Source organism: Rhodococcus sp. SJ-3, from assembly GCF_051918125.1.
In the GTDB taxonomy this organism is placed as follows: Bacteria; Actinomycetota; Actinomycetes; order Mycobacteriales; family Mycobacteriaceae; genus Rhodococcus.
The window spans coordinates 5,556,310-5,613,980 of the sequence record NZ_CM123306.1 but is presented as its reverse complement, the minus strand read 5'-3'; the positions used below and the strand labels follow the sequence as shown (position 1 = coordinate 5,613,980).

Annotated in this window: 47 protein-coding genes and 1 pseudogene (2 of these 48 only partly in view); 36 read left to right on the top strand and 12 right to left on the bottom strand. The window is 65.7% G+C overall.

Features of this window, described 5'->3' with window-relative positions; all coding sequences use genetic code 11:
• The 18 genes from ACTDXD_RS26075 to ACTDXD_RS25990 all read left to right on the top strand — a co-directional run.
• A protein-coding gene (locus ACTDXD_RS26075) for a peptidoglycan D,D-transpeptidase FtsI family protein (RefSeq protein ID WP_440125037.1) crosses the window boundary here: on the top strand, positions 1-654 show its final stretch. The gene continues 1,257 nt to the left of window position 1, outside the view; the window shows 654 of its 1,911 coding nt (coding positions 1,258-1,911); its start codon lies beyond the left edge, outside the window; the stop codon is at positions 652-654.
• Between the two features lie 214 nt (positions 655-868).
• Positions 869-2,452, top strand: coding sequence for a UDP-N-acetylmuramoyl-L-alanyl-D-glutamate--2,6-diaminopimelate ligase (locus ACTDXD_RS26070; protein ID WP_440125036.1), 1,584 nt, complete (start codon positions 869-871; stop codon positions 2,450-2,452).
• A complete protein-coding gene (locus ACTDXD_RS26065) occupies positions 2,449-3,975 on the top strand; it encodes a UDP-N-acetylmuramoyl-tripeptide--D-alanyl-D-alanine ligase (protein WP_440125035.1) in 1,527 nt (508 codons plus the stop codon). Before ACTDXD_RS26070 ends, ACTDXD_RS26065 begins: the two co-directional genes overlap by 4 nt.
• On the top strand, positions 3,972-5,051 hold the full coding sequence (gene mraY / locus ACTDXD_RS26060) for a phospho-N-acetylmuramoyl-pentapeptide-transferase (RefSeq protein WP_169686417.1): 1,080 nt from the start codon (positions 3,972-3,974) through the stop codon (positions 5,049-5,051). The genes ACTDXD_RS26065 and mraY overlap by 4 nt, the downstream gene beginning before the upstream one ends.
• A gap of 4 nt (positions 5,052-5,055) precedes the next feature.
• A complete protein-coding gene (murD, locus tag ACTDXD_RS26055; protein ID WP_440125034.1) occupies positions 5,056-6,594 on the top strand; it encodes a UDP-N-acetylmuramoyl-L-alanine--D-glutamate ligase in 1,539 nt (512 codons plus the stop codon).
• A gap of 56 nt (positions 6,595-6,650) precedes the next feature.
• Entirely contained in the window at positions 6,651-8,135 is a 1,485-nt protein-coding gene (gene ftsW, locus ACTDXD_RS26050; protein WP_440127806.1) for a putative lipid II flippase FtsW, read from the top strand.
• Positions 8,132-9,286, top strand: coding sequence for an undecaprenyldiphospho-muramoylpentapeptide beta-N-acetylglucosaminyltransferase (gene murG, locus ACTDXD_RS26045; protein ID WP_440125033.1), 1,155 nt, complete (start codon positions 8,132-8,134; stop codon positions 9,284-9,286). The genes ftsW and murG overlap by 4 nt, the downstream gene beginning before the upstream one ends.
• Complete coding sequence (gene murC, locus ACTDXD_RS26040) at positions 9,283-10,812, top strand: UDP-N-acetylmuramate--L-alanine ligase (RefSeq protein WP_440125032.1); 1,530 nt, start codon at positions 9,283-9,285, stop codon at positions 10,810-10,812. The genes murG and murC overlap by 4 nt, the downstream gene beginning before the upstream one ends.
• Positions 10,813-10,943: 131 nt before the next feature.
• Positions 10,944-11,606 (top strand): cell division protein FtsQ/DivIB, encoded by a 663-nt coding sequence (locus ACTDXD_RS26035; RefSeq protein ID WP_440127805.1) that lies wholly within the window; start codon positions 10,944-10,946, stop codon positions 11,604-11,606.
• A gap of 186 nt (positions 11,607-11,792) precedes the next feature.
• Positions 11,793-13,016, top strand: coding sequence for a cell division protein FtsZ (ftsZ, locus tag ACTDXD_RS26030; RefSeq protein ID WP_440125031.1), 1,224 nt, complete (start codon positions 11,793-11,795; stop codon positions 13,014-13,016).
• A complete protein-coding gene (gene pgeF / locus ACTDXD_RS26025; RefSeq protein WP_440125030.1) occupies positions 13,013-13,747 on the top strand; it encodes a peptidoglycan editing factor PgeF in 735 nt (244 codons plus the stop codon). The genes ftsZ and pgeF overlap by 4 nt, the downstream gene beginning before the upstream one ends.
• Positions 13,744-14,481, top strand: a complete 738-nt coding sequence (locus tag ACTDXD_RS26020) for a YggS family pyridoxal phosphate-dependent enzyme (RefSeq protein ID WP_440125029.1) — start codon at positions 13,744-13,746, stop codon at positions 14,479-14,481. Before pgeF ends, ACTDXD_RS26020 begins: the two co-directional genes overlap by 4 nt.
• A gap of 32 nt (positions 14,482-14,513) precedes the next feature.
• Entirely contained in the window at positions 14,514-15,170 is a 657-nt protein-coding gene (locus tag ACTDXD_RS26015) for a cell division protein SepF (protein WP_440125028.1), read from the top strand.
• Positions 15,171-15,305: 135 nt separating this feature from the next.
• On the top strand, positions 15,306-15,596 hold the full coding sequence (locus tag ACTDXD_RS26010; RefSeq protein WP_169686435.1) for a YggT family protein: 291 nt from the start codon (positions 15,306-15,308) through the stop codon (positions 15,594-15,596).
• A 153-nt stretch (positions 15,597-15,749) separates the two neighbouring features.
• Positions 15,750-16,604, top strand: a complete 855-nt coding sequence (gene wag31 / locus ACTDXD_RS26005) for a DivIVA-like cell division protein Wag31 (protein WP_440125027.1) — start codon at positions 15,750-15,752, stop codon at positions 16,602-16,604.
• A 43-nt stretch (positions 16,605-16,647) separates the two neighbouring features.
• Positions 16,648-16,890 (top strand): hypothetical protein, encoded by a 243-nt coding sequence (locus ACTDXD_RS26000; RefSeq protein ID WP_440125026.1) that lies wholly within the window; start codon positions 16,648-16,650, stop codon positions 16,888-16,890.
• 313 nt (positions 16,891-17,203) lie between these two features.
• Positions 17,204-20,350 (top strand): isoleucine--tRNA ligase, encoded by a 3,147-nt coding sequence (gene ileS, locus ACTDXD_RS25995; RefSeq protein WP_440125025.1) that lies wholly within the window; start codon positions 17,204-17,206, stop codon positions 20,348-20,350.
• 85 nt (positions 20,351-20,435) lie between these two features.
• Entirely contained in the window at positions 20,436-23,747 is a 3,312-nt protein-coding gene (locus tag ACTDXD_RS25990) for an AfsR/SARP family transcriptional regulator (RefSeq protein WP_440125024.1), read from the top strand.
• A gap of 47 nt (positions 23,748-23,794) precedes the next feature.
• Here the strand turns inward: ACTDXD_RS25990 and ACTDXD_RS25985 are convergent, their stop codons facing one another.
• Together ACTDXD_RS25985 and ACTDXD_RS25980 are read right to left on the bottom strand one after the other, a co-directional pair.
• Positions 23,795-24,625: an ABC transporter permease gene (locus ACTDXD_RS25985; RefSeq protein WP_440125023.1), complete on the bottom strand. Its 831-nt coding sequence runs from the start codon at positions 24,623-24,625 to the stop codon at positions 23,795-23,797.
• Entirely contained in the window at positions 24,622-25,608 is a 987-nt protein-coding gene (locus tag ACTDXD_RS25980; protein ID WP_440125022.1) for an ATP-binding cassette domain-containing protein, read from the bottom strand. The genes ACTDXD_RS25985 and ACTDXD_RS25980 overlap by 4 nt, the downstream gene beginning before the upstream one ends.
• Positions 25,609-25,749: 141 nt before the next feature.
• Here ACTDXD_RS25980 and ACTDXD_RS25975 point away from each other — a divergent pair, with 141 nt between their 5' ends.
• On the top strand, positions 25,750-27,087 hold the full coding sequence (locus tag ACTDXD_RS25975) for a DNA polymerase IV (protein ID WP_440125021.1): 1,338 nt from the start codon (positions 25,750-25,752) through the stop codon (positions 27,085-27,087).
• 142 nt (positions 27,088-27,229) lie between these two features.
• On the top strand, positions 27,230-27,730 hold the full coding sequence (locus tag ACTDXD_RS25970; RefSeq protein WP_440125020.1) for a hypothetical protein: 501 nt from the start codon (positions 27,230-27,232) through the stop codon (positions 27,728-27,730).
• 99 nt (positions 27,731-27,829) lie between these two features.
• Here ACTDXD_RS25970 and ACTDXD_RS25965 read toward each other — a convergent pair whose 3' ends face one another.
• Entirely contained in the window at positions 27,830-28,786 is a 957-nt protein-coding gene (locus ACTDXD_RS25965) for a hypothetical protein (protein ID WP_440125019.1), read from the bottom strand.
• 65 nt (positions 28,787-28,851) lie between these two features.
• Here ACTDXD_RS25965 and lspA point away from each other — a divergent pair, with 65 nt between their 5' ends.
• The 5 genes from lspA to dnaE all read left to right on the top strand — a co-directional run bounded on the left by lspA (position 28,852) and on the right by dnaE (position 35,647).
• Positions 28,852-29,508, top strand: a complete 657-nt coding sequence (gene lspA / locus ACTDXD_RS25960; protein ID WP_440125018.1) for a signal peptidase II — start codon at positions 28,852-28,854, stop codon at positions 29,506-29,508.
• A gap of 14 nt (positions 29,509-29,522) precedes the next feature.
• Positions 29,523-30,431, top strand: a complete 909-nt coding sequence (locus tag ACTDXD_RS25955; RefSeq protein ID WP_440125017.1) for an RluA family pseudouridine synthase — start codon at positions 29,523-29,525, stop codon at positions 30,429-30,431.
• 3 nt (positions 30,432-30,434) lie between these two features.
• Positions 30,435-31,073 (top strand): hypothetical protein, encoded by a 639-nt coding sequence (locus ACTDXD_RS25950; protein ID WP_440125016.1) that lies wholly within the window; start codon positions 30,435-30,437, stop codon positions 31,071-31,073.
• A gap of 10 nt (positions 31,074-31,083) precedes the next feature.
• Positions 31,084-32,004 carry an EamA family transporter RarD gene (gene rarD / locus ACTDXD_RS25945; RefSeq protein ID WP_440125015.1) on the top strand — a complete coding sequence of 307 codons (921 nt, stop codon included), beginning with the start codon at positions 31,084-31,086 and terminating at the stop codon, positions 32,002-32,004.
• 103 nt (positions 32,005-32,107) lie between these two features.
• The gene (dnaE, locus tag ACTDXD_RS25940) at positions 32,108-35,647 is read left to right on the top strand and encodes a DNA polymerase III subunit alpha (protein ID WP_440125014.1); all 3,540 of its coding nucleotides are present in this window, start codon (positions 32,108-32,110) and stop codon (positions 35,645-35,647) included.
• An 18-nt stretch (positions 35,648-35,665) separates the two neighbouring features.
• On the opposite strand, the gene ACTDXD_RS25935 is transcribed toward dnaE, so the two are convergent.
• Positions 35,666-35,896: a hypothetical protein gene (locus ACTDXD_RS25935; protein ID WP_440125013.1), complete on the bottom strand. Its 231-nt coding sequence runs from the start codon at positions 35,894-35,896 to the stop codon at positions 35,666-35,668.
• Positions 35,897-36,014: 118 nt separating this feature from the next.
• On the opposite strand from ACTDXD_RS25935, the gene ACTDXD_RS25930 reads away from it, so the two are divergent.
• The 3 genes from ACTDXD_RS25930 to ilvA all read left to right on the top strand — a co-directional run bounded on the left by ACTDXD_RS25930 (position 36,015) and on the right by ilvA (position 39,635).
• Positions 36,015-36,449: a nitroreductase family deazaflavin-dependent oxidoreductase gene (locus ACTDXD_RS25930; protein WP_440125012.1), complete on the top strand. Its 435-nt coding sequence runs from the start codon at positions 36,015-36,017 to the stop codon at positions 36,447-36,449.
• 7 nt (positions 36,450-36,456) lie between these two features.
• Positions 36,457-38,223: a pyruvate dehydrogenase gene (locus tag ACTDXD_RS25925; RefSeq protein ID WP_440125011.1), complete on the top strand. Its 1,767-nt coding sequence runs from the start codon at positions 36,457-36,459 to the stop codon at positions 38,221-38,223.
• A 92-nt stretch (positions 38,224-38,315) separates the two neighbouring features.
• Positions 38,316-39,635, top strand: a complete 1,320-nt coding sequence (gene ilvA / locus ACTDXD_RS25920; protein ID WP_169686468.1) for a threonine ammonia-lyase IlvA — start codon at positions 38,316-38,318, stop codon at positions 39,633-39,635.
• A 16-nt stretch (positions 39,636-39,651) separates the two neighbouring features.
• Here ilvA and ACTDXD_RS25915 read toward each other — a convergent pair whose 3' ends face one another.
• Both ACTDXD_RS25915 and treZ read right to left on the bottom strand, forming a co-directional pair.
• Positions 39,652-39,942, bottom strand: a complete 291-nt coding sequence (locus tag ACTDXD_RS25915; protein ID WP_440125010.1) for a hypothetical protein — start codon at positions 39,940-39,942, stop codon at positions 39,652-39,654.
• A 120-nt stretch (positions 39,943-40,062) separates the two neighbouring features.
• Positions 40,063-41,790 (bottom strand): malto-oligosyltrehalose trehalohydrolase, encoded by a 1,728-nt coding sequence (treZ, locus tag ACTDXD_RS25910; RefSeq protein ID WP_440125009.1) that lies wholly within the window; start codon positions 41,788-41,790, stop codon positions 40,063-40,065.
• Between the two features lie 86 nt (positions 41,791-41,876).
• Here treZ and ACTDXD_RS25905 point away from each other — a divergent pair, with 86 nt between their 5' ends.
• Positions 41,877-42,524, top strand: coding sequence for a TetR/AcrR family transcriptional regulator (locus tag ACTDXD_RS25905; protein ID WP_440125008.1), 648 nt, complete (start codon positions 41,877-41,879; stop codon positions 42,522-42,524).
• A gap of 27 nt (positions 42,525-42,551) precedes the next feature.
• Here the strand turns inward: ACTDXD_RS25905 and ACTDXD_RS25900 are convergent, their stop codons facing one another.
• A complete protein-coding gene (locus tag ACTDXD_RS25900; RefSeq protein ID WP_440125007.1) occupies positions 42,552-42,962 on the bottom strand; it encodes a YchJ family protein in 411 nt (136 codons plus the stop codon).
• Positions 42,963-43,058: 96 nt separating this feature from the next.
• Between ACTDXD_RS25900 and ACTDXD_RS25895 the strand changes: the two genes are divergently transcribed.
• Positions 43,059-43,679: an FHA domain-containing protein gene (locus ACTDXD_RS25895; protein WP_440125006.1), complete on the top strand. Its 621-nt coding sequence runs from the start codon at positions 43,059-43,061 to the stop codon at positions 43,677-43,679.
• Here ACTDXD_RS25895 and ACTDXD_RS25890 read toward each other — a convergent pair.
• Positions 43,660-44,619, bottom strand: coding sequence for an alpha/beta fold hydrolase (locus ACTDXD_RS25890; RefSeq protein ID WP_440125005.1), 960 nt, complete (start codon positions 44,617-44,619; stop codon positions 43,660-43,662). The genes ACTDXD_RS25895 and ACTDXD_RS25890 overlap by 20 nt on opposite strands.
• A gap of 81 nt (positions 44,620-44,700) precedes the next feature.
• On the opposite strand from ACTDXD_RS25890, the pseudogene ACTDXD_RS25885 reads away from it, so the two are divergent.
• A pseudogene (locus ACTDXD_RS25885) lies at positions 44,701-45,201 on the top strand (TIGR00725 family protein); the annotation flags it as partial.
• A gap of 104 nt (positions 45,202-45,305) precedes the next feature.
• On the opposite strand, the gene ACTDXD_RS25880 reads toward ACTDXD_RS25885, so the two are convergent.
• Positions 45,306-46,589, bottom strand: a complete 1,284-nt coding sequence (locus tag ACTDXD_RS25880) for an amidohydrolase family protein (RefSeq protein WP_440125004.1) — start codon at positions 46,587-46,589, stop codon at positions 45,306-45,308.
• Between the two features lie 377 nt (positions 46,590-46,966).
• On the opposite strand from ACTDXD_RS25880, the gene ACTDXD_RS25875 reads away from it, so the two are divergent.
• The 4 genes from ACTDXD_RS25875 to ACTDXD_RS25860 all read left to right on the top strand — a co-directional run bounded on the left by ACTDXD_RS25875 (position 46,967) and on the right by ACTDXD_RS25860 (position 50,163).
• On the top strand, positions 46,967-48,559 hold the full coding sequence (locus tag ACTDXD_RS25875; RefSeq protein ID WP_440125003.1) for an ABC transporter substrate-binding protein: 1,593 nt from the start codon (positions 46,967-46,969) through the stop codon (positions 48,557-48,559).
• A gap of 2 nt (positions 48,560-48,561) precedes the next feature.
• Positions 48,562-49,377, top strand: a complete 816-nt coding sequence (locus ACTDXD_RS25870; RefSeq protein ID WP_440125002.1) for an SDR family oxidoreductase — start codon at positions 48,562-48,564, stop codon at positions 49,375-49,377.
• Between the two features lie 64 nt (positions 49,378-49,441).
• Entirely contained in the window at positions 49,442-49,660 is a 219-nt protein-coding gene (locus ACTDXD_RS25865) for a helix-turn-helix transcriptional regulator (RefSeq protein ID WP_440125001.1), read from the top strand.
• Entirely contained in the window at positions 49,660-50,163 is a 504-nt protein-coding gene (locus ACTDXD_RS25860) for a DUF2029 domain-containing protein (protein ID WP_440125000.1), read from the top strand. The genes ACTDXD_RS25865 and ACTDXD_RS25860 overlap by 1 nt, the downstream gene beginning before the upstream one ends.
• 8 nt (positions 50,164-50,171) lie before the next feature.
• On the opposite strand, the gene treY is transcribed toward ACTDXD_RS25860, so the two are convergent.
• The 3 genes from treY to ACTDXD_RS25845 are packed head-to-tail and all read right to left on the bottom strand — an operon-like array spanning position 50,172 to position 56,991.
• Positions 50,172-52,571, bottom strand: coding sequence for a malto-oligosyltrehalose synthase (gene treY / locus ACTDXD_RS25855; protein WP_440124999.1), 2,400 nt, complete (start codon positions 52,569-52,571; stop codon positions 50,172-50,174).
• Positions 52,568-54,862 (bottom strand): glycogen debranching protein GlgX, encoded by a 2,295-nt coding sequence (glgX, locus tag ACTDXD_RS25850; protein ID WP_440124998.1) that lies wholly within the window; start codon positions 54,860-54,862, stop codon positions 52,568-52,570. The genes treY and glgX overlap by 4 nt, the downstream gene beginning before the upstream one ends.
• Before the next feature lie 53 nt (positions 54,863-54,915).
• Entirely contained in the window at positions 54,916-56,991 is a 2,076-nt protein-coding gene (locus ACTDXD_RS25845) for an acyltransferase family protein (protein ID WP_440124997.1), read from the bottom strand.
• A 139-nt stretch (positions 56,992-57,130) separates the two neighbouring features.
• On the opposite strand from ACTDXD_RS25845, the gene ACTDXD_RS25840 reads away from it, so the two are divergent.
• Positions 57,131-57,671, top strand: partial view of an adenosylmethionine--8-amino-7-oxononanoate transaminase gene (locus tag ACTDXD_RS25840; RefSeq protein ID WP_440124996.1) — the 5' end (the start) only. The gene runs 740 nt beyond the window's last position; only the first 541 of its 1,281 coding nucleotides appear in the window; it begins with the start codon at positions 57,131-57,133; its stop codon lies beyond the right edge, outside the window.

Sequence of the window (57,671 nt, the reverse complement as noted above, 5' to 3'; positions counted from 1 at the left end):
CTCGACCTGTTCGGCCTCGGTCAGCGCACCGAGGTGGGCCTTCCCGGTGAGTCCGCCGGATTGGTGCCCAGCCGAGAGCAGTGGTCGGGTGGTACGTTCGCGAACCTTCCGATCGGGCAGGGACTGTCGATGACACTGCTGCAGATGACCGGGATCTATCAGGCGATCGCCAACGACGGTGAGCGCATTCCGCCCCGCATCGTCGACGCGACGATCGGTCCCGATGGCACCCGCACCGAAACGGAATCGCCCGATCCGGTCCGGGTGGTGAGTCCGCAGACAGCAGCTACGGTGCGCGATATGTTCCGGTCGGTCGTCCAATCCGATACGGGAAATCAGCAGGGGACGGGGGCGCAGGCAGCGATCGAGGGGTACCAGATCGCAGGTAAGACCGGTACCGCCCAGCAGATCGACCCCAACTGTGGGTGCTACTCGAACTCGGACTACTGGATCACCTTCGCGGGCATCGCTCCGTCGGACGATCCGAAGTACGTGATCGGGATCATGCTCGATGCGCCCACGCGCAGCTCGGACGGTACCGGCGGCCAGTCCGCGGCTCCACTGTTCCGAGATATCGCCTCGTGGCTCCTGCAGCGTGCCGCAGTGCCGTTGTCGCCGGAACCGGGTGGCAAGCTGATTCTCCAGGCCGATTGAATCCTGATGTTCATATCGTCGCCGGGAGCTCGGACGGGTGTCGGTGCAGCCTTGCGGTCTGGGTAACCTGACACGTCGGTAACGTGACACTGCGGTGTAGTCAGGCACCGATCGAGAGCAGCAGCGGGATGCCGCAAGAGAGGAACTTGTACCTGTGCCATCGAGTCCGGATCCGTCTCCCCTCGCGGAGGGACGCCGACCCGAGAATCCGCCGATGACGTCCCTTCGGGATCTGGCCGACACCATCGGCGCCGACCTCCTCGCGGTTGGATCCGATGCCGCCTCCGACGGTGCCGCGGAGGCAGGCGCGGTCGTGACCGGGATCGATCTGAATGCCCAACGGATCCGACCGGGCGACCTCTTCGCCGCTTTGCCGGGTGCTCGCGCGCACGGGGCCGCCTTCGTCGGCGCCGCACTCGATCGCGGTGCCGTAGCCGTCCTCACCGACGCGGCAGGGGCCGAGGCGATCGCTACCACAGCTCGAGGGGCCGGCCCGGTACAGGTGCTCGTGCATCCCGAGCCCCGCGCCGTACTCGGCCTCGCATCGGCCACGGTCTACGGACACCCGTCCGAACGGATGCAGGTCATCGGAATCACCGGAACGTCGGGCAAGACCACGACGGCGTATCTCGTCGAAGCGGGCCTCGGTGCCGCGGGGCGGGTCACCGGTCTCGTCGGCACAGTCGAGACGCGAATCGCAGGCCAGCGAGTACCCAGCGCACTGACCACCCCCGAAGCCCCGCAACTCCACGCGTTGTTCGCAACCATGCTCGAACACGGCGTCGACACGGTAGTGATGGAAGTATCGAGTCACGCCCTTGCTCTCGGTCGCGTTGCCGCCACCGATTTCGCGGTCGGTGGGTTCACGAACCTGTCACAGGATCACCTCGACTTCCACAAGGATCTCGACGATTACTTTGCCGCAAAGGCACGCCTGTTCGCGCCGGACTCGCCTGTTCGAGCACACCGCGCCGTCGTATGCGTCGATGACGACTGGGGCATACGCATGGCCGAGATCGCGCGCTCTGCGAACGACGGCGATCCCGCCGGCGTACGGACGGTGTCGACCAGTGAGACCCGGGGCGCGGGTGCGGACTGGTCGGTGACCGACGCCGAATCAGATCCCGCAGGCACCCAGGAATTCGGTTTGACCGACCCCGAAGGACGGACCCATCGAGTGAGCGTGCGGTTGCCCGGGCGGTACAACGTCGCCAACGCGGCGCTCGCAGTTGCCCTCTGCTCTGCGGTCGGAGTCGACCCCGACGTGGCTGCTCGTGGAGTCGCGAGCGTCGACGTCCCGGGCCGCGTCGAGCGAGTGGACTGCGGACAGGGTTTTCTTGCGGTCGTCGATTACGCGCACAAACCGGCGGCGCTCGAAGCTGTCATCTCCACACTGCGGCGCAGCACGACGGGACGTATTGCCGTCGTTGTCGGCGCTGGTGGTGATCGTGATCGCGGAAAACGTCCGCTCATGGGTGCGGTTGCGGCCTCGGCCGAGCTGCTCGTCGTCACCGACGACAACCCTCGCACCGAGGATCCTGCAGCGATTCGGGCCGCGGTCCTCGAGGGAGCCCGAGCACTCGAGCACGGCTCTCAGGGTGAGATCCGGGAGATCGGCGACCGGGCCGCTGCGATCGAAGCAGCGGTCGCGTGGGCGCGTCCCGGCGACGTTGTGCTCGTCGCGGGCAAGGGCCACGAGCGGGGCCAGGAAATCGACGGAGTCAAGCATCCGTTCGACGATCGCGAGGTACTCGCGGCAGCGATCGAACGGCATCAGCGCAGCGGAGGCACGGAATGATCCCGATGACACTGGCTCGGATCGCGGAGGCAGTCGGGGGCACCCTGCACGATGTCGACGACCCGGCTGTCGAAGTCACCGGCACAGTCGAGTTCGATTCCCGACGGATTGCCGAGGGCAGCCTGTTCCTCGCGCTGCCCGGTGCGAAGACCGACGGCCATGATCATGCAGCGGCCGCGGTCGACGCGGGCGCGGTCGCCGTCCTCGCGGCGCGACCGGTGGGTGTGCCCGCCATCGTCGTCCCATCCATTCCCGCAGCCGAGACCAACGCCCTGGCCCTCGAGCACGATCCGGACGGATCCGGTGCGGCTGTCCTCAGCGGCCTTGCGAAACTCGCCAGGACAGTCGTCGACGAGCTCGTCGACGACGGACTGACCGTGATCGGAGTGACCGGGTCGTCCGGGAAGACTTCCACGAAAGACCTCATCGCAGCGGTCCTCGCACCTCTCGGGCCCGTCGTTGCACCACCGGGTTCCTTCAACAACGAACTCGGACACCCCTGGACTGCGCTGCGCGCCACCCGAGACACCCGCTTTCTCGTACTCGAGATGTCGGCGCGTGGACCGGGACACATCGCAGCCCTCGCGCAGATCGCCCCACCGAGGATCGGTGCAGTCCTCAACGTGGGCACAGCCCACCTCGGTGAGTTCGGTTCGCGGGAGGTGATCGCGCAGACCAAGGGGGAACTCGTCGAAGCGCTCCCGGACGAAGCCGACGGTGGCATCGCCATCCTCAACGCTGACGACACACTGGTAGCACGCATGGCAGCGCGGACCCGCGCGCGGGTGGTCACCGTCGGAAGCTCCGGTAGCGCCCAGGTCGCGGCCACCGACATCACCCTCGACGGGGACGCCCGACCCACCTTCACCCTCGCGATCACCGACCGCGCGACCGGAACCGAGCAGCGCCTGCCCGTCACACTTGCGGTCCACGGGGAGCACCAGGTCGGAAACGCGCTCACCGCGATCGCGATCGCGCTCGAATGTGGTGCCACACCGGAACAGGCCGGCGCCGCCCTTGCCGGAGCGGCCCCGGTCTCTGCCCATCGGATGGCCGTCACCACCCGAGCCGACGGAGTCACCGTCATCGACGACGCATACAACGCGAACCCGGACTCGATGCGAGCCGCACTGAAGGCACTCGCAACAGTGGCCCGCAGCGGGCCGGCCAGACGACGGACCTTCGCCGTCCTCGGCGAAATGGGAGAACTGGGCGACGAATCCGTCGTCGAACACGACGCAATCGGCCGGTTCGCTGTGCGCCTCGACATCTCGCGCATCATCGCGGTCGGTGCGACAAGACCGGTCCGGGGTCTGTTCCAGGGTGCGGTGATGGAAGGATCCTGGGGCGAGGAAGCAAGCCACGTGCTCGATGCCGACGCAGCAATCGAGCTGCTACGCGACGAAATCGGCCCAGGCGACATCGTGTTGGTGAAAGCGTCGCAGTCGGTCGGCCTGTGGTCGATAGCTGAGGCCCTGCTCGGAGATGACAACGCTGTTCTGGAGACGGAGGCTGCACGGTGAGACAGATCCTATTCGCCGCGGGTATCGCACTCGCGGTGTCGATTCTGCTCACGCCGGTGTTGATCAAGGCGTTCTCCCGGCAAGGCTTCGGTCAGGAGATCCGGGTCGAGGGGCCACAGAGTCATCAGGCGAAGCGCGGCACTCCCACCATGGGTGGTGTGGCAATCCTCGCGGGTCTGTGGGCGGGGTATTGGGGCTCGCACCTGATCGGCCTGGCATACGACGCAGAAGGACCGTCGGCCTCGGGACTACTGGTACTCGGACTGACCACCGCACTGGGCGGCGTCGGGTTCCTCGACGACTTCATCAAGATCCGCAAACAGCGCAATCTGGGCCTGAACAAGACCGCGAAACTGGTCGGGCAGCTCATCGTCGCGGTGGCGTTCGGCATCCTGGCACTTCAGTTCCGCAATTCCGATGGTCTGTCCCCGGCGAGCACCGATCTGTCGTACGTGCGTGACATCGCGACGGTGTCGATGGGATCGATCGTCTTCATCTTGTTCGTCTACCTACTTGTGAGCGCCTGGTCGAACGCGGTGAACCTCACGGACGGCCTCGACGGCCTCGCCGCAGGGTCGATGGCACTCGTACTCGGTTCCTACGTGATCATCACCTTCTGGCAGTACCGGAACGCATGTGCGGTCGAGCCCACAGCCGGCTGCTACGACGTGCGCGACCCGCTCGACCTGGCACTGCTGTGCGCAGCAGGTGGCGCGGCCTGCCTGGGGTTCCTGTGGTGGAACGCAGCTCCCGCGAAGATCTTCATGGGCGACACCGGTTCGCTCGCTCTCGGCGGCATGCTCGCGGGTCTGTCTGTGACCACCCGCACCGAACTTCTCATGGTCGTCATCGGCGCACTGTTCGTCGCCGAGGCCGCCTCGGTGGTCATCCAGGTGGCGGTCTTCAGATCCAGCAGACGCCGCGTGTTCCGGATGGCACCGTTCCATCACCATTTCGAACTCGGCGGATGGGCCGAAACCACGGTGATCATCAGATTCTGGTTGCTTGCCGGAATCGCCTCGGCCATGGGCCTCGCCCTGTTCTACAGCGAGTACCTCGCGGCGATCGGAGACTGACATCGTGACGGATGAACTGCAGCGACTGCGGGGTGCGCGCGTTCTCGTCGCAGGCGCCGGAATCTCGGGCCGCGCCACCATCAGGCCACTGCTCGACCTCGGGGCCCGCGTCACCGTCACCGACCGCAATCCCGAGGCACTGGCACGCTCGGCCGAGCTCGGTGCAGAGACCGTCGAACTCGACACCCTGCTCGACACCGCGGCGCTCGACGACGCTGCGTCCATGCGCGACTACGCCCTCGTCGTCACCAGTCCCGGATTCCCGCCCGACGCGCCACTGCTTTCGCGTGCGGCGGGCGCCGCTGTTCCGATCTGGGGCGACATCGAACTCTCGTGGCGGATCGACCAGGCCGAGCTCTACGGCCCCGCCCGACGATGGCTCGTCGTAACCGGGACGAACGGCAAGACCACCACGACGATGATGCTGCACGCGATCCTCGAATCGGCAGGCATCTCCTCCGTGGCATGCGGCAACATCGGCCTGCCCGTACTGGATGCGTTGCGCCGTGACGACCGGAGGGCCGACGTCCTTGCTGTCGAACTGTCGTCGTTCCAACTCCACTGGGCCCCATCCGTGCGACCAGCGGCCGGAGTCATCCTCAACATCGCCGAAGACCACCTCGACTGGCACGGCGGCATCGAGAACTACATCGACGCCAAGCTCGGCGCACTCACCGGCGCGGTTGGGATCCTCGGACTCGACGACCCGATCGCCGGTGGACTCCGCGAGCGGTCCCGGTCCGTCCTCACTGTCGGGTTCACCCTCGGATACCCGGACGCAGGTCAACTCGGCATCAGCGGAGACGTGCTCGTCGACCGAGCCTTCGCCGACTCCGCCGTCCTCGCGTCGGTGACCGACGTGACCCCGGCAGGACCGGCCGGTCTGTCCGACGCGCTGGCGGCTGCAGCATTGGCCCGCGCGATCGACGTACCGGAAGCGGCGGTACACGACGGGCTGCGTAGGCACCAGGTCGGGCCGCACCGTGCCGCACCGGTGGGCACCGTCGACGGCGTCGACTACATCGACGACTCGAAGGCCACCAATCCACACGCGGCCCGAAGCTCCCTTCTCGCGCGCGATGCGGTTGTGTGGATAGCAGGCGGACTCCTCAAGGGCGCGCGCGTCGACGACCTGGTCGTCGACGTTGCCTCGCGACTGACCGGGGCCGTTCTGCTCGGGCGCGACGCGGGCTCGATTGCAGACGCGCTGGCACGACACGCCCCCGGCATCCCCGTGGTCCTGGTCGACACGCGCGACGATGGGGAAATGAGCAGTCAGGACAGCGGGCTCGAGCCCGGCAGCGAACTCGGACAGGATGGTGGAGCCACACCGGAACTCCGTCGGGTGAGCGCACGCGGCGCCGGCGGACCCGAGGCGATGCGCATCGCGGTTCGTGAGGCTGCCGCCCTCGCAGCACCGGGGGACGCCGTCCTGCTGGCGCCCGCGGCCGCGTCGCTCGACATGTTCGTCGACTATGCCCAGCGTGGCCGCAGTTTCGCGGCAGCGGTCGACGAACTGCGCGGGGGCGGGACAACCCGGTGACCTCGCCGCAGGGCAGCGCACCGTCACCGTCCGCGCGCGGCCGGATCGGGCAGTGGATGGCGCGACCCCTCGCGTCGTTCCACCTCGTCGTCACCATCGCCGTCCTGCTCACGGTGCTGGGGCTTGTGATGGTGCTGTCGTCGTCGAGTGTGGAAGCGGTTGCAGCCGAGGACTCGCCGTACCGAATGTTCACGTCGCAGATCGTCTTCGCCCTTCTCGGCTTCGTCGCCTTCTACGTCGCTCTACAGATCCCTGTGCGCATGATGCGCCGGTTCGCCTTCCCCGCCTTCGCGGTCTCGGTGGTGCTGCTCGTACTCGTACTGATACCCGGTATCGGAACCGAATCGCAGGGCACCCGGGGATGGTTCGTCGTCGGAGGCATATCCCTGCAACCCTCGGAGATCGCGAAGATCACGATCGCGTTGTGGGGCGCCCACCTGCTGGCCTCGAGGCGCGGGGAGAACTCCACCCTCAAAGAGATGATCGTGCCGCTCGTTCCCGCGGCGCTATTGGTGACCATCCTCATCGTCCTGCAGCCCGACCTCGGGACGACCGTCTCCCTCGTCATCGTCGTACTCGCCCTGCTGTGGTTCGCGGGGCTGCCCTTGAAGATCTTCGTCGGAATCGTCGGCACCGCCATCGCCAGTGCCGCCGTCCTTGCATTGACGGCCGGATACCGCTCGGCGCGCGTCCGAGCGTTCTTCAACCCCGGCGACGACCCCCAAGGCGCCGGGTACCAAGCGCGGCAGGCGCGCTTTTCGCTCGCCGACGGCGGAATCTGGGGCCGAGGTCTCGGTCAGAGCCGCGCCAAATGGAGCTACCTACCGAACGCCCACAACGACTTCATCTTCGCGATCATCGGCGAAGAACTGGGCTTCATCGGCGGCCTCGCGGTCATCGGCCTGTTCGCGCTCTTCGCCTACGTGGGATTACGAATCGCCATGCGCTCGGTCGATCCCTTCCTCCGCCTGTTCACCGCCACCGCCACCGTGTGGATCATCGGCCAGGCCTTCATCAACATCGGCTACGTCGTCGGATTGCTGCCCGTGACCGGTCTGCAGCTTCCGCTGGTCTCGGCAGGCGGCACCTCCACCGCCACCACCCTGCTCATGTTCGGCCTGATCGCCAACGCCGCCAGACACGAACCGGAAGCGATCGCAGCCCTACACGCAGGCCAGGACGGACGACTGGCCCGAATCATGAAGATCCGCAAACCCGAGGCCTACCGACCCGGACGCGGTGATGCACATGGCGGATCGCTCCGCGGAGCGAAGCCACCGCGCGGACGCGGCAACCCTCGCCCCGGCGGAACCGCGGTTGCGACGCGGACGCGGCGTGCACCCGCCGCAGCCACGACCGGGCGACGCTCGCCCGACAGCGCTCGCGGCCGTGACACCGGGGGCGCTCGCGGCCGTGACACCGGGGGCGCTCGCGCGCGTGGCACCAAACAAGAACGCACGAAGAACAGCCGCGCGACTTCGCAGCAACCACGAAGACGTAACGGCAACGGCAGGACCGGAGAGCGAGGAAATCGTCGGTGAGTGGGGACAAGCCAGGACTGTCCGTCGTGGTGGCAGGAGGCGGTACGGCAGGACATATCGAACCGGCGCTCGCGGTAGCGGACGCGATACGTGACCTGATGCCGGATGCCGTGGTGACCGCGCTCGGAACTTCACGTGGCCTGGAGACGACGCTGGTGCCGCGCCGCGGATATCCGCTCGAATTGATCCCGCCGGTGCCGCTGCCGCGCAAGCCGACCCGCGACCTCCTCGCGCTCCCCGCGCGGGTGGTGGCATCCGTTCGCCGCACCCGCGACATACTCGACCGTGTCGAAGCGGACGTCGTCGTCGGATTCGGTGGCTACGTCGCACTGCCCGCATACCTCGCGGCAGGCGGGGGAGTACTGCGCCGCCGACGACGTATTCCCGTTGTCGTGCACGAAGCGAACGCCAGCGCCGGAATCGCCAACAAAATCGGTGCCCTGCGCGCCTCCCGGGTACTCGCCGCAGTTCCCGGATCAGGCATCAAGAGGAAGGGCGAGGCCGACATCGTGGGGATCCCAGTGCGATCCTCGATCACCGAACTCGACCGCGCGTCGCTGCGCGCCGAGGCACGTCGCCACTTCGGTCTCCCTGACGACGTGCCGGTCTTGCTGGTGTTCGGCGGATCGCAGGGGGCTCGGTCCCTCAACGAGGCGGTGGTCGGTGCCGCGGCAAGCCTCGCCGAGGCCGGAGTCGCTGTTCTGCACGCGCACGGTCCGAAGAACACCGTCGACGTTCCGGCCCATCCGGGTCATGCAAAGGCACCGTATGTGGCTGTCCCGTATCTGGAACGAATGGACCTCGCCTACTCGGCGGCGGACGCGGTGGTCTGCCGCTCCGGAGCAATGACCGTGGCGGAGGTCTCCGCGGTCGGACTACCGGCCGTGTACGTTCCCTTACCGCACGGCAACGGCGAGCAAGAACTCAACGCCCGGCCGATCGTGGCAGCAGGTGGTGGAATGATCGTGGCAGACGTCGAGCTCACGTCGGCGTTCATGGCCGATACGGTCACGCCGTTGCTGGGTGACCCCGACCGGCTCGCCGAGATGGGACGAAACGCGGCGGCCGCGGGACATCGCAGTGCCGCAGCCGAAGTGGCCCGTATCGTGCTCGAGGTCGCCGACGTGGAACCGAACAGGAGTCGAGAATGAGCGCGCAGCTGCCCGCGGAGCTTCAGCGGGTGCACATGGTGGGGATCGGCGGTGCGGGAATGTCGGGCATTGCCCGAATCCTGCTCGCTCGCGGTGGGGAGGTGTCAGGATCGGATGCCAAGGAGAGCCGAGGAGTCCTCGCGCTGCGCGCGCGAGGAGCGCAGGTACGGATCGGTCATCATGCCGACGCACTCGACCTGATCGACGGCGGGCCGACCGCGGTCGTCACGACGCACGCCGCGATTCCGAAGAACAATCCCGAACTCGTGGCCGCCCGCGAGCGGGGCATCCCCGTTCTGCTTCGGCCAGCGGTGCTCGCGGCCCTGATGCACGAGTACCGCACATACTTGGTCTCCGGCACGCACGGGAAGACGTCCACCACCTCGATGCTGGTCGTGACTCTCCAGCATTGCGGGTTCGACCCGTCCTTCGCAGTCGGCGGTGAACTCAACGAATCCGGGACCAATGCGCACCATGGCAGCGGGGACGTCTTCGTCGCAGAAGCCGACGAGAGTGACGGCTCACTGCTCCGATACGATCCGAACGTCGTGATCGTGACGAACGTCGAACCGGATCACCTCGATTTCTTCGGCACCCCCGAGGCGTACACCGAGGTGTTCGACGATTTCGTTGCCAAGATTGCCCCGGGCGGCCTGCTCATCGTCTGTCTCGACGATGCAGGGTCCGCGGCACTCGCCGAGCGCGTGGTCGCACTCGGTCGTACCGATCTCCGGATCTCCGGATACGGCACGGCCCAGGTCATCGGGACTTCCACGGCCGTCCGAGGTGTCCCGGTCGGGGTGCGTCTGCTCGCGTGGGAGCCGAAGGACATCGGCGGTGTCGCCGAGTTCCATCTCGCAGGTGAAGACACCCCGCGCACGGTCCGTCTGTCGGTACCGGGCAGGCACATGGCCCTCAACGCGCTTGCTGCCCTTCTGGCAGCACTCGAGGCAGGCGCGTCCGTGGACGAGGCGATCGAAGGACTCGCAGGCTTCGGCGGTGTCCACCGGAGGTTCCAGTTCAGCGGGCGCGAACAAGGTGTGCGGGTCTTCGACGACTACGCGCACCATCCGACAGAGGTGCGCGCCGTCCTCGCCGCAGCCGCGGAACTCGTGGCGGGCGAGCCGTTGCGCTACACGGAGTCGGGAACCGAACGTCCCCGAGTGATAGTCGTGTTCCAGCCGCACCTGTATTCACGCACCGAAACCTTCGCGACGGAGTTCGGCGCCGCCCTCGACCTGGCCGACGAAGTGGTGGTTCTCGACGTCTACGGGGCGCGCGAGGAACCGATTCCCGGGGTGAGCGGGGCACTGGTCGCCCAAGCGGTATCGAAACCGGTGCACTACCAACCGGACCTGTCGCTCGTACCGCGCCAGGTGGCTCGGTTGAGCCGCCCAGGCGACATCGTCATCACCATGGGTGCGGGAGACGTCACAATGCTCGGACGCCAGATCCTCGACGCCCTGCACAGCAAGCCGGGACGTTTCCGGTCGGCGGGCGTCGGAACGGAGTCGAGCGGTTCGTGACACCCGATTCCACGAAGACCACCGAACGTAGAGCGCCGCGGAGCAAGCGCGCCGGTCGCCGTGTCAGGATGTCCGCGCGGGACGAGGCTCTCGGAGCGAACAACTCAGCACGGCGTCCCTCGGGCCGTTCCGTGCGTCTGCGCACGGTGCTCATCGGCGGAGTCGTGGTGGTCGCCCTGCTCGCAGCGATTGTGGTGGCGTGGACCTCGCCGTTGCTGTCGGTGCGCTCGGTGGAAGTGACCGGCAACGACGTCATCACCCGCGAAGAAGTGCTTGCGAGCCTCGATATCGCCGACGGCACGCCGCTGCTGCAGGTCGATACTGCCGAAGCCGCGCAACGTGTCGCCTCGGCGCTTCCCCGCGCCGCGTCGGTCCGGGTGCAGCGGTCGTACCCGTCGACAGTGCGGGTGACCATCGTCGAGCGTGTCGCCGTGGTCTATTTCGACGGACCGGACGGCACGCACTCCGTCGATGCGGAAGGCGTGGACTTTGCGGTCGAGCCGCCTCCGCTGATGACCCCCCGGCTCGTCACGGCGTCACCGGGTACCGGTGACCCCGCGACGGCAGCGGCGGTGGAGATCATCGGACTGCTGCCGCCGGAACTCGCCGTGCAGGTACAGGAGGTCGCGGCAGGTTCGGACTCGGATATCTCGCTCATCCTGGCGGACGGTCGAGTGGTCGTGTGGGGCGCGGTGGAGCGTTCGGATCGCAAGGCTGCAGTGATCCTGCCCCTGTTGGCCCAGCCCGGGCAGCAGTTCGATGTTGCCAGTCCGGACCTTCCGACGGTTCGGTGAGGAGGTCGCTGTGAAATTGGTGGCGTGTCGTCGGCGAGTCTGCTGGCGGATTCGGGCTGCTGTGCCATAGCGTTTCGCAGCAGTCGGGTACTTGACATAACCTTCAAGCTATGGTTGAGGGTTTGGCGGGTGCCTCGGAAAGATCGATCGAAGTGTGAACCCGAAATCCCAGGAAGGCGAGAGCCCATGACGCCCCCGCACAACTACCTCGCCGTAATAAAGGTCGTCGGTATCGGCGGTGGCGGCGTGAACGCGGTCAACCGCATGATCGAGCAGGGACTCAAGGGAGTCGAGTTCATCGCGGTCAACACCGATGCACAAGCACTCCTGATGTCCGACGCCGACGTCAAGCTCGACGTCGGACGCGAGTTGACTCGTGGCCTGGGCGCAGGAGCAGACCCCGAAGTGGGTCGTAAGGCTGCCGAAGACCACAAGGACGAGATCGAAGAGGTGCTCAAGGGCGCCGATATGGTCTTCGTCACCGCCGGCGAGGGCGGTGGTACCGGTACCGGCGGCGCGCCCGTCGTGGCGAGCATCGCGCGTAAGCTCGGCGCACTGACGGTCGGTGTCGTCACCCGCCCCTTCTCCTTCGAAGGCAAGCGGCGTGGCGGTCAGGCAGACACAGGCATTCAGACGCTGCGCGAATCGTGCGACACCCTCATCGTGATCCCCAACGACCGGTTGCTCCAGCTCGGCGACGCTGCGGTCAGCCTCATGGATGCTTTCCGGTCCGCCGACGAGGTCCTCCTCAACGGTGTTCAGGGGATCACCGACCTCATCACCACCCCGGGCCTGATCAACGTCGACTTCGCCGACGTCAAGGGCGTGATGTCCGGAGCGGGCAGTGCGCTCATGGGCATCGGTTCGTCGCGGGGGGAAGGGCGTGCGATCAAGGCCGCGGAAGCTGCGATCAACTCACCGCTCCTCGAAGCCTCGATGGAGGGTGCGCGAGGCGTGCTGCTGTCGATCGCAGGCGGCTCCGACCTCGGATTGTTCGAGATCAACGAGGCAGCCTCGCTGGTGCAGGAAGCTGCACACATCGACGCGAACATCATCTTCGGCACCGTCATCGACGACTCGCTCGGAGACGAGGTGCGTGTCACGGTGATTGCGGCGGGCTTCGACGGCGGCACTCCGACTCGACGTCCCGTCGAGGCAGGACCCGGACAGCAGCAGGGACAGCAGTCACAGCAGAACCCGCAGCCGAATGCCCGACCGGGTGCCATCGGTGCCGGTCGAGCAGGCGAGCTGGGCCGTCCCGATCGCGACGGTACCGACGAAGCGCCGGTCCGTGAGCCTGTGCCGGCGTCGAGCGGGCTTCCCCCGGCCGGTGGCAGCGCTGCGCGGTCGGTCGAAGTCGACGACGACGGCGATGACGACGTGGACGTGCCTATTTTCATGCGGCGTTGACAGCGCCTCACCCGGGAGTGCGTGCCCGCCGGGTCGTGACCACACGGACCGGCGGGGCCTCGGCTCCCCCCTATGACTCCTTCAACCTCGGTGACCACGTGGGGGACGATCCCGCAGCTGTCGCAGCCAACCGGCAGCGCCTGGCCAAGGTCATCGGATTGCCAACCGAACGATTCGTGTGGATGGAGCAGATCCACAGCCGCAACGTCACCGTGGTGGACGGCCCTGTCACCGAGCCCGTAGCCGCGACCGACGCTCTCGTCACCACCGCGACCGGGCTCGCGCTTGTCGCCCTCAGTGCCGATTGTGTATCTGTGTTGCTGTCCGATGAAGAAGCCGGTGTCGTGGCCGCGGCACACGCGGGGCGTATCGGCGCACGTATCGGCATCATCCCGAGGGTCCTCGATGCGATGATCGCACTCGGTGCACGCGCGGACCGGATCGGGGCATTTCTCGGTCCGGCCGCGAGTGGACGCCGGTACGAAGTACCTGCTGCGATGCGCGATGACGTGGAGACGCATCTTCCCGGCAGTGCAACACGCACAGTCGAAGGCACGGCCGGGCTGGATCTCCGCGCGGGCCTGCGCAGGCAATTGATCGAACACGGCGTTGCGGCCGTGGCCGAAGATCCGCGGTGCACCATCGAGGACCCGACCCTGTTCAGCCACCGCCGAGGTGCGCCGACCGGTAGGTTGGCCTCCGTCATCTGGCTCGAGGAAGTTTCGCAGTGAGTGATACAGCGCGGCAGGGCCGGCGTGACGAACTCGCTCGCGGGCTCGACTCGGTTCGGCGTCGGTTGGACGACGCGGCACGTGCCAGCGGGCGCGACCCCTCGGAGGTCGGCTTGTTGACCGTCACGAAGTACTTTCCGGCGTCGGACGTGGTTCTGTTGCACGAGTTGGGATGCCGCACCTTCGGAGAGTCCCGTGAGCAGGAGGCGCACGCCAAGATCCAGCAGTTCCGGGCAGAGGTACCCGACCCGGCAGTGCAATGGCACATGATCGGTCGGCTGCAGCGGAACAAGGCCCGGGCTGTTGCGCGCTGGGCGCACACGGTGCATTCGGTCGACAGCATTCGACTGGCAGGCGCTCTCGAGGCGGGGGTCGCGGCAGCCCTGGACGCCGGTGAACGATCCGCGCCGTTGCGCGTGCTGCTGCAGGTGAGTCTGGACAGTGACCCGCAACGCGGTGGTGTCCCTACCGACGGCCTCGATGCTCTCGCCGATACGGTGGTTGCTGCCGACGGCCTCGAGCTGGCGGGGCTGATGGGCGTACCTCCGCTCGGCGCGGATGCCGACGCTTCGTTCGAGGCGCTCGCGCAGCTGGGGGAGAGGTTGCGGCAGCGGTACCCCGAAGCGCATGAACTGTCTGCGGGGATGTCGGGTGATCTCGAACATGCCGTACGCCACGGTTCGACATGCGTGCGTGTCGGAACGGGAGTGTTGGGTGCGAGACCGTTAGCCTGAATCTCAACCGCCGCGCGAGGGAAAGGCGATCGATGAGCACGCTCCACAAGTTCAAGGCCTACTTCGGAATGGTCCCGCTCGAGGATTACGAGGACGACTACCTCGACGACCCAGCGAGCCCACGTCGTGAGCGTGACTACGGTGAACAGCCGTACGGCGCGTACGCGGTGCCGCGCCGAGACGAATACCCCGCTCCGCGTCGCGACGAGGCCGAGCGTGATTTCCCCGAAGACGACTTCGATCGATACGACCCCCCGCCGCGCAGCGCCCGCGTCGAGCCGATCACTGCCCGCGCCCCGCGTCCGACGGCGGCTCCGGTGCGCTCTCCTGCACGGTCTACGATGGCCGCGGAGTCGCGACTGGAGCGGACCGAGGCACGGCGCGGCGCGCTGTTCGATGAAGGAGGTCCGTTGTCGAAGATCACGACGCTGCGTCCACGCGATTACGGTGAGGCGCGCACGATCGGTGAGCGGTTCCGTGATGGAACCCCGGTGATCATGGATCTCGTCGAAATGAGCAACGCCGACGCGAAACGGTTGGTCGACTTCGCGGCCGGGCTGGCATTTGCGCTGCGCGGGTCTTTCGACAAGGTTGCGACGAAGGTCTTTCTTCTCTCGCCCGCCGATATCGACGTGTCGGCGGAAGAGCGCCGCCGAATCGCCGAGACCGGCTTCTACAGTCAGCAGTAGCCCACGCGGTGCCAGACCTCGGCACCGTGCTCGTCTCCCTCGAACGCATACCGAAAACGCCCGGCGTGATGCAGATAACTGCAGGCCGGGCGTTTCGGTTTGGAAGGGTTCGGGTTCGTCGGGCAGAGTGGGCGGGTGGCCGTATTCGATGTGCTGTACTTCCTGCTGTTCATCTTCTGGCTTCTGCTGATCGGACGAATCATTGTCGAGTTCATCAGAACCTTCGCGCGGGATTGGAAGCCGGCGGGATTCGTCGTGGTGATCCTGGAAGCGATATTCACGGTCACCGACCCGCCGGTGAAGCTGCTCAGGCGCCTTATCCCCCCGCTCAATCTGGGCGGGATCCGGCTCGATCTATCCATCATGGTCTTGCTGTTCATCGTGTACTTCCTGATGGCATTCATCCCTCGGAGCGGGGGAATCTGAGATGCGCCGTCGTGGTGCCGTCGCAGGGCGTTCGCGCGCTCCGATGTGCCAGAATGGAAGGCAATATACAGTGGGTTCTGATACGCGTGACGCACTGTCTGAACTACGGAACGCCTGCTTGACCGCTTATTTGACGCGTGAAGGGATCCTTCCATGCCGCTGACACCAGCTGATGTGCACAATGTCGCGTTCAGCAAGCCTCCGATCGGGAAGCGCGGATACAACGAGGACGAGGTCGATGCTTTTCTCGATCTCGTCGAGCAGGAGTTGACGTCCCTGATCGAGGAGAACGCAGACCTGCGCCAGCGCGTCGCGGAGCTCGACCAGGAGCTTGCCGAAGCGAAGAAGGCCCCGCGCTCTGCTGCACCGGCAGTGTCGCAGGCAAAGGCGGAACCGGCGCGGGTGGTCGAGGCCCCCAAGCCGGATCCCACCCCGCCACCTGCACCGGCGCCCACGCCCGCTCCGGTCGCAGCAGCTGCGCCGGCCAGTGGCGATGCGAGCATGCAGGCCGCGAAGGTGCTCGGTCTCGCGCAAGAGATGGCAGATCGTCTCACCGGCGACGCCAAGTCGGAGGCCGAGGAGCTGGTGCGCAACGCTCGCACGAACTCCGAGCAGCTCGTCTCGGATGCGCGTACGCGCAGCGAGGCGATGATTGCCGATGCTCGCCAGAAGTCCGACGCGATGCTCTCCGACGCACGCACGCGATCCGAGACGCAGCTCCGTCAGGCAAAGGAGAAGGCCGATGGTCTTCAGGCGGATGCAGAGAAGAAGCACACCGAGATCATGGCGACGATCAACCAGCAGCGTTCCGTTCTCGAAGACCGGATCGAACGTCTCAAGACGTTCGAGCGTGAGTACCGCGTGCGCCTGAAGTCGTACCTCGAATCGCAGCTCGAAGAGCTCGAGCAGCGCGGTTCCGCGGTGCCGGTAGACAGCGGTGCAGATGCGTTCAACCAGGGCAACTCGTCGTCGTTCGGTTCGTCGTCCTTCGCCAAGGGCAACAGCTGAGCGAGGCCCCGGGCCTGTTCCCCACCTCGGTTGAGGAGGTGTCGTGCTCGTCGTGACGTTGGTTCTCGCGGCGATCGGATTCGGTCTTCTCGTCATTGCCTTGATGACCGGATCCATCGCGTGGGCCTGGGGCTGCATCGCGGTGTGTGTCGTCGGCGGGGTGCTCTTGCTCGGGAGTTCACTCACTTCGCGGGAAGCCCCCACTCGGGGGGAGACCGCCAGTCGGCGTGCCACGCCGAGTGTGCGCCGCACGCGAGGCGATGACCAGCAGGATTCACGAGAATGACAGGCACTGCCTACAATGACTTCACGGGTACTGTGCGGTAGAGGTCAGTACACGTTGTTGCTGGTTCCCGCGGGTGCGGGATGGTGTCGATCCGGCTATCACCGGGGAGCCTTCGGAAGAACGGCACCGCGCGAATGCAGATGCATTCGCGGGGCGCTCAGTAGAACCGAACGGGTAGGGCCCGTGACAGCCCAATGAAGAGGCACATCGCGGATATTTCCGCGAGTGCAAGCGGGGTGGTACCGCGGTGACCGCGCAGAATGCGCCGTGATCGTCCCCGTGCCGAGAATGTGAGGCACGGAGGAGTCACGCGGTGACCGAGAACGTCAATTCCACTGCACCGACCGGCGGGTACCCGAAGGTCGACTACGGTGTCGCCAAGGACATCGGCGTCGACTTCCCCGACCTCGAGGAACGGGTCCTCGCGCGCTGGGCCGAGGACGAGACCTTCAAGGCATCCATCGCCAATCGCGAGGGCGCCGAGGAATTCGTCTTCTACGACGGCCCACCTTTCGCGAACGGGCTTCCGCACTACGGGCATCTGCTCACGGGTTACGTCAAGGACGTCGTTCCGCGTTTCCAGACGATGCTCGGCAAGAAGGTCGACCGCCGATTCGGATGGGACACCCACGGGTTGCCGGCCGAGCTGGAGGCCGAGAAGCAACTCGGCATCAAGGACAAGTCCGAGATCGACACGATGGGCCTGGCCGAGTTCAACGCGTACTGCAAGCAGTCGGTGCTGCGTTACACGGGTGAGTGGCGCGACTATGTCACCAGGCAGGCCCGCTGGGTGGACTTCGACAACGACTACAAGACGCTCGACCTGGACTTCATGGAGTCGGTCATGTGGGCGTTCAAATCGCTGTACGACAAGGGGCTGATCTACCAGGGTTTCCGTGTGCTGCCGTACAGCTGGTACGAGCAGACACCGCTGTCGAACCAAGAGACCCGGCTCGACGATGCGTACAAGATGAGGCAGGACCCGGCGGTCACCGTCGACATGGTCCTGCGCGCACCGGGCACCGAGCTGGACGGTGCCAATGCCCTGATCTGGACCACGACGCCGTGGACGTTGCCGTCGAACCTGGCGGTCGCGGTTCACCCTGAGATCACCTACGTCTCGGTTCGCGCGGGCGAGGGCGCCGATGCGAAGACGTACCTGCTGGCGAAGGATCGACTGGGCCACTATGCACGCGAGCTGGGCGACGAACCCGAGGTGCTGGCCGAATACGCCGGAAGTGACCTCGTGGGCCTCGCGTACGAGCCCCCGTTCGATTTCTTCGTCGGCCGGGAGAACGCCCACCAGGTGATCGCCGCGGATTATGTGACCACCGAGTCCGGCACCGGAATCGTCCACCTCGCACCGGCGTTCGGTGAAGAGGACATGGAGTACTGCCAGCGCAACGGTATCGAACTGGTACAGCCGCTCGACCCGGGCGGCAGGTTCACCTCGATGGTGCCGCCCTACGAGGGCCTGCAGGTCTTCGATGCGAACCCGGTCATCATCAAGGATCTCAAGGCCGCCGGAAAACTGTTGCGGCACGAGACGATCGAGCACTCCTATCCACACTCGTGGCGTTCGGGTCAACCGCTGATCTATATGGCTGTGCCGTCGTGGTTCGTGGCCGTCACCCGCTTCCGCGACCGTATGGTCGAGCTGAATCAGGAGATCACGTGGGTCCCCGAACACATCCGCGACGGTCAGTTCGGTAAATGGCTCGAAGGTGCCCGCGACTGGAACATCAGCCGCAACCGCTACTGGGGCAGCCCTATACCCGCGTGGGTCTCCGACGATCCCGAGTATCCCCGGATCGACGTCTACGGTTCGCTCGACGAACTCGAGCGCGACTTCGGTGTGCGTCCGGATGATCTGCACCGCCCGATGATCGACCAGCTGACGCGGCCCAACCCGGACGATCCGAGCGGGAAGTCGACGATGCGTCGCGTGCCGGAAGTTCTCGACTGCTGGTTCGAGTCGGGTTCGATGCCGTTCGCGCAGGTGCACTACCCGTTCGAGAACCAGGACTGGTTCGACTCGCATTACCCCGGCGATTTCATCGTCGAATACAACGGGCAGACCCGCGGCTGGTTCTACACGCTGCATGTCCTCGCGACCGCGCTGTTCGATCGTCCGGCATTCAAATGCGTTGCTGCGCACGGCATCGTCCTCGGAGAGGACGGCCTCAAGATGAGCAAGTCGAAGGGCAACTATCCGGACGTCAACGAGGTGTTCGCGCGCGACGGCTCGGACGCCATGCGCTGGTTCCTCATGTCGTCGCCGATCCTGCGCGGCGGCAACCTCGTCGTTACCGAACAGGGGATCCGTGAAGGGGTGCGGCAGGCCCTGCTGCCGCTGTGGAACGCGTGGAGCTTCCTGCAGCTGTACGCGCCGAAGTCCGGCACGTGGCGCACCGACTCGACCCATGTGCTCGATCGGTACATCCTGGCGAAACTCGCCGAGACCCGCGAGTCCGTGACCGAGGCACTCGAGGTGATCGACATCGCGGGCGCATGCGACGAGGTGCGCACCTTCTGCGACGCGCTGACCAACTGGTACGTGCGTCGGTCGCGATCACGGTTCTGGGACGAGGACGCCGATGCGATCGACACATTGCACACGGTGCTCGAGGTGGTCACCAGGCTTGCGGCCCCGCTGCTGCCACTGGCGACCGAGGTGATCTGGCGTGGCCTGACTGGTGGACGCTCCGTGCATCTGGCCGACTGGCCTGCCGCAGACGAGCTCCCCGCCGATCCCGACCTCGTAGCGGCCATGGACGACGTGCGATCGGTGTGCTCGACGGTGTTGTCGCTGCGCAAGGCCCAGCAGCTTCGGGTACGGCTGCCGCTGCCGCAGGTCACCGTCGCCAGTGCCGCTGCGGCAGCATTGGAGCCGTTCGTCGATCTGATCAAGGACGAGGTCAACGTCAAGGACGTCGTCCTCACCGACGACGTCGAATCGCATGGCAGGTTCGAGGTCGTCGTCAATGCTCGCGCGGCAGGTCCGAGGCTCGGCAAGGACGTCCAGCAAGTGATCAAGGCCGTCAAGTCCGGAGACTGGAGCGAGAACGCCGACGGAACTGTCACTGCAGCGGGCATCACATTGCTGCCGGAGGAGTTCACCACACGGCTCGTGGCCGCCGAACCGGAGTCGACCGCGGCACTGCCCGGCGGGGCCGGACTTGTGGTGCTCGACGCCGCGGTCACCGAGGAACTCGAGGCCGAGGGTTGGGCGAAGGACCGCATTCGCGAACTGCAGGATGCGCGACGCAACCTCGGACTGGACATCTCGGATCGCATCTCCGTGCAGTTCGAAGTCCCTGCGGCCCGCGCCGAGTGGGCGGCCCGCCACCGTGATCTGATCGCCGGTGAGATCCTCGCAACGACGTTCGAGCTCGTCGCAGCAGAGACCGATCCGATCGAACTCGGAGAAGGTGTGCGCGTGTCCATCGTCAAGGCGTAGCAGCGCGCGCTTTCGCTCACCGGGGCCCCCGGGAGGTCCAGAGTCTCTCGGGGATCCCGATGTCGGGGTACTAGGATCGGCGGAGGTGCACCACGATTCGAACGACCTCATTGCGGCAGCCGCGGCCGGCGTGGAAGTTGCCCTGTTGGGTGAGGTGGCGACGCGCCGTGGCGACGAGCTGATCCCACTGCCGGGCCTGCGTGCCCGCAGTCTCCTTGCAGCCCTGGCACGCAGGCCGGGCCGCGCGCGCAGCTCCTGGTCGCTGATCGAGGACGTGTGGGGTGACGAGCCGCCGCGCTCGCCGACGAACGCGTTGCACACCCAGATCTCCCGGCTCCGCGCTGTGCTACCCGACGGTGTGCTCGAGAAGGGTCCCGCCGGCTATCGCCTCCTCCTCGACCGGACGCAAGTCGATCTGACCTTGGCGCGAGTGTGCGAGCAACGCGCGCAGCAACAGCGTGCGGACGGAGACCTCTCCGGCGCCGTGGCAACCGTCCGGAATGCACGAACTCTGTGGCGCGGCGAGCCGGGCGCGGATCTGGTGACAGGTGACCTCGCCCGTGAGATCGCCGACGAGGCCGCTGCTCGTGCCGCCGGGCTCGACGCCGTGGAACTGGCCGCGACGGTCGTGATGGGGGAGCTGGAGCAGGCGTTGCCACTGGCACGCGCAGCCGCTGCGAAGGCTCCCGTCGACGAACAGGTACACGGCCAGTTGATGCTGGTGCTCTCGAGCCTCGGACTCGACAGCGAAGCCCTCGAGGTGTTCGCCGGACTCCGCACCAGGCTCGCCGACCGGCTCGGTGCCGATCCGTCACCTCGGTTGGTCGACCTCAATACGGCTATCTTGAAGGGGGAGTCGCCGAGGTTCGCCTCGACACCGGCAGTCGAGGCGGAAGCGCATGCACGGCCACACCGTGCTCCCGAACCGGAACATGGCGCAGCACCGACGATTCCGCGTTCCGTTGGGCTGCGAGCAGCGCCCAATGCCCTGCTCGGGCGCGAGGCAGATCTGGCCGAAGTCGAGCGCCTGATGGCAGATGCGCGCGTGGTCACCGTGCTCGGTCCGGGTGGCACAGGAAAGACCCGTCTCGCGCACGAGATCGGCCTTCGGGCAGCACGAGATATCCCGGTAGCGCTGGTCGAGCTTGCCCCGTTGCGCAACGGGGCCGACGTGGTCGCCGCGATCAGCTCCGTCCTCGGTATCGGTGAGGTCGAGCTGACTCCCGGGACGGTGTTGACCAGAGCGCGGATACACGACGCGCGTGACAGGTTGCGAGAGGCACTCTCGTCGCGTCCGTCGCTGCTGATCGTCGACAACTGCGAACACCTGATCGACGACGTTGCCGAGGTCGTCGCGGACCTGGTCGCGGCGAGCGGACAACTGACAGTGCTCGCCACGAGTCGCGCTCCGATGGCGATCACCGCTGAGGTCGTGTATCCGCTGTCCCCGCTGGACATCGCGGAGGGTGGATCACCAGCAACGGATCTGTTCAGCATCCGCGCGAGGGCCGTGCGTCCGTCGGTGCGGTTGGATCCCGCGGAAGTAGCACGGCTCTGCCGCACTCTGGATGGTCTTCCGCTCGCGATCGAACTGGCCGCCGCGAGGGTGCGCACCATGATGGTCGAGGACATCAATGCCCGGCTCACCGACAGATTCACGCTGCTGCGTTCAAGGGACCGCACTTCCCCCCACCGACATCGCACCCTCTATGCGGTCATCGAGTGGAGCTGGAATCTCCTCGAACCCGATCAACGGGCGGCGCTGCGCCGGTTGTGCAGGTTCCCGGCAGGCTTCACACTCGATGCCGCAGTCGCCGTCGCGCAGTGGGGTCAGGTTGCCGATGCGGCATTCGCGATTGAGGGACTGGTGGCCCAGTCGATGCTCACCGTCGTCGAAGAACGTGCAGGTCTGCGGTACCTCATGCTCGAAACCGTCCGCGAGTTCGGAGAGGAACAGCTGGCCCGCGGCGACGAAGAGGCCGCGGTCCTCGACCGGACGTTCGACTGGGCAGAAGTGTTCTGCCGCGGCGCCGTACGGAGGTTCCTCGACGGCGACCAGACCGCCGTCTCACGCGCGGTCGATATCGAACACGACAACCTGCTCGCCGTGTTGAGACAGGCGCTCAGCGGCGGACAGGACCGGGTGGCGCTGACGGTGTTCCCGGTCCTCGGCATGCTCTGGACGTTGCGCGGCACACACTCCGAGGTGCTCGCCTGGTCTCCCCGGATTCTCGACCTCGATCCCCGGGGCGCGGAAGCCCGTGCAGTGCCGGGAAACCTCCTCGCCTCGAGTTACCTGCTCGTCGCCACTGTGCTGTCGTTCAGCGGTGTCAGCCGCGAGCTTGCCTTCACCCGAATTCGGCTCCGCGACATCGTCCGGACCCGAGACGATCTCGATCCCGTGATCGCCACGGCCACCGCGCTGCTGGTGCTACCGGTATCCGGCCGGGGTGTCGCGCGTGCGCTGGCCGTTGCGGTGCGACACCCCGATCGGGCGTCACGTTGTGCTGCGCTGATAGTGCGGGCCAACCTGCGGGAGAACAGCGGCGACATGTACGGTTCCTGGTCCGATGGCCGGGCGGCGCTCGAGCTCGCCCTGGCGGCGGGGGAGGAGTGGACGGTGTCGATGGTCAACCAACACCTCGGCAGTATCGCCGCGCAGTCGGGCCGTTACGAGGAAGCGGTCGCCTACTACCGTGACAGTGCCGAGCAGTTGCGGGAATTGCACGCATACGACGAGTCCGCGGCTCTGCACAGCTATATTGCTGCTGCGCTGGTAGGTCTGGGTCGCGTCGGCGACGCGCGCCGCGAGCTGGATCAGGTCGGTGACCCCGACGACACGACCGTGCATGACCGGAATCAGGGGATCGCCGCACTCTCCGCGAGTCGCGCCGAAGTGAACTTGGCATCCGGTGAAATCGACGCCGGACTGCGAGGTTACCGGACTGCGCTCGCGCTGAGGGGCTGGCCGGACACAGGCATCGACGACATTCCCGATCCGTTCGGGACGCTGGTCGTGGCGGCGACCATCGGCGCTCATGTCCTCGCCGGTCGTGCAGCCGAAGCAGGGGACGTCGTCGACTGGCTCGGAACAAGGATGAGGGAAGACCTCGGCCCGGAGGGGTACCGCGATCTGCCCCAGATCGGGGCAGTGGCGTGCGCGCTCGGTAGTTTCGATGTCGCGACCGGATCCGAGGGTGGATTGCGATTGCTGGCACTGTCCACGAGAGCAATTCCTCGGCAGGACTTTCCGTCGATGAAGGTGTCGCGGCATCTGGACCTGGCTCGGGTGACCTCAGGCGCCGAGCGCGTCGAAGAGGCACTCGCCGCGGTCGCGGGACTTCGTCGTCACCATGCCCGATCCTCGATCCTCGAAGCGCTCGGCAGCCGCAAGTAGTGCAGGTCCGCATGGGTCCTGCACTACTTGCGGGCGGTGGGTCGGCATCACGCCTTGCGCATGTACGCGCGTACTGCCAGTGGCGCGAACACCACCACGATGACCGCGGCGCCGACCAGCGACCACACCAGCGGCATCCCGACCTGGCCGTTGTTCACCAGGTCGCGCACGGCCGTCACGAGATGCGAGACCGGATTGATGCTCACGAACGTCTGCATCCAGCCCGGCATCGTATCGGCGGGTACGAACGCGTTGGACATGAAGGTCAGAGGGAACAACACGAGCATCGAGATACCCTGCACAGCCGACGCTTTGTTCATCAGCACACCCATCAGTGCGAAGATCCAGCTGATCGCGAAGGCGCACACGACGACGAGGAGGCCGGCCGCCACGACACCGATGATCCCACCGTCCGGTCGGAATCCCATCGCGTACCCCATGGCGAAGGTGATGGTTGTTGCGATCGCGTACCGGACGATATCCGAGAGCAGCGCGCCTGCCAGCGGCGAGATCCGGGCGATGGGGAGGGATTTGAAGCGGTCGAAGACTCCCTTGTCCATGTCGTCGCGCAGCTGGGTCCCGGTCACGACGGACGCGGTGATCACAGTCTGGACCAGGATGCCCGGGATGATGATCGGAAGGTACGACGCGACGTCACCGGCGATGGCTCCACCGAAGATGTAGGTGAACATCAGCGTGAAGATGATGGGCTGGATCACGACGTCGAACAACTGTTCGGGATTGTGCTTGACTTTGACGAGCCCGCGGTACCCCATTGTCAGCGACTGGGTCACGGTGTCGCGGAGTCCGACGCGACGTGCAGTGGGGAGCGGGCGGGGTGCGATGCCGGGTCGCTCAGTGGCAAGAGTGGTCGTCATGCGACGCTCGATTCGTTGTGGGGGGCGGTCGCCGAATCGGCGTCGTGCCCGGTGATGGTCAGAAACACTTCGTCCAGGCTGGGTTTGCTCACCGTGATTTCGTCGACGACGATGCCGTTGTCGCGCAATCGGATCAGCAATTCGGGGGTGATCGAGGTGTCGGTCAGTGGTGCGGTGAGCCGCGCTGCCTCGGGGCTGACGGCGACGTCGACCCCCAGTGCTTCGATGAGGATCGCGCGGGTCGCTTCGGCGTCTTCGTGGTCGACCAGCGACAGGTGCAGCGATGACATTCCGACCGACGCCTTGAGCTCGTCGGCGGTGCCGTCCGCGATCACGCGGCCGTGATCGATCACGGCGATCCGGTCCGCGAGCTGATCGGCCTCGTCCAGGTACTGCGTGGTCAGGAGCACGGTGGAACCCTCGGCGACGAGCCTGCGGATCGTGTCCCACATCTGGGCACGGGTGCGCGGATCAAGACCGGTCGTCGGCTCGTCGAGAAACAGCAGTGGCGGCTGCGAGATGAGACTGGCCGCCAGGTCGAGGCGACGGCGCATACCGCCGGAGAAGTACTTCAGTGCCCTGCTCGCGGCATCCTCGAGCGCGAACTCCTCGAGCAGTTGGTGGGTCTTCCGCCGCGAATCTGCGCGGCTCAGACCCAGTAGACGCGCGAAGATGATCAGGTTCTCGGTCGCGGTCAGATCCTCGTCGACCGACGCGTACTGCCCGGTGACGCCGACCAAGGAACGCACCGCTGTCGGTTCCGCGACCACGTCGTGCCCGAATACTCGGGCGCTGCCTGCGTCCGGCCGTAACAGTGTGGCGAGCATACGGATGGTGGTGGTCTTGCCCGCGCCGTTGGGGCCGAGCACGCCGTAGACCGAGCCGGTCGGGACAGTGAGGCTGACGCCGTCGACGGCAGTGAATGCGCCGAAACGTTTGACCAGCCCGTCGGCCTCGATGGCAGGGGGAGACGAATGGTTCATGCGTGGTGCCCTTCGGATCGTGGTTGCTGATGCCACTGTCCGCGCACCCGATTGCACGCCTCTTGCATGGCACTTGCGTCTTGCTTGCGCGTTCGAACGCCCGGCAACGAGCGTGTTGGCGTAGCCCTCTAACCTGGGGAGATGACCACCGCCGCGAACCGGCGCTGGGTCCTACACGTGGACCTCGACGCATTCTTCGCGTCCGCCGAGCAGCTCACCCGGCCGACCCTTCGGGGTCGGCCGGTACTGGTCGGTGGTCTCGGGGCACGCGGGGTCGTGGCGGGCGCGAGCTACGAAGCGCGCGGCTACGGTGCCCGCTCGGCGATGCCGATGAGCCGCGCGCGCAGGCTCGTCGGGGCCGGCGGGATCGTGCTACCTCCACGCGGTGTCGTGTACCGAGAGTTGAGCACCGCAGTGTTCGACACCCTGCGTTCACGAGTACCGGTCCTCGAGACGCTCTCGCTCGACGAGGCATTCGCCGAACCCGTGGAACTGGCCGGGGCGTCCGCCGAGGAAGCCGACCGCTTCTGTGCGGAGTTGCGGGCCGAAATCCTGGAGAAGACCGGTCTCGTGGCCTCCATCGGTGCGGGGTCGGGGAAGCAGATCGCGAAGATCGGGTCGGGGCTGGCCAAACCGGACGGACTGCTCGTCGTGCGACCGGAGGAAGAACTCACGCTGCTGCACGGCCTTCCTGTGCGCAGCCTGTGGGGTATCGGACCGGTGGCCGAGGAACGGCTGCGGAAGCTGGGGATCGACACCATCGGCCACCTTGCGGCCCTTCCTGTCACCGAGGTCGCGTCCATTCTCGGTACAACGATCGGCCCTGGCCTGCACAGGCTGGCCAACGGTCTCGACGACCGCCCCGTGGTCGAACGCGCCGAGGCCAAACAGGTCAGTGCCGAAACCACCTATGCGACAGACATCGTGGCGTTGCAGTACCTGCGGCGCGCGGTGACTACCAGTGCGACCGCTGCGCACGAGCGGCTACGCAAGGACGGGCGTGCCGCGCGGACGGTGGTCCTCAAGCTGCGTAAGTCCGACATGTCGATTCTCACCAGGTCGACGACATTGCCCTATCCCACGGAAGACGTGCAGGTACTCACAGCCGCGGCGCAACGTCTGGCTCTCGACCCACTCGAGATCGGGCCCATCAGGCTTGTCGGCGTGGGGTTCGCCGGGCTGTCTGCGATTGCGCAGGATTCGCTCTTTCCGGAACTCGATGCGCTCGAACCGGAACCGTCGCGAGCTGATCCGATCGGCGACAGCGTGTCCGAGCCGGCGCAGGCGCCGGGCCGGCGGTGGCAGCCCGGAACCGACGTCCGGCATCCGGATTTCGGACACGGCTGGGTCCAGGGGGCCGGCCACGGTGTCGTCACGGTTCGATTCGAGACGAGGTCCACCGGGCCTGGGCCTGCGCGGACGTTGGACGAGGCAGATCCGTTGCTGGACCACGCCGATCCACTGTCGAGCCTGCACTGACACGCGTTCCAGCGGCCCTCAAGGTTCTGCCGATACCGCCGGGTACTCTTGCGGACGACCCGCCTGTCGCGGTGGACCCATCCGTCGCTGGATGACCGAGCACGAAGGTCGTGTTCGTTCGAGAACGAGAAGGACGAGAATTTTGAAGCTTCGCAAGATCACCGTCGCTACGGTGGCGCTCGCCGCCGCCCTCACGATGACTGCCTGCAGCTCGGATGACGGAGGCTCGACCGAGACGACCGCGGCAACCTCGACGGCAGAGACCACGACGTCGGAGGCCGTTGCATCCGAGTACCCGCCGGTGCCCACCGTCGAGGAACTGCAGACCATGCTCGACCAGGCCTTCGACGGCAGCATTCCGGCCGAGGAGAAGCAGAACCTCGTGCAGGGTGCAGAGCTCGATCCGACCCTGATCGACCAGGTCGCAGCAGCCGCGCAGCAGGCCGGTGCGAAGGTCACCATCATCGATATCAACGACAACGAGGACGGCACTGCGACTGCGGGTATCGAGACCGCCATCGGCGATCAGGTATCCACGGGCACGGTCATGTTCGTTGCTGAAGACGGCTACTGGAAGCTGTCGCAGGACAACGCGTGTGCGATCGTGTCGCTGGCGGCCCTGCAGACGCCCGCGTGCCCGTAAGTTCCTGAGAACAGTCTCATTTCATGAGACGGGGATGGTGGCCGGCGCGGAGATCCGCGTCGGCCACCGCCGCTTCGGTGACCAGTCGACCGGACCGGCTCAATTTCCCGGGGTGTGCCAGCCCACCCGGTCCACCTGGGACTGCGACAACCGAGTTTCGCCATTCGGGTCGAGATAGGTCTGATCACCGCTCACCGTGAAGTCGCCCTGAACGGGCAGTGGCTTACTCGGGTCGATCGTCATCGTTCCGTCGCCTGCCATCGTGTATTCCTCGACGGACAGCTGCCCTTGTCCGTTGGGCAACATCCAGGTCGACTCCTGCGGAATCTGTTCGACGCGGACATCCACGCGGATCCGGTCGTCGTCGCGGGAGACGAGAGTAGCCGTGCCGACCTGATCGATCGTGATTCCCGCGCTCATCACCTGTTGGTGGCTCTCCCACACCGCGCCCACACCGATCGCTTCGTCGGGGAACGCCACCATCCGGTAGACCGCTTGGTAGAAGGCCTGTTCGAGTGCTGAGCGCGCCACGTTGGGTACCGCGGTCCCCGGTTCGAGTCGCAGCGCACTGACCGCACCGTTGGGGCCCATCGTCAGCCCGGCTCCGGACCCCTGGACCTCGGTGAGGGATGTCTCGAGGTGCGGGTCGGGGGTACTGACATCACCGAGTATCAGGTCGACCACGGTGCCGGGTGCTCCCTCGGCCACCGACTCGGTGACCGTCGCGGACAGCGGTGTCGTCAGTTCAGGGGTGGAGAAGTCCTGCGCCGCTTGATCGCCGATCTGCTGGTGCACCTCGGAGCGCGTGGTCAGGATCACGCTCTGTTCGGTACCGGTTGCGGGCGTCAATCGCACAACCTCGCGGGGCTCGGCTCCCGCATCGAGCACTGTCGCGGTCACAGCGGACACGGGCACCGTCACCTCGGTCGAAGACGCGGCGGTCACCGCGGGAGTGCCGTCGGGCGAATCACCGCATCCCGTGACGAGCGCGGTGAGCGACAGGACGGCGGCGAAGGCGCACGGCCTCGTATAGGCGAATCTCGACAGCACAGGCACGTCACCAGGGTAGCCACGACGGGCGCGGTGGCCGCTTCCTCGGCTGGGTAGGGGATGATGGCGGAGTGAGTGACGAAGCTTCCCGGCCCGATCCTGCGTTCGATACGCCGGAACCGCCCGCACCGGATCCCCCGGTGAAAGCGCAGGCGGGACCGAGGCGGCTGCGCAATCTGCTCGTCGTGGCAGCGGTGATCTACGTGGCCGATCTGATCACGAAGATTGCCGCCGTCCACTACATCGACCCGTCCGATCCCATCTCGGTCATCGGCGACACCGTGACATTGACGCTGATCCGCAACCCCGGCGCCGCGTTCTCGATGGCGACCGGCATGACGTGGGTGCTCACGCTGGTGGCGATCGGGGTCGTCATCGGTGTGATCAAGATCGGCCGGACGCTGCGCTCGCTGTGGTGGGCTCTGGGGTTGGGGTTGGTGCTCGGAGGTGCGCTCGGAAATCTCACCGACCGGCTGTTCCGCTCTCCCGGGCCGCTGCAGGGGCATGTCGTCGACTTCGTGTCGGTCGGATGGTGGCCCGTGTTCAACGTCGCCGATTCGGCGATCGTGTGCGGCGCGATCCTGCTCGTCGCGTTGACGGTGTTCGGCGTCGAGCCCGATGGAACACGTGCGAACTCCGGGGACACAGCGACACCGGCAGACGCAGCCCTACCGGACAGCGCAGGGGACAGCGAATCGGAATCCAACGGAAAGGAAGAACGTCAGTGAGGGAGACCCGGGCCATGCCCGTACCGGACGGACTCGACGCGATGCGGGTCGATGCCGGACTGGCCCGTCTGCTCGGTTTGTCCCGCACGGTGGTCGCTGCGCTCACCGAAGAGGGCTCCGTGATCATGGACGGTGCGCCGATGGGCAAATCGGATCGACTCTCTGCGGGATCGTGGCTCGAAGTGGTCCTGCCCGAGCCTCCGCGGCCGTTGACCATCGACGCGAAGCCCGTCGAAGGTATGGAGATCCTCTACTCCGACGACGACATCGTCGCTGTCGACAAACCCGTCGGTGTGGCCGCGCATGCGAGTGTCGGCTGGACGGGTCCGACGGTCATCGGTGGTCTGGCCGCCGCTGGCTTCCGCATCTCGACCTCGGGTGCACACGAACGGCAGGGCATCGTGCACCGGCTCGACGTCGGCACTTCGGGCGTCATGGTCGTCGCGACCTCCGAGCGTGCGTACACCGTGCTCAAGCGCGCATTCAAGCAGCGCACCATCGACAAGCGGTACCACGCACTCGTGCAGGGCCACCCTGATCCGAGCAGCGGCACCATCGACGCCCCGATCGGGCGGCACCGAGGTAGCGACTGGAAGTTCACGGTCACGGCGGACGGCAAACCCAGCATCACGCACTACGACACCGTCGAAGCGTTCCAAGCGGCGAGCCTGCTCGACATCCACCTCGAGACCGGCCGCACCCACCAGATCCGTGTGCACTTCTCCGCTCTACGGCACCCGTGCTGCGGAGACCTGACCTACGGCGCCGATCCGCGTCTCGCGGCTCGTCTCGGGTTGGAACGCCAGTGGCTGCACGCACGCTCTCTCGGATTCGCGCATCCGACCCGCGGGAACTGGGTCGAGATCACCAGCAAATACCCGGCTGACCTCGAGCACGCACTCGACGTATTGCGCAACGCCTGAGCCATGGCCCGGATTGTGTCATGGTCGGCGACGGCTGCGTTGGTGCTCGCGGTGCTCCTCGCCGGTGTGCTCAACCCGGTCCGTCCGGCGTCGGTGCGCACCGACGCGCTCGGCCCCGACAACGGAGAGCAGGTCGCGGACTATCTGGGCCGCGCCGAGTCGACTCTGACCGAACTCGGACCGGACCCGAGCTGGGCGCTCGTGTCGTTCGTCGAACCGCTGGATGTCGCCGCAGTTGCCGCGCTGCCGGGCACCCTGCGCGTCGCCCAGGTCCTCTTCCGGGTGCCGATCGACCGGGTGCAGACCCCGTTCGTCACCGTCGCCGTGTCGGCGCATCCGGAGGCGCTGCAGCGCGCTCCGGACGTCGCTGCAGGGCGGTTGCGCAGCACCGCTGCAGCAAGCGATCGCGCGGGTCTGATCGCTGCCGTCTCCGCGGAGCGACTCGCGGCCGAGTGCGCATGCGTGGTGGGGATCGTCGTACGAGGTACCGGTGACCAGTTACGAACGGCGGCCACCGCTCCCGAAGTCCGGGCGGTCGAAGCGCTGCCGTCGGATGCGGTGGCCGGGAGGTTCTCGGTGAGACCACTGTTGCCCGAACATATCGACACGGTGGCCCCCGGCGCTGACGACGGCGAGCCGTAGGAGCCGACGATTGTCCACCAAACCACATGACCCGACGGCCACCGGTGTGCTCTGCGGCATCGGCGCGTATGCCGCATGGGGATTGTTTCCGGCGTTCTTCGGACTGCTCGCGCCCGCGGGGGCGGTGGAGATCCTCGCCCATCGCGTGGTGTGGACGCTCGTGCTGATGATGTTGCTGCTCGCGGTTCTCGGTCGGCTTTCCGGCCTGCGTCATCTCGGACCGCGTACCTGGTCACTCGTCGCGGCAGCGTCGACGGCGATCGCCGTCAACTGGGGTGTCTACATCTACGCTGTGGTCTCCGGGCAGGTCATCCAAGCCGCACTCGGATACTTCATCAACCCGCTCGTGAGTGTCGTGTTCGGTGTGTTGTTCTTCCGCGAGCGGCTCCGGCCCGCGCAGATCGTGGCGTTGATCGCCGCCGCCGTCGCAGTGGTGGTGATCACCGTCGATTACGGGCGTCCACCGTTCCTCGCGCTGATTCTCGCTTTCTCGTTCGCGTCCTACGGCGTGCTCAAGAAGATCGTGCCTCTCGACCCGCGGACGTCTCTGGCGGGCGAGGGCATCGTCGCGATGCCTTTCGCAGTGGTCTATCTCGTCTTTCTCGGCGTCACCGGTTCCGGAACCTTTGCCGGGTACGGCATCGGGCACTCGCTGTTGCTGATGTCGGCGGGACTGGTGACCGCGGTGCCGTTGTTGCTGTTCGGGGCTGCGGCGCATCGGGTGCCACTCGCGACGATGGGCATGCTGCAGTACCTCACACCCAGTCTGCAGATGGTGTGGGGAGTGATGGTTCTGCACGAGGACATGCCTGCTTCACGGTGGATCGGATTCGCGCTCATCTGGGCGGCGCTCGTGGTGTTCAGCGCTGATGCGCTGGCCCACGTGCGGCGTGAGCGCGGCCTCCGCGCGACAGCGACGAGTGTGGAGTAGCACGCATCACCGTCTGCTGTCGGACACCGGTGTGCCTGTCCGATGACGTTGCACCGAGCGCCTAGACTCGTCGTTGCCCACAGACTTTCCGGGAGAGGCACGCGTGGCTGACTCGTTCGTTCATCTGCACAATCACACCGAGTACTCGATGCTCGACGGCGCGGCGAAGCTCGGGCCGTTGTTCGCCGAGGCCCAACGGCTCGAGATGACAGCTGTCGGTATGACCGACCACGGAAACATGTACGGCGCCAGTGAGTTCTACAACTCCGCGACGAAAGCCGGTATCAAACCGATCATCGGGATCGAGGCCTATGTCGCGCCCGAGTCACGCTTTTCCACCAAGCGAGTGAAGTGGGGCGACCCCAGCCAGAAGTCCGACGACGTGTCGGGCTCGGGTGCTTACACGCACATGACGATGGTCGCAGAGAACGCGACCGGCCTGCGCAACCTGTTCAAGCTCTCTTCGCTTGCGTCGATCGAGGGGCAGCTCGGCAAGTGGGCCCGCATGGACGAAGAGCTCATCGCACAGCACCACGAGGGGATCATCGCGACCACCGGATGTCCTTCGGGTGAGATCCAGACGCGCCTGCGTCTCGGTCACGACCGTGAGGCACTCGAGGCTGCCGCGAAGTGGCAGGAGATCTGGGGCAAGGACAACTTCTTCCTCGAATTGATGGACCACGGCCTGTCGATCGAGCGGCGTGTCCGCGAAGGCCTCCTCGAGATCAGTAACAAGCTCGGGATCCCGCCGTTGGCGACCAACGACTGCCACTACGTCACCAAGGATGCCGCAGAGAACCACGAAGCTCTGCTGTGCATCCAGACCGGTAAGACCCTGTCGGATCCCACCCGATTCAAGTTCGACGGTGACGGCTACTACCTCAAGTCGGCGCAGGAGATGCGCGAGCTCTGGGACAGTCAGGTTCCCGGAGCGTGCGACAACACCGTGCTGATCGGCGAGCGCGTGCAGTCCTACAAGGAGGTGTGGGAGCACCACGATCGGATGCCGATCTTCCCGGTTCCGGAGGGAGAGACGCAGGCCAGCTGGCTGCACAAGGAAGTCATGCGCGGCCTCGACCGCCGGTTCCCGCACGGGCCTGTCCCCGAGGAGTACCTGCGGCGCGCCGAATACGAGATCAGTGTCATCAACGAGATGGGGTTCCCCGCCTACTTCCTCGTCGTCGGCGACCTGATCAACCACGCCAAGGACGTCGGGATCCGAGTCGGCCCCGGTCGAGGCTCAGCGGCAGGATCGCTCGTCGCATACGCCATGGGGATCACCAACATCGACCCCATCCCGCACGGCTTGCTGTTCGAGCGATTCCTCAACCCCGAACGCGTGTCGATGCCCGATATTGATATCGACTTCGACGATCGCCGTCGCGGAGAGATGGTCCGCTACGCCACCGAGAAGTGGGGCAGCGACAAGGTCGCGCAGGTCATCACGTTCGGCACCATCAAGACCAAGGCTGCGATCAAAGACGCGGCGCGCGTCCAGTTCGGTCAGCCGGGGTTCGCGATCGCCGACCAGATCACCAAGGCGCTTCCGCCGCCGATCATGGCGAAGGACATCTCGGTGTCCGGCATCACCGACCCGACGCACGAGCGGTACAAGGAAGCCGTCGAAGTCCGATCGCTCATCGACTCGAACCCGGACATCGCGAAGATCTATCAGACCGCCAAGGGACTCGAGGGTCTGATCCGCAACGCGGGTGTGCACGCGTGCGCGGTGATCATGTCGTCCGAGCCGCTCATGGATGCGATCCCCCTGTGGAAGCGCGCGCAGGACGGTGCGATCATCACCGGCTGGGATTATCCCTCGTGTGAAGCCATCGGCCTGCTCAAGATGGATTTTCTGGGGCTGCGCAACCTCACTGTCATCGGTGATGCGATCGACAACATCCGGGACAACCGCGGGATCGAACTCGATCTCGACACGTTGCCGCTCGAAGATCCTGCGACCTACGAACTGCTCGCGCGCGGCGACACCCTCGGGGTGTTCCAGCTCGACGGTAGCGCCATGCGCGACCTCCTGCGGCGAATGCAGCCGACGGGGTTCGAAGACATCGTTGCCGTGCTCGCGTTGTATCGCCCGGGCCCGATGGGCATGAACGCGCACAACGACTATGCGGACCGCAAGAACGGACGGCAGGAAGTCAAGCCGATCCACCCGGAGCTCGAAGAGCCCCTGAAGGAGATCCTCGCGGACACCTACGGTCTGATCGTCTACCAGGAGCAGATCATGCAGATCGCTCAGAAGGTTGCCGGTTACTCCCTCGGACGCGCAGACATTCTGCGTCGCGCCATGGGTAAGAAGAAGGCCGAAGTCCTCGCCGCGGAGTTCGAGGGCTTCGAAGCGGGCATGCTCGCCAACAGCTACGGCAAAGACGCGATCAAGGCGCTGTGGGACACCATCCTCCCGTTCGCCGGCTACGCGTTCAACAAGTCGCATGCGGCCGGTTACGGCCTCGTGTCCTTCTGGACGGCGTACCTCAAGGCGAACTACCCCGGTGAGTACATGGCAGGACTCCTGACGTCCGTTGGTGACGACAAGGACAAAGCTGCTGTGTACCTGTCCGACTGCCGCAAGATGGGCATCACGGTGCTGCCGCCGGACGTCAACGAATCGCACACCAACTTCACCTCGGTCGGTGAAGACATCCGGTTCGGGCTCGGCGCGGTCCGCAACGTCGGTACGAATGTCGTGGCGTCCATCGTCAGAGGACGCGAGGAGAAGGGTCGGTACGTCGACTTCTCCGACTATCTGGGCAAGATCGACACGGTCGCGTGCACCAAGAAGGTCACCGAATCGCTCATCAAGGCGGGCGGATTCGACTCGCTGAAGCATCCCCGCAAGGGCCTCATGCTCGTGCATGCCGACGCCATCGATGCTGTGATGAGCACCAAGAAGGCCGAGGCCATCGGACAGTTCGACCTGTTCGGTGGTGCCGACGCCGACGAATCGGTTGCGTCGGTGTTCAACGTCCGGATCCCCGACGAGGAGTGGGACAGCAAGCACCTTCTTGCGCTCGAGCGGGAGATGCTCGGACTCTACGTGTCCGGCCACCCGCTCAACGGTGTCGAGCACGTGCTCGCGTCCCAGGCCGACACGCAGATCCCCGCGATTCTCGAGGGCGGTCTCAAGGACGGCACTCAGGTCACGGTGGGCGGAATTCTCGCCTCCGTGAACCGCCGTATCAACAAGAACGGTCTCGCATGGGCGTCCGCACAGCTCGAGGATCTCACCGGTGGGATCGAGGTGCTCTTCTTCCCCCAGTCGTACGCGGTGTACGGCATGGATGTCGTCGAGGACTCGGTTGTGCTCGTCAAAGCGCGCGTGTCGATCCGCGACGACCGAATCTCGTTGATCGCCAATGATCTTGCGGTACCGGATCTTTCCCAGGTGGGTGTGGCCAAGCCGGTGTCGGTGGCGATGCCGACCCGGTTGTGCACTCCCGACAAGGTCGGAGCGCTCAAGAATGTACTGACCAGGCACCCCGGCACCGCGGACGTCCACGTCCGGCTGATCACAGGCAGTAAGGTGACTCTGCTCAAGCTCGACGACAGTCTGCGCGTGGAACCGTCGTCGGCATTGATGGGCGACCTCAAGGCACTGCTCGGACCGGGATGTCTCGCGACCTGAGGTCGCGGGCGGTGGCCGCTAGTGGGAAGTGCGCCGGTAGTACGCAAGGCGCACCCACCACGTGACGGTGGTGGCCGCCGCGGCGGTGAGCACAGCGATCTGTGCGGTACCTGTGATCACGAACAGGGCAATGAGCAGCAGGGCGCCGACAGCAAGAGCCTCGAGTTTGTAGAGCGGCCATTCGGTGCCGGCGATGTCGACACCGGCCACGCGAGCGGTCCTGCGGGGCCGCAGGTCGAGGGTCGTCATGGAGTGGCACCTCCGGTCGAGGAAAGTCTTCCTTCAGGGTAGACGCATAGAAGAATTCGGGTCAACGAACTTCTGGTCCTGGGTGTGCCGGATCACCCCGCGGTGTTCACTGGTAGGTATGCCTCTCACCGGAGAATACGAACCCAGCCCGTCGAAATGGGCCGCCGACCAGGTCGAAACCTACGAGTCTTCCGGCGGTACCGCCGGTACCACCCTCAATGGCAAGCCCGTCGTCGTCCTCACCACGCGCGGCGCCAAGACCGGAAAAGTACGCAAGACTCCGTTGATGCGAGTCGAACACGACGGGGAGTACGCGGTTGTGGCCTCGCTCGGCGGGGCACCGAAACATCCCGTCTGGTACTACAACGTCGTTGCGAACCCTCAGGTGGAACTGCGAGACGGTACCGAGGTGCACGACATGGTGGCGCGCGAACTGCACGGCGACGAGAAGACGCTGTGGTGGGACCGAGCGGTGGCTGCATTCCCCGACTACGCCGACTACCAGGCCAAGACCGATCGTCAGATCCCCGTTTTCGTCCTCGAACGGAAGTAGGCCGGGCATGGCTGCGCGGACCGTCGCGGATCAGCTGGTCGGTCAACTCGTCGATGCGGGTGTGCGCCGCATCTACGGAATCGTCGGTGACAGTCTGAACCCGGTCGTGGATGCCGTGCGCCGTACCGGCGGCACCGCGTCGGGCGGTATCGACTGGATCCACGTGCGTCACGAGGAGGCTGCGGCATTCGCTGCTGCGGCGGATGCACAGCTCACCGGGGAGCTGGCGGTGTGTGCGGGATCGTGTGGGCCGGGCAACTTGCATCTGATCAACGGGCTCTACGACGCGCACAGATCCGGAGCGCCGGTGCTCGCCATCGCCTCACATATTCCGTCCACCCAGATCGGCTCCGGATACTTTCAGGAAACCCATCCCGACCGTCTGTTCGTCGAATGCTCCACCTACACCGAGCTGATCAGCGCTGCAGCGCAAGCTCCTCGGGTGCTGCAGAGCGCGATGTCGCACGCACTCGCCGGGCCGGGTGTTGCCGTCGTCACCCTGCCCGGTGACATCGCGGCACTGCCCTCGGAAGGGCCGGCGCCGCGACTGGTCCGTACAAGTGCCCCGACCGTCGTGCCCGCAGAGTCGGACGTACGAGCGCTGGCCGAGGCGATCGATGCCGCCGACAAGATCGCGATCTTCGCCGGCGCGGGTGTTCGCGGTGCACGCGAAGAGGTCTTGGACCTCGCGGAGACAGTGGCAGCGCCGATCGGGCACAGCCTGCGCGGCAAGGAATGGATCCAGTACGACAACCCGTTCGATGTAGGAATGACCGGCCTACTCGGCTACGGCGCCGCACACGACGGTATGCACGGTGCCGACCTGCTGTTGCTCATCGGTACCGACTTCCCCTACGAGCAGTTCCTCCCGGACGTGCGCACGGCGCAGATCGACATCGATGCGAGCAGGCTCGGCCGTCGCACCGAGTTGGATCTCGCAGTGCACGGTGACACCGCCTCGACCTTGCAGGCGTTGAAACCGTTGATTCGGCGCAAGTCCGACCGGAAGTTCCTCGAGCGCACACTCGAGCGTCACCGCGATCTGATGGACAAGGTTGTCGGCGCGTACACGACACCTGTCAAGCAGCGGAAGCCGATTCACCCCGAGTACGTCGCGTCGATTCTCGACGACCTCGCCTCCGACGACGCGGTGTTCACTGCCGATACCGGTATGTGCAACGTGTGGTCGGCCCGGTATCTCACCCCGAACGGTCGCCGACGTTTTCTGTCGTCCGCACTGCACGGGTCGATGGCCAATGCGCTGCCGCACGCGATCGGTGCCCAGTTCGCGGCACCCGACCGGCAGGTGATCTCCGTCAGCGGAGACGGTGGTCTGTCGATGTTGCTCGGGGAACTGATCACCGTGGTCATGCATCGGTTACCGGTCAAGATCGTCCTGTTCGACAATGCGACCCTCGGCATGGTGAAACTCGAGATGCTCGTCGACGGCCTCGCAGACTTCGGCGTGGATGTGCCGGCAGTCGACTATGCGCGGGTGGCCGAAGCGCTCGGGTTCTACGCGCGCCGAGTAGCGGACCCAGGGGAGGTGGAGCAGACACTGCGCAGCGCATTTGCTCATCCCGGACCGGCGCTGATCGACGTCGTGACCGATCCGCTGGCGCTGTCGCTCCCCCCGACGATCACCGGTGAGCAGGTGAAGGGCTTCGCTCTCGCCATGTCGAGGCTGGTGATGAACGAGGGGGTGGGTGAAGCGGTGAAGATGGCGAAATCGAATATACGAAACCTGCCGAGACCGTCCCAGTTCCGATCCTGACCGACCGCGAAGGGGGTCGCGTGGGCAGTCCGAGCGGCAAGTGGCAGCATTGAACAGTGACCTCCACCTGGCGAACCGCTGAACCAACGCACATGACTGCCGTCCCGACTGCGGCCGATATCGACATTGCGGCGGAGCGAATTGCGGAGGCAGTTTCACCTACCCCTATCGAACTGAGCCCTCGGCTGTCGGCTCTCACCGGTGCGCACGTCTACCTCAAGCGCGAGGATCTGACGCGTGTGCGCTCGTTCAAACTGCGTGGCGCCTACAACGCGATGGCCCAGCTGGACGATAGGGAACGTGCTGCCGGGGTTGTGACGGCCAGCGCGGGTAATCATGCGCAAGGTGTCGCGTACGCGTGCCGGACGATGAGAGTCGCAGGCCGCATCTACGTGCCCGCGCGGACCCCGAAGCAGAAGCGTGACCGCATCCAGGTGCACGGCGGTGAGTTCGTCGAACTGATCGCCGTGGGGGATACTTTCGACGCCGCCGCTGCTGCGGCGGCCGACGACGCGGAACGCACCGGCGCGACGATGATCCCGCCGTTCGACGACGTCCGTACTGCAGCGGGGCAGGGGACCATTGCCCGCGAGATCATCGATCAACTCCCGGGCGACCTGGATGTGCTCGTGGTACCGGTCGGCGGCGGGGGACTGATCGCGGGTATCGCGGCCTACCTGCGCGAGAGATCCCCCCGTACCGCGATCGTCGGCGTCGAACCCCGCGGTGCGGCATCCATGACCGCTGCACTGGTCGCCGGGGGCCCAGTGACCCTCCCCGAGGTGGAACCGTTCGTCGACGGCGCCGCTGTCAAGCGGATCGGTGACGTCCCGTACGCGGTGGTGTCGCAACTCGGTGCCGAGGTGGTGTCGCATTCGAGTCTGCCGCTCGTCGCGAGCCTGCGTGCGGAAGGTCTCGGGCATGCCCCGTTCGGCATGACCCAGGTCGACGAGGGTGCGGTGTGCACGTCGATGCTCGACCTCTACCAGAACGAGGGCATCATCGCCGAACCCGCGGGCGCGCTCGCGGTCGCGGCGCTCGAGGATCTGTCGATCGAACCTGGTGCAACAGTTGTGTGTCTGGTCTCCGGAGGCAACAACGATGTGTCCCGGTACGGAGAGATCGTCGAACGATCACTCGTTCACCGGGGTCTCAAGCACTATTTCCTCGTGAACTTCCCTCAGGAGCCGGGAGCGCTGCGGCGGTTCCTCGATGAAGTGCTCGGCCCCGATGACGACATCACCCTGTTCGAGTACGTCAAACGGAACAACCGTGAGACCGGTGCGGCGCTCGTCGGTATCGAACTCGGTGCAGCGGAGGATCTTTCGGCGCTCTTGCATCGAATGGACACATCGCCGCTCGAGGCGGGCCGGCTCGAGCCGGGCTCGCCCGCCTACCGCTACCTCACATAGGACTCGTTACCCGAACTCACCAGGGCATGCATACGAGCCAGGGCCCGAACCAGAAGCAATTCGGACGCCAGAAGTGTCCGCGATTCCAATCGTTGTGTCCGCGATCCCAATCGCGGTGGTTGCGGTCCTTGTTCCAATCGTTGTCGTGGTGCCCTCCTCGTTCGTGATCCCAGCCGCGGTCGTTGTGTCTGACATCGACTACGCCCGGAGCCGAGTCCGTTGCCGGGGCTGCGGTGGCCACGGCCATGGGTGTGAAGACAAGAGCGGTTGTGAGAAAGGCGCTCGCCAGTACTTTCTTGGGTTCCATCACGATTCACCTCGAAAAATTTCGGCGGTATTCTGACGGTACGCGCGGTCTCGAGGCTTGATCAAGGGGGATCGTGGGGCAGATGTTCGGCAGATGTTGACTGTTCGGTCAACCGGCAGTTCAGGATTCGAGTACGACGAACGAATGTCCCGGCACCAGTACCGCCGATTTCGTCCGGTTCATGACGGGGTCGTCCCACCAGAGCAGTGGTCGGCCACCGACAGGAACGGTCACAGGATCACCACCGAGATTGCACACCACGCGAATCGCACCGCGATGCACCACGATCCAGTGTTCGTCCTCGTCGTATGTCAGCTGCAGGTGCTCGAGCCAGGGGTCGGTGAGTTCGGCGCGGAAGCGACGCAGTTCGAGCAGCTGCCGGTAACAGTCGAGCAAGCGCGCATGCTCGGGATCGGTGCGCTCGTCCCAGCGAAGGATCGATCGGCGGAAGGTCTCCGGATCCTGAGGATCCGGGACATCGTCGATGTCCCATCCGTGTTCACCGAACTCTCGTCGGCGTCCCTCGACGACGGCCCTCGCGAGTTCGGGTTCGGGGTGCGAGGTGAAGTACTGGAATGGGGTGCTTGCCCCCCATTCCTCGCCCATGAACAACATCGGGGTATACGGCGAGGTGAGAACGAGTGCGGCCTTGACCGCGAGTTGCCCCCGATCGAGATAGCCGCCCGGCCGGTCGCCGCGGGCTCGGTTGCCGACCTGATCGTGGGTGCACGTGTACGCGAGCAGCGAACTGGCCGGTACCCGCCGCACATCGAGTGGGCGTCCGTGCACGCGGCCACGGAACGACGAGAACGTGCCCGCGTGGAAGAAGCCGTGCCCGAGGGTACGTGCAAGACACTCGAGGGAACCGAAATCACCGTAGTAGCCTTGGCTCTCGCCCGAGACTGCGGTGTGAATCGCATGGTGGACGTCGTCGTCCCACTGTGCGTGCATGCCGTATCCGCCTGCGGACCGGGGTGTGATCGTTCGGGGATCATTGAGGTCGCTCTCGGCGATCAGGCTCAGGGGACGACGGAGATGAGCGGACAGACGCAGAGTTTCGACCGACAGCTCCTCGAGCACGTGCACCGCGGTCTGATCGATCAGCGCGTGGGTGGCGTCGAGCCGGAGCGCGTCGATGTGGAACTCGCTGAACCAGCGCAGGGCGTTGTCGATGATGTAGCGACGCACCTCACCGGATCCGGGGCCGTCGAGATTGATGCTCTCGCCCCAGATTCCCGGTTTCTCCGATACATAGGGACCGAATCTGCCCAGGTAGTTTCCGGAGGGGCCGAGATGGTTGTAGACCACGTCGAGCGCCACGGCGATGCCGCGGGCGTGGGCGGCATCGACGAACCGTTGCAGTGCGTCGGGGCCGCCGTACGGTTCGTGTACCGCATACCAGAGCACTCCGTCGTAGCCCCATCCGCGGGGGCCGTTGAATGCATTGACAGGCATCAACTCGACGAAGTCGATTCCGAGGGCCACGAGATCGTCGAGATGCTCGATGGCGGCGTCGAGGGTGCCTTTCTCGGTGAACGTGCCGATGTGCAGTTCATAGAGCACGCTGCCCGCGAGTTGTCGTCCGGTCCAGGCGCGGTCGGTCCAGCGGTCGGGATCGATCCCGTGCAACTGTGACGGTCCGTGTACGCCGTCCGGCTGCCGCTGGGAACGGGGATCGGGCAGCACGTTCTCGTCGTCGTCGAGAACGTAGCCGTAGCGTGACCCGGGGGAGGCATCGACGGCGGCGCGCCACCAGCCGTCGTCCCCTCGATCCATCGGATGGAGCTCGCCGTCGACGTGGAGGCGAACGGACGACGGGATCGGAGCCCAGACCTCGAAGGTGTGCACGAGGCCAAGCATGCCCTGTTCGTGAGCGTGGCGCAGCACCTTTCCGGTGCACCGGCAATGCAGTCGATACTGTTAGGCTGAACTCGATGTCCGCAGCCAAGAGAACGTACAGCTCACCGTTGCGGGATGAGGCTGCGCGCCGCACACGCATAACGATCCGAGATGCCGCGGCGACATTGTTCGAGCGCAACGGGTACGTGAGCACCACCGTCAAACAGATCGCCGGCGAAGCGGGTGTCGCAGTGCGAACGGTCTTCACCGCCTTCCCGGAGGGCAAAGCCCAGCTGTTCCGGGAAGCGCTCGACGCCGCCGTCACCGGGGATGCGGCCGACGCCGACCCGAGTACTCCCGGCTCGCCTCAGTCGCGGTCACCGCGCGCGTCGGGCGCCGCAGCCGCCGTCATCGACCAGGTGGTGGGGTATGGAGCGGCGATGCTCGAGCGTGCCGGTGGCCTACTGATCACGTCGATCGAATCGTCGGGCGCTGACCCCGACATGTTGCGGTTCGCCGAGGACGACGCGCGCGCTACCGCAGAGAATGCGCGAACCCTCGCCGAGGGGTTGCACCGCAGCGGATGGCTACGTACCGACGTCACCGTCGACCATGCCGCGGACGTGCTCTACACCCTCAGCTCCCCGCAGGTACACGCGTTGCTGCGACGCGATTGCGGATGGGACGTCGACCGGTATCGCACGTGGCTCGCCGACACCCTGCGAACGACGCTGTTGCGCTGAGCCCGAATCCCTGAAACCTGCCCACACCTACCGGCCGCCGGTTGCGTCCAGGTACAGCCAGGCGCCGTCCTCACGGACGAAACGGCTGTGTTCGTGCAGGACGTCGGCGCTTCCGCTCGCGATGTAGTGCGCCCGGAACTCGACCGTGCCCTCTGTATGAAGGAATCCGCCGCCCGTCGTCCGCAGTATCTCGAGACCGGTCCACCTGGTCCCGGGGTCGAGGTCGAGCGATGCGGGCCGGGACGACGGATGCCATGTCCGTAGCAGGTACGCGGTGTCGCGGAGTACGAACGCCGTGTACCGCGACCGCATCAATTCCTCGGGTCGCGATGCGACACCGCCGTCGAGCAACCTCCCGCAGCAGTCGGAGAATCGGATTCCGCGTCCACACGGGCACGGATGGTCGGTAGCTGGCTTCTGGTCGCGATGTCGGTTCACCTGACCATTGTCGTCGAGCGCGCGGGACGAGTGGCGGCGTGTCCTTGCCGAACACCTCGCGCGGGCGCACGATTGATCCGTGTGCAGGAGACCTCGGTGAGCGACGCGCTCGATCCGCGTCTGACGTACCTCGACGAACGTGGGCATCAGCACCATGTGGTGTTGACGTCGCGGACTCCGAGGGTGACGATCGGCCGCGCTACCGACGCCGATGTTGCATTTCCCGGCGACGACGAGGTCTCGCGCCTGCATGCGGTGGTCGAGTGGCTCGGCACCGACTGGACCATCCTCGACGACGGGCTCTCGCGCAACGGAACTTTCGTCAACGGTGAGCGGATTGCGGGGCGCCGGCGGTTGCGTGAAGGCGACAGTATCCGTATCGGTTCGCACCGCCTGCGCTTCCAGGAGATCGGAGCGGGCCCCGACGAGGCTACCCGCATGGCCACAGAGCTGCCCACGGTGAACTCGTTGACGGAAATCCAGCGCGGGGTCCTGCGTGCGCTGTGTCGTCCGTACAAACACGGGGTGGCCTTCGCGTCGCCCGCGTCGAACCAGACCATTGCTTCGGAGATGTATCTCAGTGTGGACGCCGTGAAAACACATCTGCGGACACTGTTCGCGAAGTTCGGAGTCGAGGATCTACCGCAGAACCGCAAGCGAGTGCGTCTTGCCGAACTTGCGATGCACACGGGTGTGGTCAGCGAACGCGACCTGTGACCTCTGTTGCGGCTGTTCGGGCACGGGACACCCGATCGGCCAGATCTCTGAGCGCCGCGGCCACCGCGTCGGGATGCTCGACCGTGACCGAATGACCGGCACCCTCGATGCGTACGAGTTCCGAGTGCGCCAGCCGCGCCGCCACACCGACTGACAGCTCGAACGGCGTCAGCTCGTCATGGGATCCGCACAGCACAAGTGACGGGAGGTGAGTCAGAACGGAGAGAGCCGCGGCTTCGTCGAGCACTGCGAAGGACCGGAGAAAGCCCGCGATCGTGACCACCGACGTGTCGCTGCACAGCAATGCGAGCACCGTAAGCACCCAGGCATCCGACCTCGACGACACGGTGCGGCGACGATGCAGCGCACCGGCTACGGGCAGTCCCACTCGGCCGCTCCACCGCGCGATTCGCTGTGTGGTGTCCGGTGCCCGGGACACAGCCCGGCGGAACAACTCCACCACCGGGCTGTGCAGATACCGCCCGAGCCCGGAAAGAGCGAGATCGTCGGCCGCGGTGGAGATCAATGCGACTCCCGCGACGCGCGTGCTGATGTCGGTCGAATGTTGACGCGCATAGGACAGGATCGCCATGCCGCCCATCGAATGCCCCACCAGGACGATGGGTCCGGAAGTGGCGGCGTCGAGCACCACACCCAGATCGCGCCCGATCCGGTCGAGGGTGTACGTCTCGGCGGGTGCTGCACCGGACCGGCCGTGGCCACGATGGTCGAAGAACACCATCCGCACCGGCCGGCCCATCGCGAAGAACAGGGCCTGACGCAACCGAGACCAGATGTCGGTGTCGTGACAGTGGCCGTGCACGAACACGAACGTCGTTTCCGCTGTGTCGGGGCCGGCGGCGGTGACTGCAAGGGGCACGCCGTCGTCGGTGTACACCGTAGTGTGCCGCAGACGAGTCGAATGGTGAGAAGCGGGCATGTCACCAGGGTGCGTGCCTTGGCACGGTGACGTGAGCTCCCCTGCCGGTGGAATCCGAAAACCGGGGATAGGTGCCCTTTCACCCTTGGGGTAGTGGACAATCCCGATATGCATTCGCAGCGCTATGTCGGTGTCGTCGGTCCGGGCGAGGCGACTCCCGAGCAACGGCGAGTCGCCCGTCAGGTCGGCGGTCTGCTCGCCGGCCGCAGAGCAGTCGTTGTCACCGGCGGTCTCGGCGGGGTCATGGCCGCGGCCTCCCGGGGGGCGATCGAGGCGGGTGGGACCACGCTCGGGCTGCTTCCCGAGGACGACCGGGTGGTGGGTAATCCGTACCTGACGGTTGCGATCCCGACCGGCCTGGGAGAGATGCGTAACGCGCTGCTCGTGCGCAGCAGCGACGCACTCGTGGTGGTCGGCGGGAGCTGGGGAACGATGAGCGAGATCGCGTTGGCCGTACGCACGGGGGTACCGGTCGTGTCGATCGGAGGCTGGAAGATGCCCGCGGGGGGCGTACTCGACGTCGAATCGCCGGAGGAAGCGGTCGAATGCCTGCACGCATTGCTATGGCGTAAGGACGCCTGACCCTTCACATTCCGTGAAAACGTTCCACAGGGAAGCTCCACTACGACACGCGGTGCCCGCCGATCTCGTCTCGGCGGGCACCGCGCATCCGAGCTTCCGGACAGTTACGAACCGGCTGCCGAGTCTGCGAGCTCGTAGCGCCGGCGGTATTCCTGCTTGGACGTTTCGCTGATGTCGACGTCCTGTGCGCGTGCCCGCAGGGCACCGACGGTGGCCTGCTCACGGGCCGTGTGCTCGAACGGATCCCAGCCGAAGAACCGCGCGGCGTTCTCGAAGGTGACCTTGTCGATCTCCTCGTCGGTGAGCTCGGCAGCGACGAGTTCCTCCATGAGCATCTCGGGGGAGCGCGGCCACGTGGAATCCGAATGCGGGTAGTCGCATTCCCAGGCGATGGTGTCGATACCGAGACGCTCTCGATTGTTCAGGCCGCTGGGCTCGGTGATGTAGCACGCGAGGAAGTTCTTCTTCCACACGTCGGTGGGCGACATGCCCTTCGGCAGGAAACTCGCACCGGTCCAGGACTGGTTGACGATGTGGCGTTCGAGTCGGTCGAGCCAGGGTGCGACCCAGCCGACGCCACCTTCACTCATCGCGACCTTGAGGTCGGGGAATTTCTGGAACGCGCCGCTGAGCATCATGTCGGTTGCGGAGATCGTCGAGATCAGGGGGGTGAGCACCATCATGTCGTCTAGGTCGAAACCCGTGGGGCGCTTGACCAGGCTCATGCCGCCGCCGATGTGCAGGCTGAGCACGATGTTGTGGTCGACGCAGGCCTTGAAGATCGGGTCCCAGTAGCCGGACTTGAAGTCGGGGTAGCCGTCGCCGACGCCGTAGGGGGTTTCCGGGATGGAGATGGAGCGGCAGCCCATCGCGGCGAGCCGGTGGATTTCCTTGACGGATTCGTCGGCGTCGTAGAACGGGATGATGCCGAGGGGGATGAAGCGTCCGGGGTGGGTGTCGGGGACTTCCCCGACCACCCAGTCGTTGAAGGCTTTGAGGGCTGCAAGGGAGAGTTTCTTGTCGGGCAGGGTGGCGAGGTGGGTGCCTGCGAAGCCCGGGAAGGTGGCGAACAGGGTGGCGGCGAGGGTGCCGTTGGCGTCCATGTCGCGCACGCGCATGTCCATGTCGTAGACGCCGGGCCGCATTTCGGCGTAGCCGGTGGGGTCCATGCCCCATTCTTCCTTGGGCCAGGAAACGACGGCGTTGAGGCCGGAGCTGCCGACGACAGAACCCTGGAACAGCCATGCCTCGACGTTGGGGTTGCGGGGATGGGCGGTCAGCGTCGGGGCTTGGTCCATGAGGCTCTTCGGAAAGTGCTTCTCGAAGATGTCTCGGGGTTCGACCACGTGGTCGTCGATGCTGACCATCACCATGTCATCGATATTCATCGAAAATCCTCTCGTGAGCCTGCGGGACGAGACGCCGCAGCAGTGCGGGGCGGGCGGCAATTCGGTCGGGCCGAGAATTCGTGCTGCGGAGCTGCGCCCACGGTGTGCGTCCGGACGGACCGGGTCGGCCGTCCGGTGTGTGACGAGAATCTCCTTACTGCTTTTCGAGAAGACTAATCTCACGGGGTTGCGCCCGCAAGATCGGGAGGGGCCCGGCGTTGTAGGCCGGATGGCGCGCAGCCGAGGTGATTCGCAGGGTGTCTACGAATGTGATCCTTGCCACATGAGTGAAGGCACCCTATTCTCACAATCCAGAATTACATTCCAGATTCGAAGAGTGGGACCTGTGTTCTTCGTTCCCCCGACGAGAGGGTGAAATGCTCCGATCGAAACGTGTGCTTGCAGTGGTGGCGGTGGCATGCGCCACCGCACTGATCTCGACGTCCTGTGGTGGCAACGGTGCCGACAACTCCGGAATGGGAACTTCCGGTTCAGGGGGGCTCGAAGAAACGGCAGACCCGGTGGCGGGTGGCTCTCTCGATGTCATCCAGATGGGTGAGCCGCGCAGCCTCGACCCTGCCGCGTTGTCGAACACCTATGCGCATCAGCCCGCTCTGGGCAACGCCCTCTACGGCTCGCTGATCGTCAACGATCTCGAGACGCAGGAGATCGAATATGTGATGGCCACCGACTTCGCCAGCACCGATGGGGGCGCGACCTTCACCCTCACTCTGCGTCCGGACCTCACGTTCACCGACGGCACACCGTTCGATGCCGCCGCGGTCAAGTACAACTGGGACCGGCTTCGTGATCCGTCTCTCGGCTCCACTGCGATCCGGGTGGCGGGTCAGATCGCTGGAGTCGAGGTGAAGGATCCCACGACGGTGTCGGTCGCGCTCGTGAGCCCCAACCCGCACTTCCCGCAGAGCATGCTCACCACCTCGCTGAACTGGATCGCCTCGCCGACCGCTCTCGAGAAGGGGCGTGAGGCATTCGACGAGAACCCGGTCGGGGCCGGCCCGTTCACCTTGGTCGATTGGGTCCGTCAGGGTGCGATCGAACTGGAGAAGAACCCGAACTACTGGGACGCACCCAAGCCGTATCTCGACACGCTGCGGATAACCACCGTGGCGGATACGAGCCAGCGATTCAATGCCGTCTCGACCGGCACCGCAGACCTGGCATCGGAGGCCAGTTGGGCCACACTCGACAAGGCCGAGCAGGCGGGTGTGGGCACCGAGCTCGTGCCCACCGGCGGTGGCCAGATCATGGTGATGAACACAGCCCGCGCGCCGTTCGACGATGTCAGGGCCAGGCAGGCGGTCTCCATGGCCGTCGACCGCGATGCTTTGAACTCCGTGGTCTACAACGGAGTCGGGGAGGTCGCGGAGTACCTGTTCGTGGACGGTTCGCCGTTCTTCGAGGACGTTCCGTTGTGGACACACGACAAGGATGCCGCCCAGGCACTGTTCGATGAACTGGCGGCCGACGGCAAACCGCTGTCGTTCACCTTCCTGTCCTATCCGACGCAGGAGTCCCGGGCGGCGGGCGAGGCGCTGCAAGCGCAGCTGAAAGCCTTCGACAATGTCGAGGTCGCAGTCGAGGTCGCGGACTATTCCACACTCACGGCCCGCGCGGGTAACCGTGACTTCGACATGATCATCTCGTCCGCGATCGTCCAGGACCCGGACTACGCGCTGTGGACCGCCTTCCACGGTGATTCGCCCGGAAACTTCTCCGGCCTCGACGACCCTGCACTCAACGACGCGTTGGACGCCGGTCGTCTCGCGGAGTCGGACGAGGAGCGCAAGGCTGCGTACAGCACCGTCCAGGCCCGGTTGGCCGAACTCGTGCCGGGTGTGTGGTACATCAAGGCGTCGCCTTCCGTCCTGTACGGCGAGAACGTGCACGGGATCGATCTGTACACCCTCGGCGCGCCGCGACCGGAAGAACTCTGGGTGACGGAGTAGTCATGAAGTTGACTTCGGCGCGACATGCGCTCGTCACAGGTGGCGCAAGTGGAATCGGTCTCGGCATCGCCGATGCATTGTCAGGACACGGTATTTCGGTGACCATCGCAGATATCGACGAGCGAACTCGAAAGTCGGTGGTCGCGACGCGGAGCGACGGCTTCCGTGGTGTTGCTCGCGGTGCCCGAATCCGGGGCGTTGCACTCGATGTCCGTGATCGCGACGCATGGGCGCGGGCCAAGGAGGATTCGGAAGCCGCGTTCGGACCTGTCGACATTCTCGTCAACAACGCGGGTATCGGCTTCAACGGGCCGTCCGTCGTCGATATGGAGCGGGCCACGTTCGACACCCTTGTCGACATAGATCTGATGGGGGTATTCAACGGGGCGGCCACTTTCGGGGCAGAAATGCGGGAGCGGGGAGTCGGGCACATGGTCAACACCGCGTCGGTGATGGGCCTGCTCGCGGGCGCGCCGGGGCGAGGTGCATACAGTGCTGTGAAGGCGGCGGTGGTCGCGTTGTCCGAGGCCATGAGAGTGGAGATGGAGCCTCACGGCGTGGGTGTCTCGGTGCTGTGCCCGGGGCTGGTGAGGTCGAATCTCGATGCCAGCACCCTTCGGATCGGTGGACATGTCGAGGATGCCAGTGCGATCAAGGGCTCCGGGGACATCGGAATGGAGCCGCTGGTGGCCGGTGAACTCGTGGCGCGGGGGATCGAGCAGAACCTGCCGTACATCATCACACATCCGCACTATCTCGATCATCTACAGGCGCGGACGGAGGCGATCCTGGCCGCCGTTGTGCCGGTCACCGGATAAACCCGCCTTCAGAAATAGACAAGCATTCTTGACATTTTGTGTCAAGAATGCTTGTCTTTTCGGTGTGACCGGTACGCCGAGGGACAACAGGGTCCGTGAGTTCCGCAAGAAGATGCGGATCACGCAGGCCGAGCTCGGTGCGCAGGTCGGCGTCAGCCGACAGAGCATCGTGTCGACGGAAAAGGGCGACTACGCGCCCAGTGTCTACCTTGCGTTGCGGCTCGCGCGGAACCTTGGAACCACCGTCGAAGAACTGTTCCCACTGACCGAGGAGGAGCCGTGATGGCCGTGCTCATGAAAGCTGCCCGCACCGTCGGCGATCTGGACGACGAGTTCTACCACGATGAACGTCAGCGTGATGTGTGGAACGAGGCCTCGGCGGTGGGATTCCAACTGGCTCAATGGGCTGCCCTCGTCGGTGGTGCGCTGCTTCCGTGGCTCGCCGGTCGTATCGGCGCGCAGATTGCGATAGGTGTTCTCGCCGTGTGGTTCGTGATCTCGATGGCGGTGATCATGTACGCGCGCGCCTGCGATGTCGACATCTACGCTACGGCGAAGACCTGGCGTCCGCGGACGATCATGGCGGCCCTCGTCTATCTCGCAGGCATCGCCGGAATCTACGCGCGGTTGTCCACCCCGCTCGATCAGGATCCGGCGACGTGGGCCGGGCTGATCGTCGGAGGGCTGGTGGGCGGCGGCGCCGCGGTCGCCGTGATCGTGTGGCACCGGCGCCGCGAGCGTCGTCGCCAGGAAGACGAGGATGCCCGCGATCTGGCGGATCTCTAGTCGATCGGTCAGATCCGGCTCAGCGCGGCGACCGTGAACTCGGTGAGCAGGTCGCCGAGGCGGACTCGACCAGAAACGCGACGGTCGGTCAGCCGATCGATCCACTCTCCCGGCGGTAGCGCCAGCACCGTATCGCCCCAGCCGTGCGTTCCGAGCGAAACGGTATGTCGCGAGGCCACCGCAACCACATCGACGTCGTCGGCATCTCGGCCGCGACCGTACGCGAGCATGTGGTGCGCCGCGGGACCGGTGGCCCGCAGTGGTACGTAGGCGCCGCCGACGAAACTGGCAGGTCTGTCGCGGCGCAGTTGTAGCGCGGCACGGACCACAGCGAACTTCGCCGGTACCTCGCCGGAGCGCAGCAGACGTCGCCGTTCGACGTAGTCGACGGGTCGGCGGTTGTCGGGATCGACCAGTGAATCGCTCCACAGTTCGGTGCCCTGGTAGATGTCCGGGATCCCGGGCCCGAGAAGCTGGAGAAGCTTCTGGCCCAGCGCATCCGATGACGAATGCGGCTCCAGGCCGGCGACGAACTCGGACATTCCGGCACCGCACGGGCCGTCGCACACGGCATCGAGCCAAGCCAGAACCGCACCTTCGAACTCGACATCCACCTCCGTCCACGATGTGCGGGTGCCGTTTTCCCGCAACGCCTTCCGGAGGTAGTCACGCAAGCGAGTGCGCAGTGAATCGGTGACGACGCCGTCGACCGGCCAGACGCCGAACAGCGTCTGCCAGAGGAACGCTCCGATCGCCAGGTCAGGGCTCGGTGCCACCGTCTCCCACTCCGTGACACAGTCGGCCCAAAGCCGCGGCACCTGCGACAGGACGCCGATACGCGCGCGGACATCCTCACTGCGTTTGGTGTCGTGCGTCGACAACGCGGTCATCGCCCGCGGCCATGAGCGTGCGCGCTGAGCCCACAGGAGGTGGAACTCGCTCGGATCGAGACCGAAGCGTCCAGGAGTCCCTCCTACCTCCTGCAGGGAGATCAGGCGGGCCGCGCGATAGAACAGGCAATCCTCCACGGCTTTCGCGGTTGCAGCGCCGCATACCTGGCCGAACCGTGCGGCCGAGTCGGGATCCGTGGCCAATGCCTGAACCAAGACCTCCAGGGCGGGCTCCAACGCGGTGTCGCTGCGTCCCACCCGGCCGACGATGCGCGGCAACAGTGTGCTCAACGGCGCGTAGTCGGCTCGGTACACCGGGACCTGCGGCACCACCGCAATCACGGCGTCACGTACGGCGGTGTCGGTGAGTGCAGGGTCGGTGTGTGCAGGGTCGGTGCCCGCGGTGTTGCCGGTCGCACGCAGGATCGTCCGCACGAGACGATGAATCTCCGCCGCAAGTCCTGTCTCGAGTACGTGCTGCCCCAGCAGATGCTCCTGCGTCTGCACCCACTCCGCGTCGCCGTCGGCGCCGGTGAATGTGCGCGAGAGCGCGCTCAGCTCACCCTCGCCCTGCGGATCGACGAACACCGCGGCAAGTTCGTTGAGCGCGTCATAGCCGGTGGTGCCATCCACGGGAAGTGTCGCGTCGAGGGGTTCGCCCTCGGCGAGGATCTTCTCGATCACGAGCCATCGGTCGGGGCCGATCAGCTCGCGGAGCCGCCGGAGATAGCCCGAGGGATCCGCCAGACCGTCGGGATGATCGACACGAATGCCGTCGATCAGATCGTCCGAGATCCACGACGCGACCTGGGCATGCACCGCATCGAAGACTGCGGGATCCTCCACCCGGACTGCGGCAAGGTCGCTGACGGTGAAGAATCGCCGGTACCCGATCAGACCCGAATTCCACGGCACCAGCCGGTACGACTGGCGATCGTGGATCTCGGCCGCCGTGCCGGAATCGGTGCCCGGTGCGATGGGAAACCGCTTGTCGTAGTAGGCGAGCGTCGGCTCCGTGCCGGATCTGTCGACCGTGCACTCGCGCGCGTCGTCGCCCGAAGCCAGAACGGGCAACGCGATCCTGCCGTCCGCGCCGTTGTCGGCCGCAGTATCGAAGTCGAAGAACTCCGCGTACTCGGACTCGCTGCCGTGGCGGAGAGCATCCCACCACCAGAGATTCTGACGTGCGTCGGCGACACCGACGTGGTTGGGGACGATGTCGACTATCAACCCCATGCCGCGTGCCCGTGCGGCATCGGCCAGTGCTACGAGTCCGGAACGTCCGCCGAGCCCGCCCGAGACCGTGCTCGGATCCACCACGTCGTACCCGTGAGCGGAACCGTCCGCCGCGGTGAGCACCGGCGACAGATACAGGTGGGAGACGCCCAGGGCGGCGAGGTAGTCGACCAGATCCACCGCGTCGGCGAAGGTGAACGCGTCGGGACGCATCTGCAGGCGGTAGGTGGCCGTCAGCGGGACCGGGTTCGCCGCACCAGTGGTCACCGGAGTGGCGTTCATGCCGTCTTCCTCAGGACGAGCACCGAACGAGCTTGCACGGCCACCGATTCCCCGGCCGCAACCGTGGCCGGGTCGCATCGGCCGTCTGCAATATCGGTGTCGAGGGTCAGTGTCCATTCCTGCGCATGCGGCCCATCGGGGGTGACGAAGTCGAGCGGTTCGTCATGTGCGTTGAAACAGAGGAGGAACGAGTCGTCGACGACCCGCTGACCCCGCTGATCGGGTTCCGGAATGCCTTCGCCGTTGAGGACGACGGACAGAGACTTTCCGAATCCGCTGTCCCAGTCTTCCGGCGTCATCTCGTCGCCGGCGGGGGTGAGCCATGCGATGTCGCGGGATTGGTCGCCGCTGCGGATCGGACCTCCTTCGAAGAACCTGCGACGCCGGAACACCGGATGCTCCGTGCGCAACGCGATGACGTTGCGCGTGAACTCCAGCAGGTCGGCGTTCGTCTCGGCGAGTGTCCAGTCCATCCAAGACAATTCGTTGTCCTGGCAGTACACGTTGTTGTTGCCGTTCTGGGTGCGGCCGATCTCATCTCCATGCGCGATCATCGGAGTACCCTGCGACAACATCAATGTCGCGAGGATGTTGCGTTGCTGGCGCGCGCGGAGCTCGAGGACCTCCGGGTTGTCGGTCGGCCCCTCGACACCGCAGTTCCACGAGCGGTTGTGCGACTCGCCGTCGCGGTTGTCCTCGCCGTTGGCGTCGTTGTGCTTCTCGTTGTAGGACACCAGATCCGCGAGCGTGAATCCGTCGTGCGCGGTGACGAAGTTGATCGAGGCACTCGGACGCCTCCCGGTGTCCTCGTAGAGATCGGATGACCCCGTCAGCCGCGACGCGAACTCGCCGAGTGTCGCGGGCTCGCCGCGCCAATAGTCGCGCACCGTGTCGCGATACTTTCCGTTCCACTCGGTCCATAGTCCAGGGAAGTTCCCGACCTGGTAGCCGCCTTCGCCGACGTCCCACGGCTCGGCGATGAGCTTGACCTGCGACACCACCGGATCCTGTTGGACCAGGTCGAAGAATGCGGACAACCTGTCGACGTCGTGCAGTTCACGCGCGAGCGTCGACGCGAGATCGAATCGGAACCCATCGACGTGCATCTCGGTGACCCAGTACCGGAGCGAGTCCATGATCAGCTGGAGAGTGTGGGGGTGTCGGGCGTTGAGACTGTTTCCGGTTCCGGTGTAGTCCATGTAGTGGGTTTTGTCGTCCTCGACGAGCCGGTAGTAGGCGGCGTTGTCGATGCCACGGAACGAGATCGTCGGCCCGAGATGGTTGCCTTCGGCGGTGTGGTTGTAGACGACGTCGAGGATGACCTCGATACCGGCTTCGTGGAAGGTGCGCACCATCGCCTTGAATTCGGCGACGGCTCCGCTCGGTTTCGAGGCCGACGAATACGCGGCATGAGGGGCGAAGAACCCGAAGGTGTTGTACCCCCAGTAGTTACTCAGTCCCTGGTCGCGCAGCGTCTGGTCGTGCATGAACTGGTGCACCGGCATCAGTTCGATTGCGGTGACGCCGAGTAGGAGCAGGTGCTCGATGACTGCGGGGTGAGCGAGACCGGCGTAGGTGCCGCGCAGGTAGTCCGGGACCTCGGGGTGGGTGGCGGTCATGCCCTTCACATGGGCTTCGTAGATGACCGTCTCATGGTAGGGACGACGCGGATGTCGATCGGACGCCCAGTCGAAGAACGGATTGATCACGACGGTGGTCATCGTGTGGCCGAGCGAATCGAGCCGGGGGAGGCCGTCGCCCGAATCCTGTTCGTCCCCGTCGTCCCCGGGGCTGTCCGCCTGCGGATCGTCGCCGGTGCCGATGGACGATCCTGTCTCTGCCCCGGACTCCGGTGCCGGTCCGGATTCAGGAGCTGTGCCCCGGCTGTCGGGGTCCGTACCGGGCAGCGTGTACGAGTACAGGGACGGGTCGTCGTCGAAACCGCCGTCGAATGCCTTGCCGTATGGGTCCAGCAGTAATTTGCTCGGGTCGCATCGATGCCCCGCGGCAGGGTCGAACGGACCGTACACGCGGTAGCCGTAGCGCTGGCCGGGTGAGACGGTCGGGAGATACGCGTGCCACACGTATCCGTCGACCTCGTCGAGCGCGATCCGTTTCTCGGTCCCATCGCGGTCGATCAGACACAATTCGACCTTCTCGGCAACCTCAGAGAACAGAGCGAAGTTGGTGCCTGCACCGTCGTAGGTGGCTCCCAGCGGGTAGGGGTGGCCGGGCCACACCGGAACGGGCTCCGCCGCATCCCGGGTGGTGTTGCTGTCGCTGGGCTCCATGGCTGCTCAGCGTAATGCCAGAAGATGCGGCTCACCCACCGGAGCGAGTTCGCTCACCACCACCCGGTCGCAGGACCGAGTTGACGGCCCAGGTCGGGCGTCAATGTCCGCACGTAGGTGGTCGTGAGATGGTCGTCGTCGCGATAGACGAGTACGTTGCCCTCGACGACGCGGCACACTTGTTGTCGGCACAACGAATCGGTCAGATCTATCAACGTCACCGACGGAAGGTGCGCCGCGGCGGCAAGGGCCGGGTCGACCGGATCGAGCGCGGCAGCGCGGTCGATGCCGCACGACTCGGAAGTGCCGCCCGACGCCAGACAGTCCGAGGCGTTGTACTGGACCTCGTCGTCGATGAGCCACGGATTGTCGCGAATCGCTACCACGGGGATGCCGTAGTCGGCGAGCGTCTCCCACAATTCCACGTACCAGAACGGAGTGAAGTCGCCCGGTCCTTCCCCTGGGTCCTTCGTCCTGGTCGAGGTGGTGAACAGCGCGTCGGGCGGATATGCCGCCAGTTCGGCAAGCACCTTCACCGACCAGGAGTCGCATTCGAAGGTCGGGGAGTCCTCGGTCAGCTCGGTTGCGGGATCGGACAACGGGCAACCGACTTTGAGATAGGTGTCGAGGCGGAAGCCGTGCTCGCGGCCGAGCTCATCGAGCGCCGCGAGCCAGTGCTCGGAGTGCGAACCTCCGGCGAGCACCATGCGACGCGTCGACATCGGGTCGCCGTAGACACAGGTCAAGGCGTCACGGTTGGTGTGCTGCGCGATGCAGCCGTCGATGGTCGCGGGCGGAAGATCGTCGGCGGCCACGATCAGAGGCGGGTATACAGGCTGGTACTCGACCTCGGGTAGTCCGATCGCCGCCGCGCCGGGGTAGAGAGCCGGATCGGGGCGGGCGGAGTGAGAGAAATGACTCACAGTGCGATCGATATGGACGGTCCACCAGGTCGTGCCCGCGATGAGCGCAACACCGATCAGGGCGAGACCTGCAACCAAGGTGGTGCGCCACCGTCCCGGAACCGAGCGCCGGATCGGCGTCTCGATGAACCGCGTCGTGGCTTCGGCGAGGACGACGGAGATACCGATCACGGCCAGTCCGCCGACGAGTCCGACCGAGGGGCGGTCGCGTACCAGCAGGTAGCCGATCAGCACGGGCCAATGCCACAGATACAGCGCGTACGCAATGCTTCCGAGACGGATCAGCGGCGGCGACGACAGGAATCTCGAGGTGGGGGTGTCGGGTCCCGTGGCGCCGGGGACTGCTCCCGCAACGACCAACGCCATTGCCGCCCCCACCGGCACCAACGCCCACGGACCAGGGAAGAGGGCGTTTCCGTTGAGAGCGAAGCCGCACGCGAAAAGAATCGCAAGCCCTGCGATACCCAACGCGGATCGAACGAATTTCGGTGCCCGCACCCACGGCACGACACACACCAGGACGGCGCCGAGCGTCAGTTCCCACACTCGGGCCGCGCTGTCGTAGTACGTCCACGATTGCGGGGTCGTGGAGAACGACGCGTACGCCAGCGAGGCCACGGTGATGAGCGACAGGAGCACGGTCAGCGGCACGCGGACGGGAATCTGCGCCCGCCGCAGCAACCACGCAGAGGCGAAGACCACGATCAGTGCCGCGAGATAGAACTGTCCCTGCACCGCGATCGACCACAGGTGTTGCAGGGGGCTGACCATGGGATCGGCAGCGAGATAGTCGCTTGCGGTGCGCGCCAGTTCCCAGTTCTGCACGAACAGCAACGACGCGCGTGTCTGTTCTGCGACCCGGTTCCACTGGGGGAACGGGAGCAGAATGAGTGCGGCGATCGTGGTGCCCGCCAGGACGAGAACGAGCGGTGCGAGTAGCCGACGCCCGACCCGCCGCAACACGGGCCTCGGATCGAGCGGTGCACCCGACTCCGCGACCCGGAGCAAGGAGCCGACGAAGAAGAAGCCGGACAGCGCGAGGAATACATCGACGCCGCCGGATACGCGCCCGAACCAGACGTGGAAGACCACCACCAAGGCGATTGCGAGTCCGCGGACACCGTCGAGATCGGCGCGATAGCCGGGGCGAGCAGACGCTGGGGCGCCACTGGTGCTCACGGCTGATTGCGACGTATGGACGGACATGGTGCTGGCAGTACCCCTGGTGCGTGTGGGCTCGGCGGCCGGCTCATCCGTCGAGCTGTTCTTGTGAGCAAGCTTCACACGAACCTAGGCAGACTACGGGGTGCAGTTCAGTGATCACCAACCGCTTACAGTCGGATGCGTGTCATCTACCACATCTTCCGCCGCTCGTATCGCGTCTCTCGACGCAGCGCACCTCTGGCATCCGTACGGTGCGTTCCCTCCGTCGACCGAACCGCTCGTGGTCGACCACGCGCATGGCGCGCGGCTCGTCCTGGCCGACGGGCGTGAGCTCGTCGATGGAATGAGCTCATGGTGGGCGACGGTGCACGGTTACCGGCACCCGGCGCTCGACCGCGCTGTCACCGAGCAGTTGTCCAAGATGAGCCACGTGATGTTCGGCGGACTGACGCACGCGCCTGCGGCGCGTCTGGCCGAACTGTTGGTGGAGATCACGCCGGAGGGACTCGACAAGGTGTTTCTCGCCGACTCGGGCTCCGTGTCGGTCGAGGTCGCAATCAAGATCGCGTTGCAGTATCAGCGCGCAATCGGGACACCTGCGCGGCATCGCCTGCTCACATGGCGTGGCGGCTACCACGGCGACACCTTCGCGCCGATGAGCGTGTGCGATCCCGAAGGCGGCATGCATTCGATGTGGACGGACGTGCTCGCGCAGCAGGTGT

Coding starts and splice junctions, on each gene's coding strand:
- ACTDXD_RS26070 (WP_440125036.1), top strand. CDS start 869: ATGACGTCCCTTCGGGATCTGGCCGACACCATCGGCGCCGACCTCCTC.
- ACTDXD_RS26065 (WP_440125035.1), top strand. CDS start 2,449: ATGATCCCGATGACACTGGCTCGGATCGCGGAGGCAGTCGGGGGCACC.
- ftsW (WP_440127806.1), top strand. CDS start 6,651: ATGGCGCGACCCCTCGCGTCGTTCCACCTCGTCGTCACCATCGCCGTC.
- murC (WP_440125032.1), top strand. CDS start 9,283: ATGAGCGCGCAGCTGCCCGCGGAGCTTCAGCGGGTGCACATGGTGGGG.
- ftsZ (WP_440125031.1), top strand. CDS start 11,793: ATGACGCCCCCGCACAACTACCTCGCCGTAATAAAGGTCGTCGGTATC.
- ACTDXD_RS26015 (WP_440125028.1), top strand. CDS start 14,514: ATGAGCACGCTCCACAAGTTCAAGGCCTACTTCGGAATGGTCCCGCTC.
- wag31 (WP_440125027.1), top strand. CDS start 15,750: ATGCCGCTGACACCAGCTGATGTGCACAATGTCGCGTTCAGCAAGCCT.
- ACTDXD_RS25985 (WP_440125023.1), bottom strand. CDS start 24,625: ATGACGACCACTCTTGCCACTGAGCGACCCGGCATCGCACCCCGCCCG.
- ACTDXD_RS25980 (WP_440125022.1), bottom strand. CDS start 25,608: ATGAACCATTCGTCTCCCCCTGCCATCGAGGCCGACGGGCTGGTCAAA.
- ACTDXD_RS25975 (WP_440125021.1), top strand. CDS start 25,750: ATGACCACCGCCGCGAACCGGCGCTGGGTCCTACACGTGGACCTCGAC.
- ACTDXD_RS25955 (WP_440125017.1), top strand. CDS start 29,523: ATGCCCGTACCGGACGGACTCGACGCGATGCGGGTCGATGCCGGACTG.
- ACTDXD_RS25950 (WP_440125016.1), top strand. CDS start 30,435: ATGGCCCGGATTGTGTCATGGTCGGCGACGGCTGCGTTGGTGCTCGCG.
- ACTDXD_RS25935 (WP_440125013.1), bottom strand. CDS start 35,896: ATGACGACCCTCGACCTGCGGCCCCGCAGGACCGCTCGCGTGGCCGGT.
- ACTDXD_RS25930 (WP_440125012.1), top strand. CDS start 36,015: ATGCCTCTCACCGGAGAATACGAACCCAGCCCGTCGAAATGGGCCGCC.
- ACTDXD_RS25925 (WP_440125011.1), top strand. CDS start 36,457: ATGGCTGCGCGGACCGTCGCGGATCAGCTGGTCGGTCAACTCGTCGAT.
- ilvA (WP_169686468.1), top strand. CDS start 38,316: ATGACTGCCGTCCCGACTGCGGCCGATATCGACATTGCGGCGGAGCGA.
- ACTDXD_RS25915 (WP_440125010.1), bottom strand. CDS start 39,942: ATGGAACCCAAGAAAGTACTGGCGAGCGCCTTTCTCACAACCGCTCTT.
- ACTDXD_RS25905 (WP_440125008.1), top strand. CDS start 41,877: ATGTCCGCAGCCAAGAGAACGTACAGCTCACCGTTGCGGGATGAGGCT.
- ACTDXD_RS25890 (WP_440125005.1), bottom strand. CDS start 44,619: ATGCCCGCTTCTCACCATTCGACTCGTCTGCGGCACACTACGGTGTAC.
- ACTDXD_RS25880 (WP_440125004.1), bottom strand. CDS start 46,589: ATGAATATCGATGACATGGTGATGGTCAGCATCGACGACCACGTGGTC.
- ACTDXD_RS25875 (WP_440125003.1), top strand. CDS start 46,967: ATGCTCCGATCGAAACGTGTGCTTGCAGTGGTGGCGGTGGCATGCGCC.
- ACTDXD_RS25870 (WP_440125002.1), top strand. CDS start 48,562: ATGAAGTTGACTTCGGCGCGACATGCGCTCGTCACAGGTGGCGCAAGT.
- ACTDXD_RS25860 (WP_440125000.1), top strand. CDS start 49,660: ATGGCCGTGCTCATGAAAGCTGCCCGCACCGTCGGCGATCTGGACGAC.
- treY (WP_440124999.1), bottom strand. CDS start 52,571: ATGAACGCCACTCCGGTGACCACTGGTGCGGCGAACCCGGTCCCGCTG.
- glgX (WP_440124998.1), bottom strand. CDS start 54,862: ATGGAGCCCAGCGACAGCAACACCACCCGGGATGCGGCGGAGCCCGTT.
- ACTDXD_RS25845 (WP_440124997.1), bottom strand. CDS start 56,991: ATGTCCGTCCATACGTCGCAATCAGCCGTGAGCACCAGTGGCGCCCCA.